Origin of the sequence: Enterococcus sp. LJL51 (assembly GCF_049894025.1) — a bacterium.
Lineage (GTDB): Bacteria > Bacillota > Bacilli > Lactobacillales > Enterococcaceae > Enterococcus_L.
In genome coordinates, this window is sequence record NZ_JBNEQE010000007.1 from 1 (window position 1) to 57,671 (window position 57,671).

Genomic DNA, 57,671 nt, shown 5'->3' on the forward strand with positions numbered 1-57,671 from the left:
AATTACATTAAGAATTATAATACCCATAGAATTCAACGGAAGTTGGGTTATCTATCACCGATAGCCTATCGAAAACAGACCGTTTAATCGCCTCTCTTTTGCCCTCTCACTTTTGGGGGTCAGTGCCCTTTTGTCTCGACCTCTTTGTTTCAAGTCTTTTTTAGAGAAGAGAATTCTCGACAACTATCTAAACTTCCAAGCGCTGCTTTGGCTCAAGCAATCGTGGAAGTAGGTCTATTTGATAGCTACATAGACATGAACAGCTAGCGCCTATTTCACATTTGAACTAAGTGATTACTTATTCATCCAATTGCCGCCAAAGAATATCAGCCTGTAGGCGGATGAAATCCCGCGCAATAGTAACGTATTATAGAGTAAGGAAGACAGATGATTGGAGATGAAATGTTATGAAGAAAAAGACGGTCTGGGGAACGCTTCTGCTTGTTGCCTACTTGCTAATCGTTATTTGGATTATCCTTTTAAAGTTTTCTGTTAGTTTTGATGATCTTGCTGCTTTGAATGATGGTCATTTAAGAAATATCAATTTGATTCCCTTTGGAGACTCGGTTGTTATTAATGGTAAGCTAGACCTTAAAGAAATTATCTACAACGCGGTAATTTTCATTCCTTTCGGCGGTTTACTGGGTATTGCAGGTAAAAATATTTCCTTGTGGGGAAAGGTCCGCTTAATTATCTTGTTTAGCTTAAGTCTGGAGATTTGCCAATATATTTTTGATTTAGGAACTTCCGACATCACCGACTTAATCACTAATGTTTTCGGCGGTCTGCTAGGTTTATTGATTTATGCCCTACTAAAAAAGTTGTTTTCAGAAGAAAAACTAGACAAGTTTCTGCTGTCGGCAGGAACACTTCTCTTTATGCTGGCTACCGGATTTGTTTTGTTTCTAATTTTCTTTAATCGTTGATTATTAGAGAATGAACTAATAAAAAGCGACAGACCCAAACATCAGGTCTGTCGTTTCTATTTTTTTATTTTATAATGGTAAATTTCGTCTCTGCAAGTGCCTGCTCAAGCTCAGTCTGAGACAGTTCCTGCTCTACAGAGAGTACAGCTTTCTTTTCAGCAAGGTTGACCTCTGCTTCTCTCACTCCCGATAAGGCTTCAAATTTTTCCTTTACAATTCCTACGCATCCGGCACATTTCATTCCTTCGATTTTTACTGTTTGATTCATTCGTCTCTCTCCTTCAATAATTGATTCATTTATTTTCGAACGGCTGTTGGTTTAAACCGTTTCAAGCGTAGTGCATTCAACAAAACTGAAACTGAACTAAAGCTCATTGCAGCTCCGGCAATCATCGGATTCAGCAGCGGACCGCCAAATAGATACAACACACCCATTGCCACAGGAATTCCCAACGTATTATACGCAAATGCCCAAAATAGGTTTTCCTTGATATTTTTAATCGTTGATTTGCTTAGTTCCACTGCGGTTGGTACATCCATCAAGTCACTGCGCATCAGCACAATATCGGCTGATTCTATAGCGACATCTGTCCCAGATCCAATAGCAATCCCGATATCCGCCTGTGCCAAAGCTGGTGCGTCGTTGATGCCGTCGCCAACCATGGCAATTTTGCGGCTTCCAGCCTGAAGTTTTTTTACCTCTGCCGCCTTATCCTCCGGCAGAACCTCGCTAAGCACCCTATCGATGCCTACTTGCTTCGCTATGGCTTCAGCAGTACGCCGGTTATCGCCAGTAATCATGGCAACTTCAATCCCCATCTGATGGAGCTTTTCGATGGCTGCTTTACTACTTTCCTTGATTGTATCAGCTACAGCAATGATTCCGGCAAGCTGCTGATTTTGAGCGATAAACATTGGCGTCTTACCCGCTTCAGCCAGCTGATCAGAGGATTCCAGAAAATCACCTAAATCAATTCCCTGCTCCATCATCAGCTTTTTATTCCCTAATAAAAGCTGATTGCCTTCAATTTCTCCCTGAATACCATGCCCAGGAATTGCTGCAAAATTTTGCATTGAATAAAGCGGCAGCTCCTGTTCTTGAGCTGCATTAACGATGGCTTCGCCCAGCGGGTGCTCAGATCCTTTTTCAGCTGAAGCGGCGTACTGAAGCAGCTCCTGTTCTGACAGATTATTCTTCACAAGGATATCTGTCACAACTGGTTTTCCTTCAGTGATGGTTCCCGTTTTATCAAACACAATTGTCTGAATTTTATGCGTTGTTTCCAGTGCATCTCCGCTTTTAATCAGTACACCGTTTTCTGCCCCTTTTCCAGTCCCCACCATAATTGCTGTTGGTGTTGCCAAGCCCAGTGCACAGGGACAAGCAATGACTAGCACAGAAATAGTGATTGTCAATGAGAAAACCCATGATTCCTGACCAATGAAATACCAAGCTAAACCAGACAATATTGCCAAGCCAATTACTATAGGAACAAAAATACCGGAAATCTTATCTGCCATCTTGGCAATTGGCGCTTTAGAACCCTGTGCATCCTCTACCAATTTAACAATTTGAGCTAAGGCTGTATCCTTACCGACTTTTGTTGCCTTGAACTGAATCGTTCCATTTTTATTGATACTTGCTCCGATAACAGCATCTCCAGCTTTTTTCTCAACGGGGATGCTTTCTCCAGTCAGCATCGATTCATCAATCGCTGTCGTACCTTCCAAAACCACACCATCAACTGGAATTTTTTCCCCTGGACGAACAACAATAATATCTCCTTGCTGCACTTGATCAATCGGCAGTTCAAGCTCCTCTTCAGCTCTAATTACACGAGCAGTTTTAGGAGCAAGACCCATTAGCTTTTTGATTGCTTCAGAGGTTTTCCCTTTGGAAACTGCTTCAAAGTACTTGCCTAGAGTAATTAAGGTTAAAATAACCGCTGCTGATTCATAATACAGCTCCATAGCGAAATGTGTATGACCGTTAAATACCATTACCGTTCCGTACAAGCTATATAAAAATGCCGCACTTGTACCTAAGGCAACTAACGAATCCATATTGGGGTGTCCTTTAAATAAAGAGCGGAAGCCGACAACAAAGAAGCTCCTGCCTAAGTATAGTACCGGCACAGTCAAAATCAGCTGTAAAACTGCAAATGTAGTGCCCGCTGCCATTGGATCAATGAAAGCAGGCAGCGGTAATCCTAGCATATGTCCCATTGCAATATATAATAACGGCACGGTGAACACTCCAGAAAGCCAGAAACGCTGCCACATATTATGAATATGCTGCTGCTTTTTTTCTTGGTCTCGCTCCACCTGATCCTTTTCTGAGATTTCCTCAACAGCCTCATACCCAGCGTCCTTTACCGCTGCAGCAATCTCACTGCTATTCTGAATTTCCGGATTATAGCTAACGGACAGTTTTTCTGTTGCCAGATTTACTGTAGCCTGCTCCACACCATTCAGACGTTTAACCGCTTTTTCCACCGTCTGTGCACAAGACGCACAAGTCATGCCTTCTATTGTATAGATTTTTTGTACTGCAGGACTGATCGCCCGAAAGCCTGCGTCTGCTACGGCTTGTGCAATCGCCTGATCACTCAATTTTTCCTCATCGTAATCCATTGTTAGTTTTTCTGTTGCCAGATTAACGGAAGCTTTGGTAACTCCTGTCAGCTTTCCCGCTGCTTTTTCAACGGTCTGTGCACAAGACGCACAGCTCATTCCTTCTATATCAAATGTTTTAGTCGACACACACGTCACTCCTTTTCCTTAATCAGATGACACTGACATTGTCCTGGAATACAATTACAAGGAACAGATGTCACTGCTTCTTTCTTTTTTTGTACAAGTAATTTTTCCAGCTGCTCAATATCTGAAAAGCTTAAGGTACTCTTTTGCAGGAGCAGACCGGCAACTTCTCCTACTTTTTTACTGCAAATTTTTGCGAGAAGCTCATCAGAGAGATCAGCCAGACTTCTTCTTTCCTCAACTAGTGCATAGTAAATGAATTTATTTCCCAAAGGCTTTGTCGCCAACAGACCCTTCTCGGATAAACGGCTTAATAATGTTTTTACTGTATTTTTCTTCCATTGCATTTTTTCATTAAGTATCGTATATACTTCGTTGCTGGTCGTTTCCTGTTGTGCCCACACAACACGCATAACTTCCCATTCTGCATCAGTAATCTTAGAATCCGTCATTTTTCGCCCTCCTCTAATTATCGATTACATTTGTAGTCGTTTTATTCTTTTTTATTCTAACTGATTTTTTTACTACTGTCAAAGCTTTTCTCTTAAAATAAAAAAACGTTCTTTCTCTCTAAAAAATAGGAGATTGAACGTTTTTAGTAGTTAGCACTTTTCATATTTTTAAAAATACAGAGGTGACCAGGCCGTTTTTACTGTAGGACTGTACATTTTTCAGTTTAACTGACTGATCAATCTGTTGAAATAAAGGTATCCCTTTTCCTAAGACTATTGGAATTGTCGTGATGATGTATTCATCAATTAAATTAGACGCTACTAAAGGAGCTACCACCTGACCGCCGCCTACAATCCAGATATCTTTTCCATCCTCGACAAGAAGCCGCTGAATAAGCGCTGTAGGTTTTTCGTCAGTAAAGGTTAGGTTTTCACGACCTTCCTCTACATTATGAGTTAAAACATAAGAATGCTTTTCTTCATAAGGATACTTTTCGGGAGAAAGCTCATTGACTACTTGATCATAAGTCTTCCGACCAAGAATTACTGTATCAATTTGTTCCATCAGCTTTTCATAGCTGTCGTCCTTTTCGCTCATTTCAATATCATCTGTTAAAAAGTCGACTGAACCGTCTTCTTCTGCTATATAACCATCTAAGCTCATCGCAATATATAAAATGACCTTTCTGTTCATAATCACTTTCCCCCCATTTATCGGCACTTATTAACCAATTATTTACTTATAGCTCATTTTCTTTGAAGTCACAAGTAAAATCAATCAATTTGTTTGCGAATCCTATGCATAAACAAAAGCGCTATTCCCAATGTCAGTATTTCGGTCAAAGGCAGACTACTCCAAACTCCTTCCACTCCGAAAAGTTTTCCCAGAATAAACACAGCCGGAATCAGTAATAGGTACCCTCTAAGAAGAACTAAAATGAACGACTGCTTCGCTTGAGCAATCGATGCATAAAAGATACTGAATACAACATTTAACCCGGAAAACAGGAAGCTGAATAGATAGACTGGAATTCCCTGAACTGCATAGCTAATTAACTCCTGATTATTCGTACTATTAAATAAATTAATAATCGGCAGCTTAAACAGCCAGACAAGCAGATACATCAAACATCCTAAAATGAAGCTGACAATTAATCCGAATCGCAGCGCCAACCTGACAGATGCATTATTCTTTCTACCAAACTCCCGACTGACAATCGGCTGAATCCCCTGAGCAGTTCCGGTAAACATCGAAAGACCTATTAAAAAAATATTGGCCAGAATACCAAAGGCTGCTACTGCGATATCCCCAGCTAAAGAAAGCAGTACGATATTAAATACAAGAATACTTACACCATTACTCATTTCTGTCAGAAATGATGGAACTCCTAATTTGAGACTTTCCCACACAACCTTCAGCTTAGGCACAGCGTATTCGATACCTAGCAGCCGACTGGCTTTCTTTCTATGGAAAGAAAGAATTGCCAAACTGAGAATAGGAGATACTGCTGTAGCCAGTGCAGCGCCTGTCATGCCCATGCCTAAGGGGAAAACAAGCAGATAATCAAAAAGAATATTAAATAAACTGGAAGCAAGCATGGCTACCATGGTCAGGTGGGGATTATTATCGTTTCTTACAAAGCTTAGGACAAAATTATTTAATAAGAAGAACGGTGCAGCGATTAAAATCACTCGTAAATAAAGAATAAGATAAGGCAGCGTTTCGGCGCTCCCTCCCAGTATCGCACCTAAAGGTTCCACAAATAGCAGCCCTGCTAATGTAAATAATAACCCGACGCCGATGCCTATTAACCCCAGCTGAGAAAAATACTGTTTGCCCCGTTCAGGATGTGTTGTTTTATGCAGGGAGAAAAGTGTCGCCCCTCCCATCCCCAGCAACAGCCCCAATCCATTAATCAGATTAAACAACGGCAATGCCAGATTCAATGCTGTCAGACCAAAAGGACCCACACCGTTGGCAATAAAATACGTATCCGCTAAAATATAGAGAGAAAGCCCCAGCATACTCAAAACATTTCGACTCACATATCCAGTCAGTTCTTTCTTCAACGTCGATTCCATTTTATTTCCTCCAAAAAAAGAGCAGATTAGTCATCCTCCTGCGGCCTATCAGATGACTTCTCTACTCATAGTTTATACAAAACCCGGCGATTTTGTTTATGAATGCTTATTCAATTTCCAGTCAGCTACAAGCTAAAGATAGTCCGGCAGCTGAAGTTGTAGCTTATTCTAGCAAGTATTACTAAGAAAAACAAGCTTTTTTATGAAAAACAGCCACCGACTAATAGCTGTATTTATGCTTTTAAATTCTGATCTTCTTCACCGTATCCTTATTTTTTCCAAAGATAATTCTATACGGATGATTACTTGTGTTGTAAACTATAGAAAACACGGTAAGAAGAGGTGGCTCATTTTGTTTGATTTAGAAAGAATACAGTCGTTAAATAATCTGGAACTAATTGTTTATCAGTATATCCTTGAGCATATAGATCAGATTCCAAAACTGACGATTCGTGAGTTGTCGGCAAACTGCCATGTATCTACATCAACTATTCTAAGATTTTGTACAAAAATGGGCTTTGAAGGCTTCTCTGAATTAAAATTTGCATTAAAAAAAGAAGAAGACCAACCCAACAGCTTTGAAGACTACTATGATTCAGCCGTCCATGTCGATTCTTTTTTGAAAAAGATTAACAAACAGACCTATCTGGAAACCTTTCAGCCTGCTGTCGATTTGATTTTAGCTGCCCGTCATGTCGCTTTCGTCGGTCTCGGAACCAGTGGTGTTCTTGGAGGCTACGGCAGTCGTTATTTCGCTAACATTGGTATCAACACTTATAGTGTCAGTGATCCCTTTACACCAATCCCTCCCCGCGGCTTTGAAAGTACCCTAGTAATCGCTTTGTCTGTTTCCGGAGAAACTACTGAGATTGTCAAAATGGTCTCAGATTTTAAACGCTCTAATGCTACGGTTCTGAGCATTACCAATGATGAAAACTCAACGATTGCTCGGCTAGCCGACTATAATATTTCCTATTATATGCCTGAAGAAAAATCTGTATATGCAGATCCTTATATTAATCTGACCACTCAGATTCCCGTGATTGCTTTGATTGAGCTTTTGGCGCATCAGGTTGGAAAACAGCTTTCCCGGGAAGCCTCAAAATAGTAATTCTTACCAAGACCCATTAAATAAAAGGACACTAGTGATTCTGTTCCATAAACATTAATTTGCAGTTTAAGAATGCCGGTAGTACAAGGCGCTTAAACTGCTTTGTTTTTTCCGTTGGAACATGTTTCTCAAAAGCCCCAAACTATTTCTTTTTATGTGGAAATCTTTTATATTAAAGCTGTAAACGTATTCAAACTTTCAAAAGGAGGCAAGCTACTTCTTCCACGGATACACTACATGAACTTATACGTATATTTTACTTATTTATGTTAAGAGGAGATGAGTTAAAAATGAATGAATTTATTAATGAAAAGCTTTTACCACCCGTACTAAAATTTGTTAACACAAAACCAATTACCGCTCTAAGAAACGGGATGCTTTATACCATGCCATTTACAATTGTCGGCTCCATATTCCTGCTTTTAGCGAATATTCCCTACACACCACTTGCTGACTGGGTAACTGAAAGCGGCTTGGCTGTTTACTTTAATCAGGCCTTCGGTGCTTCATTTGCTATCATGGCTGTCTTCGCTGTTATTGGTATTGCTTATTCTTATGTTAAAGCAGAAGGCTTTGAAGGATTACCAGCTGGTATGATTGGTCTGGTTATCTTCATCCTATTCATGGCTGGTGAAGTAACAGACGCTGAAAGCGGCGTAACAATTGGTAATATCATTGACAAGACTTGGACTGGCGGTCAAGGAATGATTACTTCCATTCTAGTTGGATTAGTGGTCGGCTGGGTATACAGCTGGTTCCTGCGTCATGATATCCGTATCAAGCTTCCAGAAGCAGTTCCTGAAAACGTAGCAAACTCATTTACAGCACTGATTCCTGCAGCTGTATTAATTACTGGCGCAATGTTCATTTACATTTTCTTCGATAAAGTATTCAATACAACATTCTTCGACTTTATCTACGACATTCTGCAGTCTCCATTACAAGGAGTAACAGATACTCTAGGCGGCGCATTGATTATCGGGTTCCTGGTTCCGTTCTTCTGGTTCTTCGGGGTTCACGGTTCAACAATTGTCGGCGGTATCATGGAGCCAATTTTACAGGCTAACTCTTTAGAAAATACAGAAATTTTAAATGCTGGTAAAGCTTTAACAATTGAAAACGGCGGTCACATCGTTACAAAACAATTCATGGATCAGTTCCAAACAGTAACAGGTGCCGGTATGACCATTGGTTTGGTTGTGTTCATGGTATTTTTCGCAAAATCTGCACAGTTCAAACAATTAGGACGCTTGTCATTAGCTCCAGCGATTTTCGGAATTAACGAGCCAATTACCTTTGCAACACCAATTGTAATGAACCCAATCATGATGGTGCCGTTTATTCTGACGCCAGTTGTCTCTTCAGTTATTACGTACTTTGCACTTTACACTGGCTTAATTCCGCTCTTTACCGCCGTCCAGGTACCATGGACCACTCCGGCAGTACTCTCCGGACTATTAGTCGGCGGCTGGAAAACAGCCTTACTACAAGCCTTTGTCCTAGTTCTTGGTTTCTTCATCTACCTGCCATTTGCACGTAAGATGGATGCTATCAACTACGCACAGGAAACAAATCAACCGATTGAAGAAGACGTACTGGAAAAAATCGAAGCACAATAATACTACAGGGACAGAAGCCGTGCTTTAGCAAAACACTCCGCTTCTGTCCCGTTTTTTACTCGAAGCAATCTGGGACCGGGGACGATAAAATAATCCCATGCCCTAAGACTGAATAAACGGTGTTTCAGAGGCTGACTCCGCGGAAATAAATCGAGCGACACTGAAAATAAGAGAAGCTCCATGCAGGTAGCAATCAATATTTACTCGGTTCCCTTGTAGTGTTTCTTGATAATTTTCGTCTGATTCTTATTATTTATCGAGCCAGAATACTTCTGTTACAACCTCAACACACACTATGAATAAAGAGGTAGATGCATATGTCAATTTTAAAAAAAGATTTTCTTTGGGGCGGGGCAGTTGCTGCTCATCAGCTAGAAGGCGGCTGGGATCAAGGCGGCAAAGGCATTAGCGTTGCTGACGTAATGACTGCTGGAGCGCATGGTGTTCCGCGAAAAATTACAGATGGTGTTATTCCGGGAGAAAATTATCCAAATCATGAAGCAATTGATTTTTATCATCATTACAAAGAGGACGTAAAGCTCTTTGCTGAGCTTGGTCTTAAATGCTTTCGAACATCCATCGCATGGAGCCGAATTTTTCCAAAGGGCGATGAAAATCAGCCGAATGAAGAAGGTCTTCAGTTTTACGACGACTTATTCGATGAATGTCTGAAGTATGGTATTGAACCAGTAATCACCCTTTCTCATTTTGAAATGCCTTACCATTTAGTTACAGAGTACGGCGGCTGGCGAAACCGTAAAACAATCGATTTTTTTGTTAAATTTGCTGAAGTTTGTTTTGAACGCTACAAAGAAAAAGTAACCTACTGGATGACCTTTAATGAAATTAATAACCAAACAAACTTTGAAGAAGATTTTGCTCCGTTTACTAATTCCGGCATCAAATATGCCGAAGGTGAAAATCGGGAAGAAATTATGTATCAGGCAGCTCACTATGAGCTAGTTGCCAGTGCAGAAGCTACCCGGATTGGTCATGCCATTAATCCTGATTTCCAAATTGGCTGTATGATTGCTATGGTGCCGATTTATCCTTATTCCTGTGCACCCCAGGACATGATGGCGTCTGTGATTGCCATGCAAAAACGCTATTGGTTTACCGATGTCCACGTTAGAGGACGCTATCCTAGCTACATTGAGCGTTATCTTGACCGCCAGGGTTATCGACTGGATATTACGCCGAAGGACTTGGATACTCTAGCCAACGGCTGTGTAGACTATATTGGTTTCAGCTACTATATGTCATTTGCTGTGAAAGATCATGACAAAGGACCTGCCTATGACTATGATGAATCAAAAGATTTGGTGACAAACCCTTACGTACAAGCGTCTGACTGGGGCTGGCAGATTGACCCGACTGGACTTCGCTATGCAATGAACTGGTTCAATGAGCGCTACGAGCTCCCCTTGTTTATTGTTGAAAACGGCTTTGGAGCAATTGATGAATTGACACCTGATAAAACAGTTGATGATCAATACCGGATTGACTATTTAAAGGCTCATATAGAAGCAATGAAAGAGTCTGTAGAGTACGACGGGATAGATTTAATCGGCTATACCCCTTGGGGCTTTATTGATTTAGTATCAGCAGGAACCGGCGAAATGAAAAAACGCTACGGCTTTATCTATGTTGATAAAGATAACGATGGTAACGGCACAATGGAACGCTTTAAAAAGAAATCCTTCAGCTGGTACCAAGAGGTTATTCAAACAAATGGAGAAAAACTATAAGAATACCATCACTATTCTGTAGATTTTCGATAAAATGAATCCGGGAGCTTCTTTAAGAAAAATGCTGGGGCAGAGACGTTACGCTCATTTCCCAAAAGGTTGTTTCTGTTCCAGCGTTGTTGGCTTTTAGAAAAATAAGAGTTTGAGATTATGGCTCAAGCTCTTCCCTACTATACTAAAACCCTGCTTTTGCACGTATCTTCCGCAAAAACAGGGTTTTAGTATTCTTTATCATTTAACACCTTGTTTGACTTAAAAATTAACTCGCACCTTCCAGAAAAGCTCCCTGCTTCTCGCTGCATTCTCTGTGCTAAACCTCAAGTACAAAGCGTTCTGTAGGATAATTAAATTCGACAAGCTCTCCTGCTGGCTTAAAGCTTAAATGCAGCAGCCGCTCCCGACAACCAATATCCAGCTTATCCTGCGCCCGAAAAGTGGTTGTAAACAGCGTTGTCCGTTTTTTGTTGAATAACGCTCTAGTATAATCAATCAGCTGCTTTTCCAGTTCTAATGACCAAGTCACCGGCAGAGAGGTTAAGCCCTCAATTAAATTTTTCTCTTTATCAATGATTAGCAGCCCCAAACAGGTCTTCCCCACTTTACTTATGATTACTTCCCCTTGGCCAATCCGCTGAGTTATCACTGAAACAAATGTTCGTTCTTCCCAATAGGGGAACGTTCCTTTTACCGCACGCATTAGCTGACAGATATCCTCAAGCTCGCCAATTACTGCTTGTTTTGTCTTAACTGCTCCTTGGTAATCCTTGGTCAGCTGATCAAAGAGCAGCAGCGATTCAGCAATTCCAAATTCTTTTTGAGCTGCCCGAAATTTCTTGGGTGTGGTTTTATAAAGTGTTGTAAAAGCCTTGGTAAAGGACTGCTGATTCTGATACCCGTTGTCCAGAGCTACATCAATAATCGTTTTATCTGTAGCAAGAAGCTGCTGTCCAGCTAAATGAAGGCGGCGGCGTTTGATGTAATCATATAAAGACAGTTGACTAATTTCGTGAAATTCGTGAAGGAGATAGTGCGACGAATAATGCAGCTCACGGGCAATTTCTTCGACAGACAGCGGTTTTTCCAGCCTCATCTCAATATAGTCGACAGCCGCGGCAGTTAACTGACGCTTGTTCATATTACTCCCCCCTTTGGATAAAATAGAGCCTGTGCATGGCACGAGTGGCAATGACAAAAAGCTGCTGTTTCCCAATTGCTCCGGGGTAATTAGCCGCCGAGGCTTCAACCGCAATCACTGCATCAAATTCTAATCCTTTAGAAGTGCCTACAGAACAAATAATCAGCTGCTTATCTGTCAGCTTTTCCTCAGAACCCTTCAGCCAGCTTAAGGTTAGTCCTTTTTCTACCAGTTTAGTATACCAGAATTCTGCTTGTTTGTTCGTTTTAGTAATCAAAGCGATGCCGGACTTCTCGCCTAACTGCTCAATTAACAAGCAAATCTGATTTAGTTCTTCTTCAATAGTGGCTACATGGATTATTTTCGGCTGTTCGCCGTGTCGCAGAACCGGTTCAATTATCTGATCATCAATAATCTGTTTAGCAAAGCGCATAATCTCATAAGTTGAACGATAGCTTTTCGTCAAATGAACCACTGGTGTATCTGGAAAAATCTGTGTTAGCTGCGCAATAGACATCTCATTGTGCTCATTCAGCTGTTGAGTATAATCACCGACAAGCAGCTTGGGGCATTTGAACAGCTTATTAAAGACCATATATTGTATGGGAGTATAATCCTGCATCTCATCAATGATTAGATATCGAATTTCCGCCGCAAGCTCAATCCCTTCAAAATACATTCGGCTATAGATTAATGGAAACAGCTCTGAATAGCTATAGCTGCGGCTTTCGAGGAGCTTAGCCCGCTCCAAAAATGCCCGATAAATTTGTTGAAAGCTGCGAAACCTATACATGGTCAGCAGTTTGGTTTTAATCTGCGTTACTGTCGGCATTTTACTTGGACGAAAGGGCTTCAATTTTAGCTCTTCAATAATTTCTGCAGCAATCTGCCGCAAGCGTTCTGTAACACTTTGCCTTTTGTAGGCCTGAAAGCGCGTGTTAAGAAAGTGTTCATCAAAGACATACTCCCCAATGATTAACGGCTGAGGGACAAAAGCTGTTTGATCCAGTTCTTCTAAAAACTGCTGTAGATCATCACCAGCCTGAACGGAACCAAGATAGCTGTTTTTTTTGTCAGTAATGTCTGCATCCAGTGATAGCTCTACTTCTTCTATACGAGAATAAGCCGGACGGGTTAAAGAAAATTGAACGGCAAACGCATCAATTGTCCATTCACGGATTGGCTCCTCTCCCAGTTCTGGCAGAACCTGAGCGATAAAGCTGCCGAATACCTTATTAGGGGAAATTATTAGAATTTCTTCTGAAGAAAGCTCTTCTCTGTAATGATAAAGCAGGAAAGCAATCCGATGCAGGGCAATCGATGTTTTTCCTGAGCCTGCTACTCCTTGAATAATTAGATTTTTAACATGAGTATTCCGGATAACAGCATTTTGTTCCGTCTGAATTGTACTAATAATAGCTGACATTTGACCGCCGCTTTGATTGCTGAGTTCTTTTTGCAGCACATCGTCAAAAACAGTCTTGCCGGACTCAAGGACATAATCAATCTTTCCATCTAAAAATTTTACCTGACGCTTTTTAGTTATTTCTCCATGAACCTTCCCATTAGGAGCTAGATAGCTGGCAGGTCCAATATCAAAATCATAAAAAATACCCGCAATCGGTGCCCGCCAGTCATAAATAATCAGTTCATGTTCCTTCGTTGAAAAAGAAGACCGGCCAATATAAATTTCTTCTGCCATCCTTTCTCCTGCAAATAAAAAGTCAACACGGGTAAAATAAGGATTTTGTTTTTGCCGGCGAATTTTTTCAAGCTGTTGAAAGCTGATAGACTCTGCGAGCTGCTGCTGCTCCTGAAGCCGGGAATTAGTGAACATTTCATGCGGATCAATTTCTCCTTTATAGCTTACCAGATATTCTTGAAACTGTTTGGATTCACTTGCGAAATTCATTAGCTCTTTTGTCAGCTCTGTCTCGCGAGCAAGCAGCAATGCCCTTATTCTCCCCCAGTTTTGCTCTTCTTCTTGTTTCACCCTAGTCATTTTTTCACTTCCCTTCGCTTATTTGTCTAATCAATAATTATAATTGAAATAATCTTACTTTTTTTGTCCAATCCTGCGGTTTCTCTTGATAAACTGTATCCTACGGCATTTTTACTAAGAAAAAAACAATCGAAGAACTGCTGCGGCAGTCATCCGATTGTTTAAGATTATACATTTTTGTCAGATTTTCTCTAAAGTTTACTATTTAAATATACTGTCCGGTCAATGAATCAGCTTCTTTGATAGCTGCGGGATATCCTTCAAAGATAATTTTTCCGCCCTGATCGCCGCCATCTGGTCCAATATCTACAATCCAGTCTGCCTGGCGAATGATATCCACATGATGCTCAATGACAACAACGGTATTTCCCTGGTCAACCAAATGATTCATAATTTCCATAATATGATCAATGTCTGACAAGTGAAGACCAGTAGAAGGTTCATCCAGCACATAGATACTACCTTTCTTATAAAACTCGCTGGCCAGCTTCATCCGTTGACATTCGCCACCCGAAAGGGTACTCATCGGCTGTCCAATAGTCAAGTAGGCTAACCCAACTTGAGCCATTGCCTTCAGTTTTTTGAGGATTGCAGCTTCCTGAAAGAATTCCAAGCCCTCTTCAACAGTTAAACCCAGCACTTCATTAATAGTTTTGCCCTGATACATGTAATCCAGAACTTCCTGCTTGAAGCGTCGACCTTCACAGACAGTACATTCCATTTTCACAGCATCCATAAAGGCTAAATTTGTTTCAATGTATCCTTGTCCTTTACAGTTTTCACAAGCTCCTTTGGAATTGTAGCTAAACAACGAAGGTGAAACATTATTCACTTTGCCAAATAATTTTCTGATGCCGTCCATGATGCCGATATAGGTTGCAGGATTCGAACGGGAGTTGGTCTGAGCTGCTGCCTGATCAATAATAATCGTTTCTGGATATGCCTTTAGAAACGATTCTCTTACCAAGGTACTTTTTCCCGAACCAGCCACCCCGGTAATCAAAGTCAGCGTCTGTTTAGGAATAGTCAGTGCAGCAGCTTTCAGGTTGTGCTTCGAGGTACTTTTTCCCTTGTAAAACTCATTTGCTTTTCTTGGCTGCTGTTTAATTGGAATCTGCTTCTTTAAGAACCTTCCTGTCAATGTATCAGACGCTAATAGCTGATCATAAGTACCCGTAAACATGATTTCACCGCCATGCTTCCCGGCATGAGGACCGACTTCAATCACATGGTCCGCAATTTTGATTACATCTGGATCATGCTCAATGACAATCACTGTGTTGCCTTTATCTCTCAACTTAATTAATAGCTCGTTCAACCGGTGAACATCTCGTGGATGCAGCCCAATACTAGGCTCATCAAAAATATACAGCAAATCTACCAAGCTGTTGTTCAAGTGCTTCACCATTTTTACCCGCTGGGATTCTCCACCAGACAAGGTGGTTGTCTCTCTATCCAAGCTGAGATACCCTAACCCAATATCGACTAAGTTACCAACCTTCTCCTTCAACCCCGTTAAAATGGGCTGAGCTTCTGGCAGGGGAATTGCTTCCAGACAATTTTTTAAATCCTTTAGCTGCATCGCCGTAAGCTCAGCAATTGAGTGATTGGCTACCTTTACGCTCAATGCTCTTTGCGACAGTCGCTTCCCTTCACAAACAGGACACACCGCTTCATGACTGTGCTCAGTAATAATTTTTTGAGCCCTTGGCGTTATCTCCCCTTCTTTCATTAGATACAGCCGATTAAATCTAGTTACTAACCCTTCATAGCTTGAGTTCACTCCATCGATTTTTACTTTTAAATCTTTGCCATGCATTAGGAGCTCTCGTTCTTCTGGGGAATAGTCTTTGATTTTTTTGTCAAGATCAAACAGACCTGAATCAAGATAGCTTTTCATATACCATTCTGTATTTTTTATAGGCGGAAAAATAATTCCCCCTTCAGCTAAAGAAAGCTTTTCATCTACCAGCTTCTCTTCAGCTACCTCAACAATTTTCCCGATTCCCTGACACTGCTCGCACATTCCTTCTTTATCGTTGAAGGAAAAGTAATTGGCTGTCCCGATACTTGGCTGACCCACTCTAGAGTAAAGAACTCTCAACAAGGAATTAATGTCTGTAATTGTGCCTAACGTCGAGCGCGAATTTCCTCCCAGCCTTTTTTGATCAATCACTACTGAAGTTGACAGATTTTCAATAGATTCAACATCCGGTGCTTTGTACTTCGGTAAAAACGTCCGGACAAACGCGCTAAAGGTTTCATTCAGCTGCCTCTGAGATTCACTGGCAATTGTTTCAAATACGATTGATGACTTACCAGAACCGGACACCCCTGTAAAAACAATAATTTTTCTTTTGGGAATTTCCACATCCACATTTTTCAAGTTATTCTCATTCGCTCCGACAATCCGCAAATATTCTGTCATATCAATTCCTCCTTTTATCGCAGTAACCCTATAATATCACTTTAAAGCAAGTTCTAAACTTTTATAAAATAAACACCTTGTCTGTAGTATAATGATAAAAAAAGCTTAGCATCCGGAGGAATAATTGTGAACTATCGCCCAATTGATATTGCCCGCCAGCTAAATATCAGTACTAGTCTGCTGCGTCATTACGAAAAGCATGAACTGTTTCCTGCACCCGTCCGTTCAAAAAGCGGCTACCGTATCTATACAGAAACTAGTTTCTACTATATAAAAGCTGTTCGTACCTGCACTCTGGCTTACGGATATACCAGCAGCAAAAAAATGATGGATAACATCCGGACAGGGAATTACACACAGCTGTTCTGGCAGCTTAATCAGGAACAACTGAAGCTTCACCAGCAGAAAGACATTACGGAGAAAACCCGGGCACTTTTACATGACGAAGAAATTGAAGTTCTCACACAAATGCCGAAAAAGGGCTGGATTACTATTGGAGAAGCAGCAGAGCGCCTGTCATTAACAGAAACCACTATTCGCCACTGGAGCACTGAGGGGCTTGTTACTGTTCACCGGGATGAAGAAAGTAACTATCGAAAATTTGATGAACAAGCGTTGAAGAGACTGCTGCTCATTCGGCTGATTCGTGCCTCTACTTGGTCGCTGGATGAGGTACGGGAAATTTTGGCAACCTTTAATGCGGAGACCCCTTCAGAAATGATTGCTTTAGCAGAACATGCCCTCCGCTGGCTGAACAAAATACTTGAGCGTCAGTTTATTGCCCAAACGTATCTTTATCAACTAATTAACCATCTATCTCCAGAATATCTAGAGGTCTTTCCCGGAACTGAGTTTTACACACTGGATTGACAGTAATAAACAGAGCCGGATGTAAATAGATTCTCAGACTTTTGATATGTCTAAATCGGAAGAAATAATGTGAGCGGGACATAACTCATTGAGTCACATCCCGCTCACATGGAATCCAGATAAACAGTGGGAGCTGGAGCACATACCAGCATTTAACTGCAACGAGTAAGTGCATCTGTCCCAACTTCTTTTTTCATTTCAATTATTAATGAAGTTCATTTATGAATTAACTACTTGATCCTGAATCACCCCCGCTGCTTTTAGAAACATACAGGTTACAACCGGACCCACAAAAGAAAACCCTCTTTTTTTCAAGTCTTTTGCAATCACCGTTGCTTCCGGCAGCGTATTGGTCACTTCATCAGAATTCTCATAGGTCTTTACCACTGGTACCCCACCAACAAAATCCCACAAGTAGTCTGCAAAGCTGTTATACTCTCCTTCGGAAAGCAGCTGGACAATTGCTCGAGCATTTTGAATGGTTGCATTGATTTTTCGTGGATTTCGAATCATATCAGGCGCCTTAAGAATCTTTTCAATATCATCTGGAAACAGTGCTGCTACTTGTCGAAAGTCCATATCACAGAAATTCCGAAAAAACGCATCTTTTTTTCCGGCGGCAGCCTTCCAGCTTAGCCCTGCCTGAAATACACCGACTGTTAGCAAAAGATAAAGCATTCGATCATCCTTTGTCGGTTTTCCCCACTGCTCACTATACCACTGATACGCCTTCACCTTGTTCCCCTCCCTATTCAATCATCGCCGTCATTTATTGTATCATAAATCCCTCCCTGTTTTGACAAGGCAAAAGGAGAAAACAGCTTTAGACAAAATAGCTGTCTAAGCTGCCCTCTCCCTTCTTAATTTACTTAATCCTTTAACTTTTTTTATTCTGGCTGTTCATCTTTATTATACTGAATCACCTTTGAATTCTTGTTGTCAGCAATTTCCTGTGCCCGTTTTAAAGCCTGTTGCTTTCTCTCAAAGGAATCTGAAGCCTTTTCCGCCCCTTTTGTCTTCACATACCAGTACTCCTCTTGAAAATAAACCAGTACATCATTATTAAGCAAATCCTGATTAATTTTTTCTCCCCCATGTTGATCAGACTTCCTAGGGTAGTTTTCTTTTTTGAAGCTCTTTTTCTCGGAGTCAGAAGCTTCATCCAACCATTTTTTTCCTTGTGAAATAGCGATTGGAATTGCCTGATTTTCTGGATAGCCTTCATCCAATAATGCATTCCCTATATCGATAACTTTTTTTCTGAGTAGCGGATCAAAATTTTTAAAAGAAGCCGGATAATCATTTTTATCCCATGGCATAGCAGTCACTCTCCTCTATAAATTCAGGCAAAAAAGCTGCCACCTGTGACCGCATAGACCTGACCAGTAACATAGCTTGCCTGATCTGAAGCAAGAAAAACATAAACAGCAGCTAGCTCGGCAGGCTGTCCTGCTCGTTCCAGCAATTCTTTTTGTCCAAATTCCGGAATAGCTTCCTGCGGCTGACCCCCACATATCTGCAAAGCTGTCCAGATTGGACCTGGCGCTACGGTATTTACACGAATGCCTTTCGGCGCTAATTGAGCTGCCAAACCCTTACTAAACGCTGTAATCGCTCCTTTAGTTGCTGCATAATCCAGCAAATGAGCGCTGGGTTCTTCACTTTGAATAGAAGTAGTTGTAATAATACTGCCTCCAGCTGGCAGATAAGCCATTGCCTCCTGTACTGTCCAATACATAGATATAATATTCGTCGTAAAAGTATCCGTAATCTGTTTAGTCGTTAAATCTTTTATGTCTTTAACGGCTTGCTGCATACCAGCATTTAACACAAGTATATCAAGTCCGCCTAGTTCCTCTGCTGCAGCGTGTACAAGTTTTCTGGCAAAAGCTTCCTCTTTTAAATCGCCAGGTACCAGCACTGCTTTCCTGCCGGCTTTTTCAATCCATTGTTTTACTTCCAGCGCATCCTCTTCCTCAAATGGAAGATAGTTTATTGCCACGTCAGCCCCTTCTCTAGCATAAGCAATTGCTGCTGCTCTGCCAATTCCAGAATCACCGCCGGTAATCAAGACTTTCCTTCCGCTCAGTTTGTCTGAGCCTGTATAACTTTCCTCACCACAATCAGGCACAGGGGTCATTTTTCTTTGTAAAGCAGGTGCTTCCTGTCTTTGCTTCTCAAATTTTCCTGAATAAAATTTTGTCAATGGGTTATTTAAATCACTCATTCTAGCTCCTCCTTGTTTTCTTTCTCTTATTTCACCCTAATACAAAATTAAAACTGCTTCAAATTATACGCTTTATTTTTTTGGTTAAGACTACAAAAAATAAACCTGCCCCACATACAATATAACTGTACATAAGGCAGGTTTAGCTTCTTCATATTACTATGAAATGCAGACGATTAGGATAGATAGCGACTAGAAGAATATCTATCCCTGATTCTTTGATTTTAGTTAAACTCACGGAAGCGCGCTGCATCATCCATATATTCTTTTTCACCTGCTGGTGCTTCGATTGAACCAATGACTAATTGCGCTCTTAATTTCCAATTTGCAGGAATAGACCATTCTTTAGCAACAGCTTCATCAATAACAGGATTGTAATGCTGCAGATTTGCACCAATGTTCTCTTGGGCTAAAGCAGTCCAAACATTTGCCTGTGTTAAACCACTTGCTTGTTCAGACCATACTGGGAAATTATCTGCATATAATTCAAATTGTTCCTGCAGACTTTTTACAACATCCTGATCTTCAAAGAATAAGATTGTTCCAGCAGCACCGGCAAAGCCTTGTAATTTCGCTTGTGTATTAGGAAAAGCTTCAGCAGGAGTTAACGGCTTCAATGCATCTTCTGTCAATGACCATAATTTTTTATGAGCATCACCAAACAGAAAAACGACACGTTGCGTTTGAGAATTGAAAGCACTTGGGCTTTCTTTTACTACTTCTTTCACTAAAGCTGTAATTTCTTCATTTGATTTTGTTAGGTTAGTACCTAAAGCATAGATAGAACGACGTTTTTTTAATTCTTGAACAAAATTTGACATATTTTTTTCATCCTTTCGATTTCACAAGTAAATAATTTCTACTACTCTTACAGTATATACGCTTACGAAAAGTAAGTAAAGAGTTTTGCTTACTTTTTTAAAGTAAAAAAATCCGGTACCTAAATTTAGGTACCAGATTGACAGCTTATTCTATACTTTATTCCGCTTATTCATAGCGTAAAGACTCGATTGGATCAAGCTTCGCAGCTCTTCTTGCCGGCAAAGTACCTGCAAGAAACGCAATCAACATAATGATTAGGATGATCCACAAGCTGGAAATTGGTGAAAACTGCAGCAAGGTAAATCCGGTTAACGCATCAAGGAATGATTCTGCCGCATAGCTGTTGATTATGGTGCTAACACCCATCGCTCCTAGAATACCTAGGACAGAACCAAAGAATCCGATTAATGCGGCTTCGACGCTAAAGACCATAAAGACTTTTCCACTACTCAATCCCATCGCTTTCATCAACCCAATTTCTCTTGTCCGTTCCTGAACGGACATATAAAGAGTATTGATGATGCCAAAGCTCGCTGCCAGTAATGCGATAGCACCAAACATGGTCAGAACACCGGTGATTGCATTGATGATATTGCGAATCATGCCAATTTCATCTTCAACAGTAGTTCCTGTATAGCCGGCATCTTCTAATTTCTTTTGGATTTTTTCCACTTTGGTTTTAGACAGGCCTTTATCCATAACTGCTGAAATCATCATATATTGATTCTTCATTGTATCAGGCAGACCGTTTTCATTGATTGCTATGATTTTATCCCCTAACGCTTTACTAACGATTGACTGCCCTCCCTGAATAAGGCTTGTGTTACGAACACCTACTATTTTTGCTTCTACAATTTCCTGTTCTTTTGTCGCTTGAGAGCTTACTGCAATTTTTACTGTTTTGTTCAATGCTTCTTTTGCTGATTTATAACCCAAGCTCTCAACGTATTCTGGGGCTAGATTTATTTCATAGGCCTCTCCTTCAGAAGCTACCTGTTTTCCAACCTCTAAATCCATTTTAATCTCGCTTGGTGTTGCCGCTGAGAAAACAAACTTTTTGTCATCATTACCTTGAATGTAGTCTGTTGAAAGAAAGTTAAAAGGCTCCGCTTTGTTGATGCCTTTAATAGCTTTGATTTTATCGACATCCTTATCGGACATATACTCTGCTTCTGCCCCAGCCTGATCAGGATTGTACTCTTCCGGACCTTCACTACTTCCCCCAGCCATCCCCATATCTAGTTTTGGTTGAACAAAGAGCTGGTTTTCTCCTCCAACATTGTTTACCTGTTTGTCAATATAATCATTAACTCCGGTATTAACCCCAGTTGTTAATGAAATCGTAAAGGCACCAATAAAGATTGCTACGATTGTTAAAATTGTTCTTCCTTTATTTCTAAGCAGGTTTGCTCCTGCGGATTTTAAGATATCGCTGATTTTCATTTATTCGTCCCCTTCTATGATTTCCCCGTCTTTGATTCGTATTTGCCGGTCGCATCGTGCAGCCAGCTCATCATCATGTGTTACGATAATCAAGGTTATTCCCTCTTTTTTATTTAAGTCAAATAATAGTTTTTCAATTTTTTCACCTGTATTGGAATCAAGATTTCCAGTCGGCTCATCTGCAAAGATAATCTGAGGATTGTTTACCAAGGCTCTGGCAATACATACCCGCTGTTTTTGCCCGCCAGAAAGATTGTTCGCTTTATTATTGACCTTATCCTCCAACTCAACAGCTTCTAACGCTGCCATTGCCATCTTCTTACGCTTTTTTCCAGAAATACCGGCAATTTTCAAAGGGAGCATCACATTATTCAAGACAGTATCTTTAGGATTCATGAAAAACTGTTGAAAGACAAAACCGAATCGTTCGTTTCTTGTCTGGTTTAATTCCTTCTTCTTGATATCTCTCACGCTGTTTCCATTCAATAAAATATCTCCAGAACTAGGTTTGTCAAGCAATGCTAGGATGTGCATTAATGTTGATTTCCCTGAGCCGCTTTTCCCAATAATTGCCACTGATTCTCCCTGTTCAATCTGTACATTGACACCCTTTAACGCATCAAATCTAGTTTCATTTTTCCCATAACTTTTCTTCAAGCTTTTTGCTTCAATTACAGCCATTTGACTCCTCCGTTGTTTTTCTATTTTTCATCACATAACCTATTGTGACGTAACACACGTTATTTGTCATGGTACTTGAGACGTATTTCATGGAAATCAATTTGCTGCAATCGTTATTTCACTATCTAAAACCAAAATTAAATAACTGCAAAAATAATCATAAAATAAAATAAAACGCTTTATATAAACTTTGCATCGTCATATAGGAATGATTAAAAACAATGAAAATAAAACGTATTTCTAATAACACAAAAAAAACTTAAAGCAATTTCTCTAAAAGAGAATTTCGCTTCAAGTTTTTTTGTTATTTAACTTTCCGACTTAAGTATAATTTGTTCCAACAACCTGTTTTCTGTCTGAATGACATCAAAGAATCCACTGATTTTTTCCAGCTGTTCATAATCAATTTGATAAAGCTTAACCGAAGGTTTAATAAACCAGAATCCCCGATTAATCCGTACCCGATTATTAATTAAATGGCACTGTTCCATCATTGATTGGAGGTCCATCTCCGATACGCTATTCTTGATTCGTTCAACACGTTCACGCTCGTAAGTCAGCTCTCCTTTAGTAACGGTCATCTTTTCAGTGATTGTTACTAACTCTTTATTCAATTTCCAGGACTGTTCAATAAACTTAGCTTTTTTATACAAATCATCATAGTGAATCAAATCAATTTTCACAGATTTATACCAGTCTTCTTCATCGACTGTAATTTTTCTGTGCTTCTTAAATCGCTTCAAGCCACTGACTAGCAAACTATTTTCTATAGCGAGCAGCTCGTGTTCCAATTTTTCTTTTGCTACCCGCACACGTTCCTTTGACGCTTTTTCTCGTTTCAAACTTTCTTTTAAGTAAACCAGCTCATTCTCTTCTGAACGTACCATGCTGGTTTCATTTACATTTTTGACTTCTGGAAAAAGCTCTTCCGAAGGTTCAGCTTTTGTTTGCTTTGTTTTACTTTCCTCTTTTGAGGGCTCAATAGTGACACTTACTGGAAATGAGAGTTCTTCAGGCTGATTATCTTCCACCGCTTCTTCACTCAAAATTTCATGTAAATGCTTTTCGACCATCTCACTGATTGATTGTCTGGCACTGCCTGTCATTTGCTCAAGACTAGTTTTCAGACTGAAGTATACTGCCTGGTTTTCACCTTGGATGGCTAACGGAATAAATTCACACGCATATGTGCTGAATTCATCCTCAATTTCTTCAGACATTTTCGTCCAAATAAACTGAGGAAACAATTCCTGTAGCTCTTCCAGTAAAGCTTCTTCATCAAGTTCTACCTGAAAAAACTGGATTTCAAGATAGTTACGATTCTTCTGTGAATCCCGCAGCTGTTCAGTTAGTTCTTCTTTTTCTAATAAAGTTAAACTATCACCAGTTGCTTCGGCATAAATAGCTTCACACGAAACGAGTAGCTTGTCCGCAGATTTTTCTTCGAAGATTGTTTTTCCTAGGTAATCAGGAATTGCTCTCTGGTGAAAAAATACATCAAATGCCTCATCCACTGAATCATCCCTCCTTTTCCTATATATCCAGTTGATCTTCTTTAACTAAGTTAATGATTTCATTGAAGGCCATCTCAGACTCTTCCTTCACATTCTTAATACGGTTGTAGTAGTTTGTATACTCTCGTTCAGCTTTTTCCAGACGTTTCAGAATAACGGCTTTTCGTTGAACTTCCTCATTAATCAATTGCGCACGATGATTCGCTTGATTAATAATTTCTTTTGCCTGACGCTTCGCCTCAAGCAGTACTTCACCGATATCTTCTTTGGAAAGCTGTGTATCATTTGAAAACTCTTGCTGTGCTAAACGGCGCTTGGTTGTATCAAGCTCCTGACGCAGTCTTGAAAGCTCTTCATAAGTAGACGTATCTGTTGTTGCCGGATCGCTAGACATAATAACAATGCGATCCTCTGAAAGCTTATCAATCTCTTCTTGCTTAGCAAGTAATTCTTGTTCATATTGACGTACTTTTTGAGAGAAACGATCAGCCTTCTTACGATTCAAATCAAGCTCATCAGACTGACGGGTATTTTCTCTTGATAATGTATCATAATCCCGCTGCAGCTGTTGAAGCTCAGCAATACGCAGCTCATAATCTTTTGGTACTGCTTGAACTGTTGCCAGTTCATTCTCCAAAGAGCTGTTTTCTTCACGAAGCTCTGCTGTCTCTGCTTCGGCCTTACTTAATGCACGTTGACTTTTACGCAGTTCAGCTTTCAAATCACGAAGTTCATTCTGAAGCTGTTCATTTTCTTCCTGAAGCTCTTCTAACTCTCCATCATCGGCAACGACAGGAGCTGGACGTTTTCTCTTTTTAGGAGCTGGCGCAGCTTTTTCCTTTTTCTTGAACGGGAAGCGTTTTGGTGCTTCATCATAATCATCATCGTCGTCATAATCATCATCGTCATCGTCGTCGTCATAATCATCATCGTCATCGTCGTCGTCATAATCATCATCGTCATCGTCGTCGTCATAATCATCATCGTCATCGTCATCGTCATCATAATCATCGTCATCATCGTAATCGTCATCGTCATCGTCGTCGTAATCGTCGTCATCATAATCATCATCATCGTCGTAATCGTCATCATCATAATCATCGTCGTCGTACTCATCGTACTCGTCGTCATCATAGTATTCATCATCATCGTGTTTTTTTCTTGATTTATTTTTTCCTTTTTTTAAAAAAGAGAACATGTATTCACAGCCTTCCTAGTTTATGTTAAAGATTAATATAAATCTATTTTATCCTATCCTCCTTGTTACTTCAATCTTATCTTCTCATCATTTTTTATGGTTTTATATAAATTATAGAGATAAGACAGCTACTGTCTTTATCTACATATAATATTTTTATCAAACATTTATCCACTTTTTTACGACATATTCCTTTAATATAAGAAAATAAACAGCTTTTATTAGTTCCAGCTTTTTTCGAAATGAAGGTCATCGTCATTTTTGTCTTGAATGATTGTATCAATGTACTCTCGCAGTTCAGGAGCCTGCTCATTTATTGTCTGGTATGCATCAGAATTTCTCAACTTATCCGCAGCCTCATCAGTGATTGAATCTTCACCAGTAAAAAAGGATAGATTGAGTTTGCCGACAAAAGCCGCCGCTTCATCCAGCTTCTTTTCATCTTTAAAACCAGCACCCAACAATGAACGATACGCCATTGCCTCGCCATCTTTTATAAATAAATTTTCCAGATACTCATGATGCTTCAATAAATTTTCATCTTCCTGTTTTGTATCCTGCGCCCAACGGTCTACATCGGTTTCTTTTCTATAATAGCACATCTTCTTATTTTTTAGCGACAGAACACCTACAGGATGAGGTGATAGTGAAAAAGAACCAGTGACTATTTCTGTAATTCCTGTCTCTTTATCTGTTAAAATATCCTGAGCATGAATATGACCGGAAAATACAGCTGGAACTTTATACTTTTTCAATAGCTCTTTGATTTCAGGCGCATTGTTTAAGACATACCCCTTATTCACTCTTTCATTATGAGAAAACAAGTTATGGTGCATAAACACCAATGTTGTTTTAGCAGAACTCTCTCCTTGCTTCAACTGCTCATCCAGCCATGCTTTTGTTTCCTGAGACAGTTTTCCGGCAGTCACCGGATTGCGGTTTGAAGGCTCAATCGTATAAATATTTGTATCTAAAAACACAAAATTATAGGAATCATTTATCTGAACCATATAGCTTAATGACTTTTCGTCATAAGCTGCTGCTCCTTTATAGCCAGTTTCAGCAAAGATTGTTCTGAAATCATCCGGTGAAATCTGCGCCGTTTTTTCCTGCTTATCTTTCGTATATTTCCTAGCCCAGCCATCATAAATATCATGATTCCCTGGAATAATAAAGGTTTGTATACCCGCATCTCTCAGCGGAGAAAGAAGTTTAGCAAAAGCTTCTGCGCTGATTTTCTCTCCATTTAATGTAACATCCCCTGTAACAATCAATCCGTCCGGTTTTTCAGCAAGAGCTTCTGCGATAAGAGCCTGCAGGCTTTCTGTCTGATAAATCAAGTCCTTGCCCGCTGCAGTAGACTGTATAAACTGAAAGGCTTCTCCCTGATCATACAGCTCCTTAGAAATGTAATGAGGATCTGTAATAATCCAAAAGTCCAAGTCCGCTTTTTGAAGTACTTCTTCGCTGCTTTCAAGTGCCTTCGTCTTTGGTTTCTCATTGACTGTACTGGCAAACAGAAAAATTAGCAGTACGCTGACCGCTATGATAACTACAAGGACTGTTTTTTTCTTCATCTTTTCCACCTGCTTTACAATAACTACTACTGTATCCTTACAGTAAATGTGACAGCCATTTTCAAACCAATGGTTTGAAAATGGCTGGGATAATGAACATCCCAGCCACATAAGCTATTCAAATCGAACAGACAGCGGGACAGAAGCAGCTTCTGTCCCGCCTGTTTTTTTAGCTAGCATTCAATTTAAATTGATGTCGTATACGGCGGAGTCAAAACAAGTTCCTGTCCTTCTGTTAGGAAGTACTGATCCAGATTATTCCATTCTTTTAGTGAAAGAATAGAAATGCCTGTTTTTTTGGAGATTTTTGCTAAGGTATCTCCTGATTGTACTTCGTAAACACTGGTGCTCTTCTTCTTAGAGGCAGTCAGGTTGTAAGACTTGTTGCTGTTCTTTTCCTCTCCTTGAATAGAGCGGATTACTCGCTGAACACTACGAATAGAACGGTCAACAATTTCTTCTTTTTGAACAACAGTTGTTTCCTTCTCTACGTCTGTAGTTGGGATAATCAGTTTTTGACCTACAAAAATCATCCGGCGTTCAAATTGATTTCTTTCTAGAATAGCTGAAACAGGGATATTGTATAATTCACTAATTGATTTCAGCGACTCACCTTTTTTAACAACATGATAGAGAATATCCAATTGCTCTTTTTTCTCTTCATCTTTTGTCAAATCAATATCTTTTTTCACTTTATCTGTGACTTTTTTACTTATACTGCTCAATGTTTCTTTCTCAGCATTCAGCTCGTCATATTGATCCAGCTCATAAGCTTTGATTAGACTATTTAGTTTGGATGCATAGCTCGTATCTGTGGCATAACGACCTGTCAGATATTTCGTTGCATCTTGATATCCATCTGTTTTGTTTTTCCATGTACCGCTATAGAAATTCTTATTACCGCTTACTCCATTACTTAATAATTTCATGTAGTCTGTCAGCGACTCTTTATAAGACGGATATTTTCTAAACCCAGCTCGAATACTAATCATCTGACCGCCGCCTGTGTCTTCCTGTGTTAGGAAATTGACACTGGAGCCTTCATAACTTCCCTTGATGCCAAACAGGTTATAGTTTGGCGCAGAAGCTAATGCGCTATTGCCTGAGCCGCTTTCAAGAATTGCTTGTGCAATCATGACTGAAGCATACAAATTATTTTTTCCGGCAATCTCTCTAGCATCTTCACCAATCTCATTAATGAATGCCTGCGTAGTTAAATTTCTAGGAATATAATATACTGCTGTCGAAATGCCGTAATTTGTATTGCTGGTTCCTGAAGTTTGATTATACTGGTATGTCGGTTGTGTAGGTCCAACTACTGTTGAAGAAGTTGTATTTCCACTAATCGAAGAACCCGGACGGCTTCCGCCTGTTGAAACACTCGGCTTATTCGGTTTACTTGTTGAAGTTCCAGGCTTACTTGGTTTGTTCGGTTTACTGGAGCTGGTCGTTGTTCCAGTACTTCCACCTGATGAAGAAGTGGAGGTAGAACTATCTGTAGTAGAACTGGACGAACTGCTGTCGGTTGTACTGCTGTCTTCTGTTGTGGAAGACTCTTCCGTCGAACTGCTGTCCGTTGTGCTGCTGTCTTCGGTACTGCTTTCCTCTGTACTGCTTTCGCTTGTATTTGTTTCAGTCGTTTCTTCTGACGAAGTGCTTTCCTGACTGTCAGAAGACTCAGTTGTCTCAGTTTCTGATTCAACTGTTGAACTTTCTTCAAAATTTTCATATTCAGTTGTTACTTCTGTACTTAGTAAAACTTCTTCAGTTTCAGTCTGATTGGTACTCTCTAAAACTGAATCCTGTGTTTTATTTTGTGCAGAAATAATCGTACTCTCTGTGAAAGCGGAAGCTGTAGAGGCAGTCAAAAGTCCAGCACTAGCAAGACATATTCTTTTTAGACTTTTTTTCCTTTTCATTAACCCATTCTTCCTTTCAGAACATAAACGTTTTTTCTGTATGCAATCAATAATAAACAATATCCCCCAGGACACTCGTTATCATTATACCAGAAAAGAAAAGCATTTTCTTCTCAAAAATTTATCAAATTGCTAAAATTTACAAGACAAACCCACGAAGAAAACGCTTTCTCTAATCTTACTGTCATTAACTTATGTTGAAAAAAGTAAAATCACACGAATTACTGTATAAAGCAAAAGAAATATTCAAAAAAAGCTACTGCCAACCCGGTAAAAATAATGATGGATTACTTAACAAAATTTCACTGGCATAAAAAGCCGTACTTACTCACTCTTGCTTCATTTTTATTTTTTGAATAGTATAGCATATAGCTTCTTTTTGTACATGTTTTCTTTCTCAAGTTATAAAAAAATACTGAGACAGTTTACAAAACCATCTCAGTTCTATTTCAGCTATGTTTAGAAGGCTGGCGTCAGCGTTTCGCCATGCTTCTGCTCCAGAAAATTACGTACTTCATCACTCGTCATTGCTTTTTTTAGTGCGCTGATTTTTTCTGAAGTCTGATTATCTTCACGAGCAACTAGACTAATTGCAAAACGCTCATCAATTGTTTGCTCCAAAAACAGTGCATCCGCCGGCGTTAAGCCAACCTTCGCAATATATGTCGGATAATTATAAACAAGAGCAACATCTTTTTCATTATAAGCTTCAGCCAGATTCAACAAATCCACAGACAGCCATTCAAGATTTTTAGGATTAGTCTCTACATCCTTAATAGTCCCTTCAAAGCCAACGCCCTCTTTCAATGTTATCAGCCCTTGATCAGCAAGAATTGCTAATGCCCGCCCCTCATTAGATATATCGCTAGGCAAAGCCACTTTTGCTCCATTCGGGATATCTTCAGTAGATTGATATTCTTTTGAGTAAAATCCCACTTTAGCATTATAGATTTTTTGAACCGCCACAAGATTTGCCTGCTTCTCGCTATTGAATTTTTCCATAAAGGGTTCATGTTGGGCAAAGTTTGCATCAATTTCCTTTTCCTTTAAAAGCTCATTGTACTGAATATTGTCATTCACTTGAACCAGTTCAAGCTCATAGCCCTCTTTTTTGAGTACATCGCCAGCTATCTCAACCACATCTGTCATTGGCGGCATATGAGAGGCTACTCGAATAGTTTTATCTACAGCAGCTTCATTATCGCTAGCTGTCGTTTTCTTCTGTCCGCAAGCAGCCGTCAGAAAAACTACTGTGCTTAACAGTAAAAATAATTGTATAGACTTTTTCACTTTATACTCCTCCTAATGTCTTTTATCTATTTTTTCAGCAACTCGATTCCCAATTATCTGAATCGAAGCAACAAAAAGAATCATTAAAATAATAGCTGTATACATCAATCCGTATTCATATCGCTGATAACCGTACCTTAATGCGAAATCGCCAATACCACCGCCACCGACAACACCCATCACAGTAGAATAGGAAACCATACTGACAATGACTGAAGTCAGCGTCAGCACAAGTCCAGACCTAGCTTCCACATATAGAAACTGCATAACCAACTGCCTTTTCCCGGCGCCTAACACCTGAGCCAACTCAGAGACTTCTTTTGGAACATCTAGCAAAACTTGCTCAACCAAGCGCGCATAAAGAGCGGCGGAAACAAAAGACAGCGGAAAAGCTGCCGCCCTCGTTCCAAACGCTGTTCCCAACACTCCTCTAGTTATCGGAATTAACGCAATAACCAGTAACAGGAATGGAAATGAGCGGATAATATCGATTAGACGGTTTAATACGACGGAAAGTAAACGAGTGGACGATGCTTGTTTTTTTCGAGACATAAACAGAAATGTTCCCATAGGCAAGCCAATTAAGAGTGCAGATAAAATGGAGTAAAGCAGCATCTCTCCAGTTTCTGCCAATGCTTTAGCCAGTTCTGGTCCATAGTAGCTCAGCTGATTGAAATACTCTGTCAACTTAATACCTCCTTGATTCGTTCATAGTAGGAGGCATACACTGGATTATCCGCTTTTTTGGCAAGAGTTACCGTTTCAAGCAACCGGCCTTTCTCAACAATAGCTGCTCGATTACACAATTGCTGAATTAACTCCAGCTCATGGCTAACCACTATAATAGTTGTTCCCAGCTCATGATTAATCTTTCTCAATAAAGTTCTAACTTCATAGGCGTGTTGTCCATCTAATGCTGATGTAGGTTCGTCACACAAGAGCAAGTTAGGCGCTGTCACTAAAGCTCTGGCAATAGCTGTCCGCTGCTTTTCCCCACCGCTTAATTGTTTTGGATAAACCTCTGCTTTAGAATCAATTTTTACAAAACGCAGAATCTCTTCAACCGCTTGGGAATTGTCCTTCCCAGCTAATTTAAGCGGTAACTCGACGTTTTCCCGAACTGTTCGGTTGTAAAGCAAGTTGAAGTGCTGAAAGACAACCCCTGTCTTACGCAGCCTATTTTTTCGGGCTGATGCTGTCAACTTCTCAAGATCCTCACCATCAACTTCCAATCGTCCACTATCTGGTACCTCCAGTGTACTCAAGAGCTTTAACAGGGTGGATTTACCAGAACCACTCTCACCGATTATGCCAAAAATTTCACCGCTTTCAATCTGCAGATTTATCTCCTGCAGCGCCAGTGTTTTCCCTCCGCGGTGTTCATATATTTTGCTTACGTTATCAAAAACAATCATCCAGTCTCTCCTTTTATCAGTCCAGCAGCAGTCGAATAAAGGTTTCCTTCGATATACCAGAGAAGTATTCCTCCATAGAAATATTCGCCAGCACCCTTTCAATGGACTTGTCATCGTAGTCGGCTCCTGTTAATAGAGCCTCTACATCTCTACTGTCTTTCTGACTAAAATAATCACCATAAATTCGTATGGATTTAATTTTTCCTTTATCGATAGACAACCGAATATCAAGCAGACCACTTGGAAACTTTTTTTCTTTTTGTAGAGAAAACTCTGGTGCTTCTCCATAAATCCATTGATCATTTCCATAAACTTTCTCAACTAGCTTATTGATTTCCTGATAATCAAAAGCTGTCAGCTCATATTTTCTATCCTGAATGTCTCCCAACTCTGCTGCAGAAAATAGCTGTAGAGTCAGTTGATCACGAAAAGCTTCTGTTGTGATTTTCTGGTATTTTTTATTTAGATAAGGCTTAATATTTGTCACATGACTTCTAACTGATTTTGTTCCTTTTGACTCTAGTTTTTTCTCCGACACCTGAAGAACTGTCTCCATTTCCTGCAGATTCACATCAAACATCAACGTACCATGCATGTACATCTTAGTCCCTTTTTTATACATAGCGTTACCTGAAAACTTTTTATCATCAATGAACAGATCATTTCTGCCATTCATTGCTGCTGTAGCTGCGCCCATCCTGTGAAGGGCGTCTATTATCGGTTGTGTAAAATGCTTAAAATCACCAAAATTATTGCCGGCCGCATTCATGATAAAGCTAAAGCTGACATTGCCTAAATCATCATAAACTGCACCGCCCCCAGACTGTCTACGTGTAACTGTGATATTTTTCTCTCTAGCGTAGGTTCGGTTTATCTCAGCGAAGGCATTCTGATTTCGTCCAATAATCACACAAGGGCTTTGTATATAAAAGAGTACTAAAGGTTCATCGAAAGACAATCTATTTAAAATATATTGTTCTGCTGCAAGATTTTCTCTTATATCTTTCGAATCTAAATGAATATAGTACATCAGAACCACACCCTTCCAATCTGTATTTATACATTTATTTAAAATAACAATTTGATAATAACACAAAAACAACTATTATCACACTATATATGCTTGAATAAAACAAACGTATTTTAATTAAACTCATTTTTATATAACAGAATAAAAAATATGATACAGCTGTTTTTCTGTATCATCATTTTCTCAATTAATCATAAAAAAGATTGGAGCAATCGTCAAAATGACGCTGCACCAATCTCTAAATCTCGAATAAAAGATAGTTCATATTCATTTTTTATAGCAAAATCCAACAGGTCAGTTCCACTTGTATGAAAGATTTTAGCGGAATAATCGGCATACGAAACTAAAACTGAATTTTGAAAAGTTCAATACTCAATTCTTAGACCAACCACCGCTTTCACTTAAGTAAAAATACACATCGGAAAGACCGCTTTCGTTTAGTGCTCAATCTTACGTAACTGAAAAAAAGTTAAGCATTCTGAAATTCCCATAAAAATAAGAATTCCGCCAAACAATTGAAAAAGAAATAAAACACTTCGGAACGGATTGAATATCAGCAGACCTCCGCCAATTATCAGCACAATCCCATAAAAAGACAGCAGACCCCAGTTAACAGTTGTATATTTTCTCAGATTGAAGGACTGAATTAAACGAGCACTCCCCACTGTTACAACCAGCAGACCTAGGAATATTGGTAAAATACTAACAATAGCTTTTGAAAACACTAAAACAATGCCCGCCAATACCAGCAGGAGAATTCCCAGAACAAAGCTGCTGTCGTAAATACCTTCTTTCTGCCTAACTCTAATTCCTTCTATCAAATCCAGCAGGCCCATAAATGCCAGGTAACCCGAAATTACATAAACCGTGATGTTAAATACGCCAGATGGGTTAACAACCACAGCTATTCCTAGAAGAACATAGATAATCCCTCTAAGCAGTGCATGCTTTTTCAAATGATAAATCAGTGTATCCATCTCCACCGCCTCCTATTTCTCTATTGTATAAACTTTTCTTATCGAAAACTACTATTTAGAATCATATCCCGCAACTTCTATCAAATTTCTCATTTTCTGCGTATTTATTTTCGATTAATCGACTTCAAAAAAACTGAACAAACCCGTGAAGCGAGATATTGGCTAAATTCCTTTTTCAATATCCGTTGTTATGATTGCCTTTATAACCATAAATAGCTAGTAATTTCTTTACTCCTAAAAAAGACGAGAGTGTGACATAACTCAATGAGTCATGTCACACTCTCGCCTATCTAATCTATTTGATAGCAATCATTTATTATTTAATTGATTAGTACCAGCCGTTAGCTAACCAGAAAGCTTGTGCCGCTTCCCATGAACCATAGCGTTGTGTTACGTATTGATCTGCTACGCGTTCTTGATTCGCTTCTGAATAATCCCCATTTAGGTATGAAGCATCTAATTGATATCTACCGATATATCTGCCGTTTGTTGCTGAGTAAGAACCGCTTGATTCTTTTTGTGCAATCCATTCTTTGGCAGATGAAGATGTACCAGTATAGCTAGATTCTGCTGCCGCAGGTGCTGCTTCAGTTACTGGAGCTGCCTGAACGGTTTCAGCTTGAACTGCTGGAGCTGCTTCAATCTTTTCTCCATCATCAGTTTTAATAATCAGTTGTTGACCAGTATAAATCATATTGATATTTTCAATGTTATTGTCTTCAGCAATTTTTTGGATTAAAGAGCTGTCGCCAAACACTTGCTGTGAAATTTTTGAAAGGCTGTCTCCTGTTTGAACAGTATATATAGTGTCTGCATGCACGTCTGTAGTTCCTGCAAAAATTCCAAATGTTGCTACCGCAATTGTTCCTAGTAGAATTGTTTTAATAGATTTCATTATCTATTCTCCTTCATAAAAAGTTTTCATCTCTCGTATGAGACTTTTCATACTTTATCATCCCAGCGTATTTCATAGGTAAAAGTATAGTGACAATTCATTACGAGTATTGATTTTTCGTAACACTCTGTAAAAAAAATCGATAAAGAACTTGATATAAAAGGATTTATTATTTAATTTATATTTATAAAAAACCGTCTTTTTTTATAAAAAAGGAAGAAAATTTGTATTTGTTTATTTTATTCTCATCGTTTTCTCCTTTTATTTCGGTCTTTTTTTCAAAAAAAGAGCTTTTTATATCAAAACTGTAATGTGAAAAATCAATGACTACACTGCTTTTATGACATTTTCAGATAATTTCTTTGATTATTTCATACAAAATATTCATATATTTCTTCATCTATTCTCTAAACAACTAAAAAAACACCGTCAGAAATCATTATCCTTCTGACGGTTCAGCCTCAAACAAAGATACTTTCATGCAGATTCTGTAAATATTCTATTTGAGAAATATACATTAACCCATAATGGTAATAAAAAAATAGGAAGTCGAGACAAACACTCAATACTCCAAGTTTCACTCCAGTTAGATATCTTCCAAGTAACTATTCTTTTGTTAATTGACGAATCGCCCCTTGTATTTCATGTAATACCTCTTCTTCTGTTTCAACTTGCAGAAGCTCAGTCAATATTTTCAACCATTTTTCCGGTTCACGATTGCCTAATTTACCAATCGTCCAGGCCGCAGTACCTCGAATCACTGGTCGAATATCTTGTGTACATTCTAAAATTTGTGGTAGTGCTTCTCTACCGCCCAAATTAGCTAGAGCAATCAGTGCATTCCGCTGCAGCGGCTTTTTCCCGCGCCATGATCCAGCGAGATGGCCAAATTGTTCTTTGAATTCCTTATTGGTCATGCTAAGCATCGGTTCCAGTTTTGGATAAACACTATCTATCTCCGGTTCCATTTCTTCATGAAAATGAAAATCTTTTCCTCTATTATAAGGACAGACTAATTGGCAAATGTCACAGCCGTAAATCACATTATGCATCTTCTTTCGATATTCTTCCGGCATCATACCTTTGGTTTGAGTCTGATAAGACAGACAGCGCGGTGCATTCATTCGTCCATCACCCAATAAAGCCTGCGTTGGACAAGCAGTCACACAGCGCGTACATTCGCCACAGCCAAAAGGAACAGGCTGATCCACTTCAAAAGAAATATTCGTTACAATCTCGCCCAAATAAACAAAAGAACCAAACTCTTCTGTAATCAGCAGACCATTCCTGCCAATAAAGCCCAACCCTGCACGCTGTGCCGCCGCAACATCAATCAGCTCCCCAGTGTCCACCTGAGGCTTAAAACGCCAGCTTTCTTTTTCCTCTATCGTTTCCGCCTGCTCACGAATAAAATCAATCAACCCATTTAAACGCTCACGTAAAATATCGTGATAATCCATTCCCCACGAAGCTCTAGCAAATTGTCCTCGTTTTTCATCTCGCGGAACCTTTCCCTTGGCCTTAGTCGGATAGGCTAGCGCAATCGCTATAATTGTCTGTGGATGCTCAAATGTTCGTTCCGGGTAAATCCGTTCTTCAATAATCGGATGTTCAAATCCTGATGTATAGCCTCGTTCCTTTTGCTCCTGTAAAGAAGCTTCTAAATGATCAAAAGGAGCTGCTGACGCAAAGCCAATCTTATCAATCCCAAGACGTTTACTCTCTTCAATGATTTTACTTTTCAAGTCAGTCATCCTATTTCGCCTCCGTTCGATTTTAACCAGCTAGAACTATATCCGCAGCTGCTTACGATTATTATAATACTCCTTGTAGGATAGATAGCCAGCAATAATTGCTCCAATACTCGTCGTGGAAAGAAGCATAAATGTAACCATTATCTGATACTTAATCGCATGAACGGGATCAACTCCGGCAAAAATCAGCCCTGACATCATTCCCGGCAGACTGACTAGCCCCACTGTTTTTGCAGAGTCCACCGTAGGCTGCATCGCCACCTTGATGCTTTCTCTTAGAATGTTTTTTGAAGCTAAAGAAACATCGGCTCCCAGAGAAAGCTTTTCCAAGACCTGCTGCCGCTGATTATAAAACAATGTATGCATATGCTTGTAGCAAAGACCAATTGCTATCATCGAATTGCTGGCAATCATTCCTGAAATCGGTACAAGCTGTGAAGGAATAATTTTTATTGCTCCTGCAAAAATCAATGTCCCAAGCGTAATCGAGGTGCTTAGAAAAATAGCTGCAAAGGAATACAGGAACGCATGCTGCAGCGAAGGATTACGCTGCTTTGTGTTCCAAGCAGCATTAAAAATAATTACCAGTACCATCACCAGTGTCAAAATGAGGATATCTGTTTGAAAAATATATTTCAATACATAGCCTACAACAATCAGCTGAACAACCGCACGGCAAACACTATAGATAATGTCTTTGCCCAGTCCCAGCTTCTGATTCAGACTAATCCCCAAAGCAATCCCCACAAGCAGCAAAGACCAGCCTAAAGACTGTCCAGTAACCGCTAAATCATTCATCCAGCTTCCCTCCTGTTATCTGTATAATTTTGGCTGATTGCGCCAGCTCTTCACTATCATGAGTTACCCGGATAATCGTTGCCCCCTGATGATGGACCTGCTGAATCAGCTGATTGACAATCTTTTTACTTTCCTCATCCAGCCCCACAGTAACTTCATCCAAAAGCAGCACTTCAGGTATAAATAAAATGTTGCGCAGCAACGCAATGCGCTGTCTTTCTCCTCCAGATAGCTCACTTATTTTTTTCTCCAGAAATGCTTCATCTAAATAAACCTGAGCCAGCTTTTCTCTAATTCTTTTCTGATTAACGGGCACTTCTCTTACCTCAAATGGAAATACAAGATTGTCATAAACTGTCTCTCCAAATAATACCGGCTGCTGGAATGCATAAGAAACCTCTCGTCGGTAAGCAACTGGATCGAGCTCAGACAAATCCGTACCCTTATAATAAATCTTTCCGTCTGATGGCGATAACAGTGAAGCAAGCAACTTCAAAAAGGTACTTTTCCCGCCCCCAGAAGGTCCTGTCAGTGTTAAAAAATCACCTGTCTCAACTGCTAAATCAACCCCTTTTATAATTGCTTCTTTCTCCGTCCGATAAACGACACTCTTTGCTAACAAAATATCTTTCGTCATCATCGCTGCTCCTTCCAACTACTTCTATTCAAGGGTACCTGATTCTGCTGATCATTTCAAAATAAAGATAAAAACTGCTTCAAAAACCAAATAAAATACTGGTTTTTGAAACAGCTTCATTATCCATTCACTTTATGGACGTTCATTTGTCCGCATCGACCGCTTCAGCATCCATTCTACAATCGGACCTGTAGTCAGCAGACAGACAAAGGTTGCAATGTGGAAACTTGTGCTTCCCAGCAATAAGCCACTTACTACAAGCACAGCATCAATTGCAATTCTAATTAGCTTCAAACTTCCTTTGGTTCGGCTTTCAATCATAAATGACAAACATTCTATTGCGGCGGCGCCCATCTGAGCAGATACATACAAGCCGATGCCCACAGCGTAGCAAATAGCTGCTACTAATCCCCAGAGGAGCGGTATGCCCATCTCCCAATCAGCTAAGAGACCAGAAAAGAAGTTGACCATCAGTCCTAAACAAACCCCATTTATAATTGTCCCTGCGCCGATTAACTCACGTTGCATAAAAAAAGCAATCACAATCATCAGGACGTTAAATGACATACTCAGATAACCAAACTCCCAAGGTATGTATTTTTGAATCCCCGTTAAAAAAACACTTAGTACATCTACACCATAGCCCGCTTTCAATAATACTGAGATGGATAGTGCAGTCAATGCCGTTCCAGCAAAGACAGACAGTATCCGATAGACGGGTTTTCTTTTAATCATATTTTTCCACATTCCTTATTTTTTTAAAGATTCTTTGGCCGCTGATAGCAATAACCTAATAAAAAGAAGTTTGCAGCTATAAATCAGTATTTTTTACCTTTATTCAACAGCGCCTCTTTCCATAATAGTGTTTCTTCTAATTCTTGTCAACTTTCTTGGTAGCGCTTTCTTTTTTATGGTGTAATAATTTAGTCATTTCAAAGTGACTAACTTGAAAAAGAACGGCACTTTAGCATTTACTCTTTAATCTACTATTTTTAGTAAGCAGTCATGTAAATAATAGCCGCAGCTGTCAGCCAGTTCTTCACAAACATTCTGAACTATTGACATTTTTTATTAGATATCGTAGACTAGTTACTACTTGAATGACAACTGAATAGTACCTCAAATCGAGGTAGAGGTCGCGGTTTTTATTAATCTTGTGGAGTGTGAAAGGACACGTTGAAGCAAGCCTAGGAACAACCGCCGAAATGTACAGCAGCCTTCTCTGTTGTATGTTGGGACACTATGCGAACAGCTGGTGGACTGTCTTGGCAGTAATGCCAAGTTGCGCTATGTTCTGTTGAGGAGACGACTGTTATCAACAACCAACATGCGTATGGTTGTTTTTTTGTATTTATAGTAAAGAAAGGAAGAATTAGTATTATGAATAAAAAAAGTATTTCCTTTGGTTTTCTGTTTACACTTTTATTAGGTCTGTTCTTCACGCCGCTGACTGTCAAAGCAGAAAGCAGTACAGCAAATGGTGAGTTCAGAGTCGGAATGGAAGCCGGCTACGCTCCTTTCAATTGGACGCAGACAACAGATGCCAACGGTGCTGTAGCAATTCCTAGCGACCACTCCTACGCAGGAGGCTATGATGTCCAGATTGCTAAGAAAGTAGCTGAAGGACTGAACAAACGACTAGTGATTGTCAAAACAAAATGGGACGGTCTGGCTCCAGCACTACAATCTGGAAAAATTGATGCTGTAATCGCCGGCATGTCGCCAACACCAGAACGTAAAAAGGAAATCGATTTTTCTGATCCTTACTATGAATCTAATCTTGTTATCGTTACTCGTAAAGACAGCAAGTATGCAAATGCAAAAAGTCTAGCTGATTTCAGTGGTGCTAAGGTTACTGCTCAGCTGAATACCTTCCATTATACTGTCATTGATCAAATTCCTGATGTCCAGAAGCAGCAGGCACAAGCGGACTTTGGTGCTATGCGGACAGCCTTAGCTTCTGGTGTCATTGACGGCTATGTTAGTGAACGGCCGGAAGGCGTTACTGCTGAAAGTGTGAATCCGGATATCAAGATGGTGGAATTTTCAGAAGGAAATGGGTTTAATACTGACCCTGCTGATACTACAATCGCTATCGGACTTCGTAAAGGAGATCCTAATCGTGAAAAAATCAATGCTATTTTAGCAGATATTTCTCCTGAGGAACGAACAAAGATTATGGATGATGCCATCGTAGACCAGCCGGCTGCTGAAGGCTCAACGGATGAAGAACAAACTAAGCCTGGTCTGATTAGTGATTTTAAAAATATTATTAGTCAATATGGTACGCTTTTCCTGCGCGGTACTGGAACAACATTGCTGTTGGCTTCTATCGGTACAATTGTTGGTACGCTAATCGGTCTTTTGATAGGCGTTATCCGGACAATCCCTACAGCTGAGAAGAAGGGCAAACGTGCATTCCAGAAAATCTTTAACTGGCTCTTATCCGCATATATTGAAATTTTCAGAAGTACGCCGATGATGGTTCAGGCAATGGTTATCTACTATGGGATTGCTTTGGCTTTCGGTATTGATTTAAATCGTACTGTTGCCGCTTTGTTTATTGTCTCAATTAATACAGGTGCTTATATGTCTGAAATTGTCCGCGGCGGGATTTTCTCCGTTGATAAAGGGCAGTTTGAAGCAGCGCAGGCCATTGGTATGACTCATGGACAAACGATGACAAAGATTGTTTTACCACAGGTTATTAGGAATATTATGCCGGCAACGGGGAACGAATTTGTAATCAACATTAAAGATACTTCTGTTCTGAGTGTTATTTCTGTTTCTGATCTGTTCTTCCAGGCTAATTCTGCGGCTGGAACAAACTATCAGTTCTTCCAAACCTTCTCCATCGTCTGTGTGATTTACTTTGTTTTAACTTTTACAGTAACACGGATTTTACGCTGGTTGGAAAACCGCATCGACGGACCTTCAGCATACATTCCTGTTGAAGAAGCAGAACAATCTGTAGCAATAGGCGAAGATAAATAAGGAGGCCCTATGATGAATGCAATTATTGAAGTTGAACATTTAAAGAAGAACTTTGGTGAAAATGAAGTCTTAAAAGATATCAACCTAACTGTAGAAAAAGGCGAAGTTGTGACGATTATCGGGTCCTCCGGCTCTGGAAAATCAACAATGCTCCGCTGCATTAATTTACTGGAAAAACCAACAGACGGTAAAATTATTTATAAAGGAGAAAATGTTTTAGCTCCTGGCTATGATTTGCCAAAATACAGAACCCATCTAGGGATGGTTTTCCAACAGTTTAATTTGTTTAACAACTTAAACGTTTTAGATAACTGTACAACTGGTCAGCTTACTGTTTTAAAACGCAACAAAAGCGAAGCTGAAGCAATCGCTATGGAAAACCTGGAAAAGGTTGGCATGGCACGCTTTGTAACAGCTAAACCAGCTCAGCTTTCCGGAGGTCAGAAACAGCGGGTAGCCATTGCCCGGGCACTATCCATGAATCCTGATGTTCTTTTATTTGATGAACCAACCTCTGCGCTTGACCCTGAAATGGTAGGAGAAGTGCTAAAAACGATGAAGAATTTGGCCCATACTGGGCTGACAATGATGATCGTTACGCATGAAATGGAGTTTGCGCGAGAAGTATCAGACCGCGTCATTTTCATGGATAAAGGCGTTATCGCAGAGGAAGGAAGCGCAGAAGATATTTTTGTCCATCCGAAAGAAGTGCGGACAAAAGAATTCCTGCAGCGTATTCTATCAAAAGAATGAATATAAACAAAATGCAAGAGGCTGCTCACGGGAGAGTAGTCTCTTGCATTTTATTTATAGCTGCCGCTGTTTGTTCGACTGCTCTATCCAGCATATCCTGATATTTCTCGTCTGTTTCAAGATACAGGAGCTGGTATTGTTTACACTTTCGTTTAGTCTCTGCATGCTCAGCGATGATTTCCTGAACGGGGCGGTCTTCAGCAAATTTTCGCCGTTCAATTGTCGACCGATAAGCAAGTATTCCATCTTCAAAATGGTTCCTAATGTACCCTTCTGAGAACCCTAGATAGACAGGCACGATTTCGCGATGAGCAGCTGCCAGCTCATGTACCTTGTCCTGAGGTAAATAGCAGCCTTCAATAATCAAATGCTGTTCATTTTCAATCGCTACTTCAATGATTTTTTTTAATACTGGCCAAAGCTTTTCATTGATTATTTCATCTGAGCTGAACGGTGTAAACCCACATTCTGGGTAGCCGCCAATTAAGCCCATTTTTAAATGATCAATGGATAAATAAGGAATGTGGTAAATCTCTAGTAATTTTTGCGCCAGTACTGTTTTTCCGCTGCAGCTGGCTCCGCCAATCAAAATAATCACTTGATGCCCGCCTTTCCTAATAAAGTCTAATGCTCAGTTTTTTTATACTCTCTTACAGCTATACCTTTATAAGTATCAATAAAAGCTTTCATCTCAGAGAATGATTCTGTAATTAAAATATTTTCCCGGTCTGCTGGAGAGAGGAAGCCTTCGGTCACCATATGATTAAAAAAGCTACCCAGCAAATCATAATAGCCCTGACTATTCCATAAGATACATGGATTTCCATGTTCTCCAACACGTGCCCATGATATAACCTCAGAAATTTCTTCCAGAGTTCCTGGACCACCCGGCAATGCAATGTAGCAGTCTGCCAAATCCATCATCTTCTTTTTCCGTTCATGCATGTTGCTGACAGTGATTAACTCTGATAAAGCAGGATGAGCAATTTCCCGTTCGATCAGGAAGTTGGGCATTACGCCGATTACTTCGCCACCCTTCGCTAAAACTGTATCAGCGATACGTTTCATTAATCCCACATTGCCTCCGCCATAAACTAATCCATAGCCCTTATCCACCAGCCAGTTGCCTAATTCAATGGCTTGTTGTTTATATACTAGACTATTTCCTTCACTTGCACCGCAATATACTGCTGCTCTTTTCATTTGCCAGCCGCCCTTCTTACTAATCCTAGCTTGTCAATCATTAACATTATCAATAAGGTACTTCCTTTCACTTTATTGATAAGAAATATCATTAAAGGTATCTACTGTATAGTGTTTTCCCTCTTTATGAAGGATGGTTAAGCTAGTGTTCTCCAAAGGGCCATTTTTGCGCCAGTTTCTTTTTTCCTGACCACTTAGATAATTAATCAGAACAATCAGCAATACGCCATGAGCAACAACCAGAACCTTGCCTTCCGGATGTCGCTCCTCTAGTTCACTGATTACAGCTGAGCCGCGGGCGACCAATTCATCATAAGTCTCCCCTCCAAAACCTGATGGGTCATATAAATCCGGACGTTCCCGCAGATATTTAGTTTGCTGATTCATAAAGTCAACCTTCATTGCCTCTTTTTCACCAAAGCCTATCTCTCTTAATCCATCATGATATTGCAACGTCATACCGTTCAGATGATGGTTCTCAGTCAGTATATAGTTTGCCGTATCCATGGCCCGTTTCTGCGTACTGACAACTACTTGGTCAAAAGCAATTCCCGCCAAGTGTTTTCCTAGCTTGCCTGCTTGTTCAATACCTTCTTGAAGCAACGGCGAGTCTGCCCCGCTTCCCTGAAAACTATCAGCTATGTTTAACTCAGTTTTTCCATGTCTCACGAAATAAAATGTTGTCATCTACTGTCTCTCCCTTTTCCTTCTACTGTCTTAGATTATAGCAGTTCTCCAGATTTCTGTCCTAATCATTTTCACTCTGCGGTCTTAAATCAAATATGATATGATAGGTTGGAGAAAAAACGGAGGTGGTCATTTGGATATACAAGAGTATCAAAAATGGATAAGCAGTTTTTACAAAGAACGCGGCTGGTACGAGCTGAATCCGTTCATTCGGGTCAGTTTTTTATCAGAAGAAACGGGCGAAGTGGCACAAGCTGTTCGAGCGCTGGAAATTGGACGCGACCGTCCCGATGAGATAGAAAAAGAACCTGAAGCCCTTAAACAGCAATTAACAGAGGAACTGGGAGATGTTCTAGATAATATCTTTATCCTGGCCGACAAATACGATATCCGCTTAACAGATATTTTAAGTACCCATCAGGAAAAATTGATAAAAAGATTTCATTCTGATTTATAAAGGAGGACTGACAATGGCAAAAACAATACAGATACGAAAGGCGCAGGATGATGATTACTCTGAATTGATGCTAATTGAAAATCAAATTTGGACAAATGAAAACTCACCTATCCTACATCATTACAATGATGTAGAGGAATATGCAGCTAAACAAAAGGACGAGCTGATTTTTGTTGCTGTTCAGGAGGAACAGCTAATTGGATTTGTCAACGTTCATCAGCCAACTCATCTGCCTTCACATAAACACCAGTGGATGATTGGCATTGGTGTCCATCCCGATTATCAGTCATCCGGAGCTGGACGAAAGCTGCTGGATTATTTAAAAATGACTGCTCCTTCCTACGGAATTCACAAACTTTCCTTACGGGTAATGGGAACCAACAACCGGGCCATTAACTTCTACAAGCGCAACGGCTTTGTTGAAGAGGGACACTTGCGTGATGAATTCTATATCAACGATGCCTATTGCGATGATTATCTCTTTGCTTATTTTCTACAAAAAACAGAAAAATAATTTAGACTCTGCTAAAGCCCGAAGATACACAACTAATTAGCGCACTATTCTGAGGTAAAAGGGTGACTGCGCGTTTCCAATTATCTCACCCCTGTTTGTGCAAAACGAATAAAGTTAATGAAAAAATGATTTAATTTTGTCTTTTCTGCTTGCCTGCACTTCTTAACTCTGCTATTTTAATGAAGGTGTTGCTTTTTATACACAATATAAAATAACCGATACTTAAAAAAATCTGATTTATTACCATTAAAAAGCTTTCAACGTGTAAAATAGAAAAGGAGTGCAGATATTGAATAAAAAACTTTCCTGGCGGGATTACCTCTTTGTAGGGTCCATGCTGTTCGGTTTGTTCTTCGGAGCAGGCAATTTAATTTTTCCAGTTCATTTAGGGCAAGAGGCTGGAGCAGCTGTCTTTTCGGCAAATCTTGGTTTCCTACTTACTGGTATTGGTCTTCCCTTTTTAGGTGTGATTGCTATCGGAATCTCTAAAAGCAACGGCTTGTTCGATTTGGCCAATCGCGTGAATCGATCGTATGCCATTATTTTTACTTCATTATTATATTTAACGATTGGTCCATTTTTTGCTTTGCCTAGATTGGCAACAACCTCTTTTGAAATTGGACTTGCTCCTTTCGTTGAGCTGAAACAGCAACCTCTTTTTCTAGCTTTATTTTCTATTTTATTCTTTTTTACAGCCTGGTTTTTATCTAGAAAGCCATCTATGATTCTTGATTATGTTGGAAAATTTTTAAATCCAATTTTTCTAGTTTTGTTAGGTGTGCTGCTTCTACTAGCCTTTTTAAAGCCATTGGGGGTTGTATCTTCTGCACCGATTGGGGAAGCTTACAGTCAATACGCTTTCTTTAAAGGCTTTACTGAAGGTTATAACACATTGGATGCTCTTGCGTCTTTGGCTTTTGGCATCATCATCGTGACAACAATTCGCGGAATGGGCGTTACAGAACCGAACGCTGTTGCAAAGGACACTGTAAAATCCGGTGCTGTTAGTATTTTATTAATGGGTATTATCTATACCTTGTTGGCCTACATGGGTGCAATGAGTATCGGTACCTTTAAACTTAGTGAAAATGGCGGGATTGCCCTTGCTCAAATTGCCAATCATTATTTAGGCAGCTGGGGCTCGCTGCTGTTGACCTTAATTATTATTGTTGCCTGCTTAAAAACAGCTATTGGTCTGATTACGGCTTTTGCGGAAACCTTTTCTGAGCTGTTTCCTAAAGGAAAATATCCTATGTATATAGCTGTTGCCAGCATCCTGCCTTGTTTATTTGCTAATGTTGGGCTGACCAATATCATTCAATTTTCAATTCCAGTATTGATGTTCCTGTATCCTCTGGCAATCACGCTAATGCTGCTGGTGATTCTAAGTCCGCTATTTAAGCATCGTACAGAGGTTTATCGTATGACAACCTATTTCACCCTATTTGCTGCTTTTTTAGATGCACTAAACAGTGCCCCGGCTTTTATTAAAGAGAATTCCATCATTACTACAATTATTCAACTATCTGAAGCATATTTGCCTTTCTTTACAATTGGCATGGGCTGGATTGTTCCCGCTGTAACAGGCTTTCTATTAGGAATTTTATGGAGCGCGGTCAGTTCAAAAAATGAAAACCACTTAAATAAATAAACTATAAATAAGCCAGCTTTTTAAAAGTTGGTTTATTTTATATATATTTTCCAATTAATTCGTAAATAAAAATGAAAATTTTATTATTTTTTTATCTTATTATTGGCATTCGGCAAGCTATCTATTAGAATGAGCATAGGAGGGATGCGTTTACTATGCTATTTGATGAATTAATGATGGACAATAGTACCTTAATCAAATTTCAAATTTATAAAAAAATTTCAAGTTTGAATCAAACAATAATACCTGTTTCCCAAGTAGCAAAGCTATTTGATCTTAGCTATCAGCAGACACTGATTATTTTGACTGAAATCAATCAAGAGATTATGGCCTATAATAATAAACAGTCTTCTATCTTAAAAAAAGCTGGTAAAATCAATGCGGAGCATCTAACTATCAGTATCGATGAATATCGGTATTTAACATTAAAAAAATCTATCCCCTTTTTATTCATTTTATACTTTTTAAATCATGATCAACCTACGATTGAAGACTTTTGTGAACGCCACTATGTTAGTCAGTCTACGGTTTCACGAAAAATGATTCCCCTAAAAAAACATGTCAAACAATTTAATCTACGCTTTAGCTTTCGTGAAGCAAATTTAACTGGAGATGAACGAGTCGTCCGAGTAGCACTGTTCAATACTCTTTGGCTGGGTACACGCGGACTTTTTTGGCCGTTTACGCGTGTATCGCGTGAGGAAGCAGAAAAGCTGGTTCATGATTTTTCAGAATATTTCCCATTAACTCGCACCTATCTAGGACTGCGTGAGTTATCTTTTTTTGCAGCAATTTTTCTTTCCAGAGCTCAAAAAAAATTTTTTGTGTCTTATGATTCCAACTATGATTTTTTAATGAAGGACAACCCTTACTATGATTTTAAGCGCTTAAACAAAAGTCTCGGGCCTGTCAAAGCTTTACCACCGGCTATAGCGAAGGGGGAAAGTAGTTTCATTTTTTTCCTGGCCCACTATGCCCCGTTCTACACGATGCAAGATGATCCTTCACTTTATCAAACCTTATTTGATTTTTCAAAACAAGATAATGAGGTGATACACTTTGTCGATGCGTTTTTAAATTACAGCCAGAAAGAGTTTTTCTATAATCAGCCTGAAATAAAAAAAGATCCCTTATTGAAAGGAAATCTTCTTAATATTTTCTTTGTTTATTATGTTCTCAGACATCCATTTCCAAATCTACAGAGTTTAGTTGTTGATTCGGAAAACCGTATGCCGAAAGTCGAAAAGCAATTAGAACAGGTAATCCTGCGCTTTCTTGAAAATAAATTGAATGATTCAGCTTATCCTTATTTATCGAAAATCCAGAAGCCGTTAACAAAGTCCCTTAAGAATCTCATGCTTCCTTACTGCAATCAGTTTCAATGCTCCAAAGTTATTAAAGTCGGCATCGCCTTTGAGCATAATTTTCTGCTGATTAGAAACCTCTATCAGTTTCTCAATCAGCTTGATTTTGTAGAGGTTACACCTTACATAGATAAACTGACTCACAAGTATGATTTGGTCATCAGTTCATCTTTACTGCCGCTGGAAACATATCCAACGCTTCCTCTTCACTGCATGGATTTATCTTACGGAGATGAAGAGTTGGCACACCTATACGTCCGGCTTCACCGGTTATATAAAGAAAAAAATGCCGCATTCGACTATTAAAATAGAGAAGAACAATTTTCTATTAGTTTATGTATGACACTTAATTAGATTCCAGAAAAAAACAAAAAGGGGGTGGACAAAAACATGTCTCCACCCCCTAAAGCTGAATAAAGCGTATTTCAACAATCCTATACTAGGATTAGAAAAGAGAGCTGTAAAAGCAAATAAAGCGAACTAGACAAAAATAGCTTATCGATGTGCCTCCCCTGAATTAGAAAAAGTTCTAATCTGAGGGTGCGCATCTCAGCAAGCTATTTTTGCCTAGTTCGCTTTATTTCTCGTACCTGAATATTCTTGTCACAACCACTCTCAAACAAAAACTATTCATACTTTACTTCAACTAGATAAAGCCCCTCCGGATGAGCTGTTGGACCAGCTGCATTGCGGTCTTTAGCTGCCAGTATTTCGGCTATCGATGTTTCAGCCATACGTCCGTTACCTATTTTCAGTAGTGTTCCCACTAAAATACGAATCATTTTATAGAGAAAACCATCCCCTCGAAAAGTAAACAGCAGCTCATCTCCCGCTGGGTTAGTCGTCATCTTTGCTTCATAGATTGTACGTACCTTATCATCCACACTACTACCAGAAGCACAAAATGAAGTAAAATCATGCGTGCCAATCAGCTCCGGCAACGCCTGTTGGATTTTCTCCAGATTTAACGGATAAGGATAATAGCTTGCATAGAATCTGCGAAAAGGACTCCGCGGTTTTCCAATATCCACTCGAAACTCATAAGTCTTTTCTATTACATGGTATCTTGCATGGAAATCATCAGCGACCTTTTCTACACTGCGCACACTAATATCTTCAGGCGTCTGAGTATCTAAGCCGTAACGCATTCGTTCCAGCGGCCGATCTTCAGGATAGTCAAAATGAATGACCTGTCCCTTCGCATGCACACCTGCATCAGTTCTACCTGAACCAAAAATCGTAATTGATTTTCCATTATTCATTTTCTTTAAGGTTTTCTCCAGTTCAGCTTGAACAGTCCGGCCATTCGGCTGATTCTGAAACCCATTATAATTTGTTCCATCGTATGCAATTACAGCTTTGTAACGAGGCATTTTGTTCACCTTTTCTATAAGTTAGCTTCTGATAAAAATAAGTGCAACAGTCAGCAGTACGAAAATGAGCATGACTATTGTATCACCTTTCTGCCAGTGAAGAATTCGATATTTTGTTCTTCCTTCTCCGCCTTGGTAGCCTCGAGCTTCCATTGCGGTTGCTAAATCTTCTGCACGGTTAAAGCTGCTGACAAAGAGCGGAATTAGTAAAGGAATGACTGCCTTCATTTTTTGAATCAGATTTCCCTCTCCAAAATCCACACCCCTCGCACGCTGTGCATTCATAATCTTCTCTGTTTCATCCATCAATGTGGGAACAAAACGTAATGCAATAGAGAGCATCAAAGAAATTTCATGTACAGGTAGCTTAACTACTTTAAACGGACGTAATAAATACTCTATGGCATCTGATAAAGCTAAAGGCGGGGTTGTTAAAGTCAGTAAAGTAGACATAAAAATAATTAGAATAAAACGGCAGAAAATGAATAACCCATTAACCACACCAAATTCAGTTACTGAAAAGATTCCCCATTGAAAGTAAACAGTTCCTCCTTGCGTAAAGAGCATCTGCAGTGCGACTGTAAACAGAATCAGCCAAAGAAGCGGACGAATCCCTCTAATAAAGAAGCCAATATTGATTTTGGAAACAACGACTGCTGTCAGTGTGAATACCGCTAAAAGGCTGTAGGTCTGCCAATTATTTGCCATAAAGATAATGGCAATAAAATAGAAGCTGGCGAGAAGCTTTGCCCGAGGATCCATTTTATGAATAAATGAATCTCCTGGAATATATCGTCCAAAAATCAGTTTATTCATCATACTGATTCACCAGCCTTCATTTTTAAAATCTGATCAGCCAATTCATCAGCTGTAAGCGGCAGCTGAGTGATTGAAAACCCGCGAATTGCTAATTGTTCAGCAAACTCTGCAGCAGTTGGAACCCCTAACTGTTTCTCTTTCAGCCATTCAATATCCTGAAACACTTCTGACGGTTTACCGGTTTTCACGACTTTCCCTTTTTCAAGAACAAAAATATGATCTGCATAGTTCGCTGCATCATCCATCAAATGAGTCACTAAAACAATTGTCATTCCTTTTTCATGATGAAGCTGCCAGAACATCTCCATCATATCTTTACGTCCTCTGGGATCTAAGCCTGCAGTCGGTTCATCCAGCACTAGAACCTCAGGCTCCATTGCTAAAACTCCGGCAATTGCTACACGGCGCATTTGGCCGCCGGAAAGCTCAAAGGGTGAGCGGTCCAGATAGCTTTCGTCTAACCCTACTAGCTTCAACATCTTTTCCGCCAGCTTACGGGCCTCTTCTTCTGTTGCACCGAAGTTTCTTGGTCCAAACGCAATATCCTTTGCCACTGTTTCTTCAAACAGCTGTGCTTCTGGAAATTGAAAAACAATCCCGACCTTTTTACGAATCGGTTTCAAATTCTTATTATCTGTTTCCGCCGTAATCACTCGGTCACCAATATGAACGGTTCCCTTCGTCGGTTTCACCAATGCATTCAAATGCTGCAGCAAAGTAGATTTGCCGCTTCCAGTATGACCAACGATTGCAGAATAAGAACCATCTTCAATCATCATGTCGATATCAAATAATGCTCTCTGCTCAAATGGCGTATTTGGCTGATAGGTAAAATCTACTTGTTCAAAACGGATGTCCATAGCCATTCCACCATCCTTTCTTCGGTCAAATATTCTTGTGGAACATCAATACCCCGTTCCTTCAATGCAATTTTCAGCTTTTCCGGGAAAGGTAAATCAAGCCCCATTTCAATCAGTTCAGTCCCAGCCGAAAATATTTTTTCAGGTGTTCCCTCATCAACCAACTGTCCCTGACGCATTACTAGGATACGGTTTGCATTTGCTGCTTCATCTATATCGTGAGTAATAGAAATCACAGTTAGATTACTTTCTGCTTTGATTTCCTGAATGGTTGAAATTACTTCTTCGCGACCTTCGGGATCCAACATGCTCGTAGCCTCATCTAAAATGATAATATCCGGCCGTAATGCTACAACTCCAGCAATCGCCACACGCTGTTTTTGTCCGCCAGATAATCTTGCAGGCTCTCTAGTTGCCAAATGATCCATCCGTACTTTTTTTAACGCATCCGTTACTCTAATCACCATTTCATTGCGAGGTACTCCTTGATTTTCCAAGCCAAAGGCCACATCATCCTCGACAGTAGAACCAACGAACTGATTGTCAGGGTTTTGAAAAACCATTCCAACCATGCGGCGGATATCCCAGACATTTTCTTCATTTAGTTCTTTACCGCCTACTGAAATTTGACCAGATGCCGGCAGTAATAACCCATTAATGGTTTTAGCTAATGTTGATTTTCCAGAACCATTATGCCCGATAATTGCTACCCACTCTCCTTTTTTAATTGAAAAGGATACATCTTTCAATGCAGGATCTGCATCTTCTGGTTGGTAGTTGAAATTTATATTTTTAAGCTCAATGATTGATTCCATTACAAACGCTCCCGATTCTTTAGTATCATTGGAAAAATCAACTAATTCTATTTTTCTAACACTAGAGCCTGTCTGAAAACCATAGAGGAAACTAGATTTCCAGAAATTTTAGTGAAGGTCTAGAAAAGCATAGCATATGTGGTCCATAGCGATAGCTTTATGAAGATAAGTTCCATAAGAATCACGAACTACTCACCACTAGAGTTTTCAGGCAGACCCTAGGTACTATTATAACAAAAGTTACCAGTTAATGGGAACAGCCAAGTGTCTTGACAGCTATGTTTTATAAATAAAAATTAACTATGTATGTATCTGTTTTATGGTAAAAAAAAACACCTTATATGATGAGTGCCTATCCGCCGGGAATTCCCAGCGGATAGAGCGCGAGCTAGACTCGGAGTCGCCTCCAACATCATAACACTCTAAAAGAATCATCTATAAAGTGACGGTATAGTTTGATTATTAAACAAATTCCAAGATTACCATTGGCGCAGCATCTCCGCGTCTAGGTTCTGTTTTCAGGATACGAGTGTATCCGCCTTGACGTTCAGCGTAACGAGGTCCTAAGTCATTGAATAGTTTTTGTAAAGCTGATTCAACTACAATAGCCTCATTTTCTTCACGAACGCTGGCAACTTCATTACGTACGTAAGCAGCAGCTTGACGACGTGCATGAAGATCTCCACGTTTACCTAAAGTAATCATTTTTTCTGTTGTAGAACGAACTTCTTTCGCACGAGCTTCAGTCGTAACGATACGTTCGTTAATAATTAAGTCAGTTGTTAAGTCACGCAACATCGCTTTACGTTGGCTTGATGTGCGTCCTAATTTACGATAACCCACGTTGGTTTCCCTCCTTCGTTACTTTTTAACTACATTCTACATACAGCTTCAGCTGCTATCCGGTTGATAGCCTGCAAGCTACGCACACAGCTCGACTAAATTCTGGGAAAAAGTCAAACCAGTATCCTTAGTAAAACGTATTAATCGTCTTTACGTAAGCCTAAACCCAGATCATGCAATTTAAGTTTAACCTCTTCAAGAGATTTACGACCCAAATTACGTACTTTAATCATTTCAGGTTCAGATTTGTTTGTCAGCTCTTGTACAGTATTAATTCCTGCACGTTTCAAACAGTTATATGAACGAACAGACAAGTCTAATTCTTCAATGGTCATTTCCAGCATTTTTTCTTTCTGTGTTTCTTCTTTTTCAACCATGATTTCAGCATTTTTAGCTTCATCGGTTAGATTAACAAAGATGTCTAAATGTTCAGTCATGATCTTAGCGGCTAGACTAAGAGCTTCCTGAGGAATGATTGAACCATCTGTCCATATTTCCATTGTAAGCTTATCGAAATTATCACGACGACCAACACGTGCACTTTCTACTTGGTAGTTAACACGACGTACTGGTGTGTAGATAGAATCGACTGGAAGAACACCAATCGGCATATCTTCTTTTTTATTTTCGTCTGCTTGAACATAGCCACGACCAGGTTTTACTGTTAAGCGAGCATGAAAAGCAGCTCCTTCAGCAACACTACAGATAACTAAATCTTTATTTAGAATCTCAACATCGCTGTCAACGATGATATCACCGGCAGTAACTACAGCAGGTCCTGTAATATCGATCTCAAGGGTTTTTTCTTCTTCAGAATAAAGCTTTAACGCTAATCCTTTGATATTCAGAATGATTTGTGTCACGTCTTCTCTTACACCTTTAATAGTAGAGAATTCATGTAATACACCATCGATTTGAATATTAGTGATTGCAGCTCCTGGTAATGAAGACAACAAAATACGACGTAGAGAATTTCCTAAAGTAGTCCCATAACCCCGTTCCAGAGGTTCTACAACGAACTTGCCATAATCTCTATCTTCATCAATTTTTTCGATTCTTGGTTTTTCAAATTCAATCATTCTTATCTATACCCCTTTCAAAACGAAAAGTGTCTTGTTCAATGACGTTTTTGGTTCAAACTCAAAATGAGCAGCACTCATTAAACACGACGGCGTTTTGGAGGGCGGCATCCATTATGAGGAACTGGTGTAACGTCACGAATTGCAGTCACTTCTAAACCTGTTGCTTGTAATGAACGGATTGCTGCTTCACGTCCAGAACCAGGTCCTTTAACTGTTACTTCGACAGTTTTCAGTCCATGTTCTTGTGCTACTTTAGTTGCAGATTCTGCAGCCATTTGAGCGGCAAAAGGAGTTGATTTTTTGCTTCCTTTGAAGCCTAAAGCTCCTGCTGATGACCATGCCAATGCATTTCCGTGAGTATCGGTAATCATCACAATTGTATTATTGAAAGTAGAATGGATATGCGCGATACCTGCTTCTACATTCTTTTTCACACGGCGTTTACGACTAACTTTCTTTGCTGCCATGAAGTTCTAACCTCCTTCACTTAGGAATTATTTTTTCTTGCCTGCTACAGTACGAGCTGGGCCTTTACGAGTACGTGCATTATTTTTCGTGTTTTGTCCACGAGTTGGTAATCCACGACGATGACGGATTCCACGGTAAGAACCGATTTCCATCAAACGCTTGATGTTCAAGTTCACTTCACGACGAAGATCCCCTTCAACTTTTAACTTATCAATTTCTGCACGAATCGCATCTGTTTGTTCGTTTGTTAAGTCACGAACGCGAATTTCTTCTGATACGCCTGCATTAGCTAATACTTTTTTCGCTGTAGTGTTTCCAATACCAAAAATATAAGTAAGAGAAATTACTACGCGTTTGTCACGAGGAATGTCTACTCCTGCAATACGAGCCATTATTCGTTACACCTCCTATTATCCTTGACGCTGTTTATGTTTTGGATTTGCTGGGCAAATGACCATAACACGCCCTTTACGACGAATTACTTTACAATGCTCACACATTGGTTTTACTGATGGTCTTACTTTCATGATAATACCTCCTGAGATTTTACGGAGTACAATTATTTAAAGCGATAGGTTATACGACCGCGAGTTAAATCATATGGCGATAACTCGACAGTTACTTTATCCCCGGGTAAAATTCGGATGTAATGCATACGAATCTTACCAGAAACGTGAGCCAATACTTCATGCCCGTTCTCTAATTCAACTTTAAACATTGCATTCGGCAAAGTTTCGACGACTGTACCTTCGATTTCAATCATATCATCTTTTGCCACGCACAGTACCTCCTTGTACTTGTTTCGCATTTTCACACGATAAAACGGTGGAAACTGCAGCTCCCACCTAGAATTTTCAATTAAACTTCCAAGAAAATTTTCATAGAAGTCGGACTGATACATTTTACCATAAAACATTCTATATAGCAAGAGAGTCTAAGCTCAACAAAATCAAGGACTGTGTGCAGCTTGCAACTATGCGTCAATAATCGTCTTCACGTCAGAGAACACATCGTTGATTTCTCGATTTCCATCGATTGTGTGCAACAAGTTCTTTTCTTTATAGTAGGCCAAAATCGGCGCACTGCTTTTGATGTTTACTGTCAAACGATTTTTTACCGTTTCAGGCTTATCATCTTCTCTTTGATAGAACTCATGTCCGCCGCAGCGATCGCATGTTCCTTCCACTGTTGGAGGATTGAAAATTTTGTGATAAGTTGCTCCGCAGTTTTTACACATAAAGCGTCCCGCCAAGCGTTCAATCAACACATCTTCTTCTACATGAATGTCGATAACGGCATCGATTTTTTTATTTAACTCTTTAAGCATTTGGTCCAGAGCTTCCGCCTGATCCAGCGTTCTTGGAAAGCCGTCCAGCAAAAATCCTTTTGCTGTATCTGGTTCTGCCAAGCGCTCTTTGACGATTCCATTTGTTACTTCATCAGGAACCAGCTCGCCTTTGTCGATATAAGATTTTGCTTCAAGTCCAAGAGCAGTTTCATTTTTCATCGCAGCCCGAAACATATCACCTGTTGAAATATGGGGAATCCCGTATTCATCAATAATTCTTTCTGCCTGCGTGCCTTTTCCTGCTCCGGGAAGTCCCATTAAAATGAGGTTCATTCGCTTTCCTCCTAATTTTAAAGGCTGAATACAAAACTAGCCATATGTGAGAATGGTGCTGAGGAAGATCCTCAACACACGATTCCTACTTATTGATAAAGCCAACATATTGACGTTTCAACATTAAACCTTCTAATTGTTTTGCTGTTTCCAATGCAACACCGATGATAATCAGTAAGCTGGTTCCACCTAAGCCGATTGATTGCGGCAGGTTCCAAAGCATTTGTGCAATGATAGGCAACAATGCAATGACACCCAAAAAGATAGAGCCGACAACACTTAATCTCATCAAGAGTCCGGATACATAATCTTCTGTCCCTTTACCTGGCCGTACACTTGGAATATAGCTTCCCTGTTTTTGCAGGTTTTCCGCAAGTTTCTCCGGATTTACCTGAACAAACGCATAGAAGAATGTAAAAGCGACGATCAGCACAGTATAGATAGTTGCACCTGGAATCGTGTTGTAGTCGAAAATTTCTGTCATAATTTCATACCATGTTTCACCAGCATAATTTGAAGCGAAGCCCTGCAGAATTGCATTAGGCGTCGAAATCAAGGAACTGGCAAAGATTACCGGAATAACACCGGCGGCATTTACTTTTAATGGCAGATAGCTGCTGGTTGGCGCTCCTGATACACGTTTTGTATACTGAATTGGGATTTTTCTCTCTGCCTGTTGTACAAACGTAACAACTGTGACAATGATTAAAATCGCAATAACCAGAATGACAACAAAAATGATAGAACTTACAAGCTCAGAAGAGTCAATATTGATGAAGTAGTCTTCAATAATCTCTTTGATGGACCCAGGTACACCTGAGATAATCCCGGCAAAGATAATCATTGAAACACCATTTCCAATACCCTTTTCTGTAATTTGTTCCCCCATCCATGTAACAAACAGCGTGCCTGCAGTTAAGATAACTGCAATCATTACAAATGTTGCTGGTGTTGGATTTTTCACTATACCAACCTGGCTTAGCGTATTAAATCCATAGGTTAGACCGATTGATTGCGCAATTCCAAGGACAATCGTCAAATAACGAGTCACCTGGTTTAGCTTTTTACGACCGACTTCCCCTTGTTTCGACCATTCAACAAATTTTGGTATGATGTCCATTTGCAGCAGCTGAACAATAATCGACGCCGTAATATATGGAGAAACCCCCATCGCAAAGATGGAGAAGTTCTGCATAGCACTACCACTGACGATATTCAGCATATTTAGAAATGGTAAGCTGCTTAATTCTTGTAAACCTTTTGCATTTACGCCAGGCACTGTAATATGTGCACCTAAACGAAATACAGCCAGTATGAATATGGTAAAGAATATTTTTGATCTAATGTCTTTGACTTTAAAAGCATCTTTCAATAGTTTGAACATTAGATCACCTCGATAGACCCACCAGCAGCTTCAATCGCTTCTTGTGCTGCTTTAGAGAATTTTGCTGCTTTAACAGTCAATTTCTTCGTTAATTCACCATTAGCAAGAACTTTAATTCCAGCTTTTTCGCTCTTAACGATCCCTGCTTCTTTCAAGACAACAGGTGTTACTTCAGCTCCATCTTCGAATCGATTCAATACATCTAAATTGATTACTGCATATTCTTTACGGTTGATATTTGTAAAACCGCGTTTTGGTAAACGACGGAATAATGGAGTTTGACCCCCTTCAAATCCTAAACGTACACCACCGCCTGAACGAGCTTTTTGCCCTTTTTGTCCACGACCTGATGTTTTACCATTACCAGATGAAGTACCACGTCCAACACGGTTACGTACTTTACGGGAACCTTCAGCAGGTTTTAATTCATGAAGTTTCATTGTGGTTTGGCACCTCCTTAAACAATCTAATTAATTGAGTAAAATTAAACTTCTTCTACGTCCACTAAATGAGAGATAGTGTTAACCATGCCTTTGATAGCTTCATTAGCTGGTTTAACAACTGTACTGTTCATTTTTTTCAATCCCAACGCTTTTACTGTATCACGTTGATTTTGAGGACGTCCGATAACACTGCGTTTTAAAGTAATTTTTAATTCAGCCATTATGTTTGTCCTCCTTATCCTACGATTTCTTCTACAGATTTGCCGCGAAGTGCTGCCACTTCTTCGACGCGTTTTAATTGTGTCAACCCGTCAACTGTTGCACGAACAACGTTGATTGGTGTGTTTGAACCTAGTGATTTAGATGTGATATCGGCTACTCCAGCCAATTCCAATACGGCACGAACTGGTCCGCCCGCTGCAACCCCAGAACCTTCTACTGCAGGTTTCATCAGGATACGTCCGCCGCCGAACACTCCGATAACTTCATGAGGGATGGTAGAACCAACCATAGGAACTTCAATTAAGTTTTTCTTCGCATCTTCAATCGCTTTACGAATTGCTTCTGGTACTTCTTGGGCTTTCCCAGTACCGAAGCCAACATGACCGTTTTTATCACCTACAACCACTAAAGCTGCGAAACGTAGACGACGTCCACCTTTAACAACTTTTGTTACACGGTTGATTGCAACAACGCGGTCTTCTAATTCCAAATGTTTTGGATCGATGTAAACCATTAATGGTGTTCCTCCTTCTCCTAAAATTCTAGTCCATTTTCACGAGCAGCTTCTGCTAAAGCTTGCACGCGGCCATGGTAAAGGTATCCACCACGGTCAAAGACTACTACTTTAATACCTTTTTCAGCAGCACGTTCTGCAACTAGTTTACCTACTGCAGCAGCTTGCTCAACTTTTGTTTCACCTGAAATTTCTTTCTCTAAGGCAGAGGCACTTGCTAGCGTTACACCCGCTACGTCATCAATAATTTGAGCGTAGATGTTTTTGTTAGAGCGAAAAACGTTCAAGCGTGGG

General features: G+C 39.8%; 59 protein-coding genes and 1 riboswitch (1 of these 60 running past the window's edge). Of the genes, 12 read left to right on the forward strand and 47 right to left on the reverse strand.

The annotated features are described in order from the left end of the window. Window positions 1–6 precede the first annotated feature (6 nt). Both ACPWSO_RS08515 and ACPWSO_RS08520 read left to right on the forward strand, forming a co-directional pair. Window positions 7–87 (forward strand): IS3 family transposase, encoded by an 81-nt coding sequence (locus ACPWSO_RS08515; RefSeq protein WP_426081163.1) that lies wholly within the window; start codon window positions 7–9, stop codon window positions 85–87. Window positions 88–407: 320 nt separating this feature from the next. Further along, entirely contained in the window at window positions 408–926 is a 519-nt protein-coding gene (locus ACPWSO_RS08520) for a VanZ family protein (protein WP_426082501.1), read from the forward strand. 64 nt (window positions 927–990) lie between these two features. Here the strand turns inward: ACPWSO_RS08520 and ACPWSO_RS08525 are convergent, their stop codons facing one another. The 5 genes from ACPWSO_RS08525 to ACPWSO_RS08545 form a co-directional block, all read right to left on the reverse strand. Continuing rightward, window positions 991–1,194: a heavy-metal-associated domain-containing protein gene (locus ACPWSO_RS08525; RefSeq protein WP_426082503.1), complete on the reverse strand. Its 204-nt coding sequence runs from the start codon at window positions 1,192–1,194 to the stop codon at window positions 991–993. A 29-nt stretch (window positions 1,195–1,223) separates the two neighbouring features. Then, complete coding sequence (locus ACPWSO_RS08530; protein WP_426082505.1) at window positions 1,224–3,689, reverse strand: heavy metal translocating P-type ATPase; 2,466 nt, start codon at window positions 3,687–3,689, stop codon at window positions 1,224–1,226. Window positions 3,690–3,694: 5 nt separating this feature from the next. After that, window positions 3,695–4,138 carry a CopY/TcrY family copper transport repressor gene (locus ACPWSO_RS08535; RefSeq protein WP_426082506.1) on the reverse strand — a complete coding sequence of 148 codons (444 nt, stop codon included), beginning with the start codon at window positions 4,136–4,138 and terminating at the stop codon, window positions 3,695–3,697. Between the two features lie 160 nt (window positions 4,139–4,298). Further along, window positions 4,299–4,832, reverse strand: a complete 534-nt coding sequence (locus ACPWSO_RS08540; RefSeq protein ID WP_426082508.1) for a dihydrofolate reductase family protein — start codon at window positions 4,830–4,832, stop codon at window positions 4,299–4,301. 80 nt (window positions 4,833–4,912) lie between these two features. After that, on the reverse strand, window positions 4,913–6,220 hold the full coding sequence (locus tag ACPWSO_RS08545) for an MATE family efflux transporter (RefSeq protein WP_426082509.1): 1,308 nt from the start codon (window positions 6,218–6,220) through the stop codon (window positions 4,913–4,915). Between the two features lie 352 nt (window positions 6,221–6,572). On the opposite strand from ACPWSO_RS08545, the gene ACPWSO_RS08550 reads away from it, so the two are divergent. The 3 genes from ACPWSO_RS08550 (at window position 6,573) to ACPWSO_RS08560 (ending at window position 10,698) form a co-directional block, all read left to right on the forward strand. Continuing rightward, window positions 6,573–7,328, forward strand: a complete 756-nt coding sequence (locus tag ACPWSO_RS08550; protein ID WP_426082510.1) for a MurR/RpiR family transcriptional regulator — start codon at window positions 6,573–6,575, stop codon at window positions 7,326–7,328. A 293-nt stretch (window positions 7,329–7,621) separates the two neighbouring features. Then, window positions 7,622–8,950, forward strand: a complete 1,329-nt coding sequence (locus ACPWSO_RS08555; protein WP_426082511.1) for a PTS sugar transporter subunit IIC — start codon at window positions 7,622–7,624, stop codon at window positions 8,948–8,950. 317 nt (window positions 8,951–9,267) lie between these two features. Continuing rightward, the gene (locus tag ACPWSO_RS08560) at window positions 9,268–10,698 is read left to right on the forward strand and encodes a 6-phospho-beta-glucosidase (RefSeq protein ID WP_426082512.1); all 1,431 of its coding nucleotides are present in this window, start codon (window positions 9,268–9,270) and stop codon (window positions 10,696–10,698) included. Between the two features lie 310 nt (window positions 10,699–11,008). On the opposite strand, the gene ACPWSO_RS08565 is transcribed toward ACPWSO_RS08560, so the two are convergent. The 3 genes from ACPWSO_RS08565 to ACPWSO_RS08575 all read right to left on the reverse strand — a co-directional run bounded on the left by ACPWSO_RS08565 (window position 11,009) and on the right by ACPWSO_RS08575 (window position 16,263). Continuing rightward, entirely contained in the window at window positions 11,009–11,833 is an 825-nt protein-coding gene (locus ACPWSO_RS08565) for a helix-turn-helix transcriptional regulator (RefSeq protein WP_426082513.1), read from the reverse strand. A gap of 1 nt (window position 11,834) precedes the next feature. After that, complete coding sequence (locus ACPWSO_RS08570) at window positions 11,835–13,835, reverse strand: HelD family protein (protein ID WP_426082514.1); 2,001 nt, start codon at window positions 13,833–13,835, stop codon at window positions 11,835–11,837. A gap of 205 nt (window positions 13,836–14,040) precedes the next feature. Beyond that, window positions 14,041–16,263, reverse strand: coding sequence for an ATP-binding cassette domain-containing protein (locus ACPWSO_RS08575; RefSeq protein ID WP_426082516.1), 2,223 nt, complete (start codon window positions 16,261–16,263; stop codon window positions 14,041–14,043). Between the two features lie 126 nt (window positions 16,264–16,389). On the opposite strand from ACPWSO_RS08575, the gene ACPWSO_RS08580 reads away from it, so the two are divergent. Then, window positions 16,390–17,133, forward strand: a complete 744-nt coding sequence (locus ACPWSO_RS08580) for a MerR family transcriptional regulator (protein WP_426082517.1) — start codon at window positions 16,390–16,392, stop codon at window positions 17,131–17,133. Window positions 17,134–17,352: 219 nt separating this feature from the next. Here the strand turns inward: ACPWSO_RS08580 and ACPWSO_RS08585 are convergent, their stop codons facing one another. The 20 genes from ACPWSO_RS08585 to ACPWSO_RS08680 form a co-directional block, all read right to left on the reverse strand. Then, window positions 17,353–17,868 (reverse strand): DNA-3-methyladenine glycosylase I, encoded by a 516-nt coding sequence (locus tag ACPWSO_RS08585; protein ID WP_426082518.1) that lies wholly within the window; start codon window positions 17,866–17,868, stop codon window positions 17,353–17,355. A 152-nt stretch (window positions 17,869–18,020) separates the two neighbouring features. Further along, window positions 18,021–18,452, reverse strand: a complete 432-nt coding sequence (locus ACPWSO_RS08590; RefSeq protein ID WP_426082520.1) for a DUF2188 domain-containing protein — start codon at window positions 18,450–18,452, stop codon at window positions 18,021–18,023. Between the two features lie 23 nt (window positions 18,453–18,475). Continuing rightward, a complete protein-coding gene (locus ACPWSO_RS08595; RefSeq protein WP_426082522.1) occupies window positions 18,476–19,360 on the reverse strand; it encodes an SDR family oxidoreductase in 885 nt (294 codons plus the stop codon). Window positions 19,361–19,584: 224 nt separating this feature from the next. Continuing rightward, window positions 19,585–20,181, reverse strand: coding sequence for a nitroreductase family protein (locus tag ACPWSO_RS08600; protein ID WP_426082524.1), 597 nt, complete (start codon window positions 20,179–20,181; stop codon window positions 19,585–19,587). Between the two features lie 166 nt (window positions 20,182–20,347). Then, entirely contained in the window at window positions 20,348–21,625 is a 1,278-nt protein-coding gene (locus tag ACPWSO_RS08605; RefSeq protein WP_426082526.1) for an ABC transporter permease, read from the reverse strand. Next, window positions 21,626–22,306, reverse strand: a complete 681-nt coding sequence (locus tag ACPWSO_RS08610) for an ABC transporter ATP-binding protein (protein WP_426082528.1) — start codon at window positions 22,304–22,306, stop codon at window positions 21,626–21,628. Between the two features lie 308 nt (window positions 22,307–22,614). Continuing rightward, window positions 22,615–23,820: a hypothetical protein gene (locus tag ACPWSO_RS08615; protein WP_426082529.1), complete on the reverse strand. Its 1,206-nt coding sequence runs from the start codon at window positions 23,818–23,820 to the stop codon at window positions 22,615–22,617. A gap of 19 nt (window positions 23,821–23,839) precedes the next feature. Then, window positions 23,840–25,018: a hypothetical protein gene (locus ACPWSO_RS08620; RefSeq protein ID WP_426082530.1), complete on the reverse strand. Its 1,179-nt coding sequence runs from the start codon at window positions 25,016–25,018 to the stop codon at window positions 23,840–23,842. A gap of 221 nt (window positions 25,019–25,239) precedes the next feature. Then, window positions 25,240–26,595, reverse strand: coding sequence for a metallophosphoesterase (locus tag ACPWSO_RS08625; protein ID WP_426082531.1), 1,356 nt, complete (start codon window positions 26,593–26,595; stop codon window positions 25,240–25,242). 185 nt (window positions 26,596–26,780) lie between these two features. Next, window positions 26,781–28,514 (reverse strand): glucosaminidase domain-containing protein, encoded by a 1,734-nt coding sequence (locus tag ACPWSO_RS08630; RefSeq protein WP_426082532.1) that lies wholly within the window; start codon window positions 28,512–28,514, stop codon window positions 26,781–26,783. A 459-nt stretch (window positions 28,515–28,973) separates the two neighbouring features. Beyond that, the gene (locus tag ACPWSO_RS08635; RefSeq protein WP_426082533.1) at window positions 28,974–29,804 is read right to left on the reverse strand and encodes a MetQ/NlpA family ABC transporter substrate-binding protein; all 831 of its coding nucleotides are present in this window, start codon (window positions 29,802–29,804) and stop codon (window positions 28,974–28,976) included. 12 nt (window positions 29,805–29,816) lie between these two features. Next, the gene (locus ACPWSO_RS08640) at window positions 29,817–30,491 is read right to left on the reverse strand and encodes a methionine ABC transporter permease (protein ID WP_426082535.1); all 675 of its coding nucleotides are present in this window, start codon (window positions 30,489–30,491) and stop codon (window positions 29,817–29,819) included. Next, window positions 30,488–31,219 carry an ATP-binding cassette domain-containing protein gene (locus tag ACPWSO_RS08645; protein WP_426082536.1) on the reverse strand — a complete coding sequence of 244 codons (732 nt, stop codon included), beginning with the start codon at window positions 31,217–31,219 and terminating at the stop codon, window positions 30,488–30,490. The genes ACPWSO_RS08640 and ACPWSO_RS08645 overlap by 4 nt, the downstream gene beginning before the upstream one ends. A 16-nt stretch (window positions 31,220–31,235) precedes the next feature. After that, window positions 31,236–32,249, reverse strand: coding sequence for a lipoate--protein ligase (locus ACPWSO_RS08650; protein ID WP_426082537.1), 1,014 nt, complete (start codon window positions 32,247–32,249; stop codon window positions 31,236–31,238). A 437-nt stretch (window positions 32,250–32,686) separates the two neighbouring features. Further along, the gene (locus ACPWSO_RS08655) at window positions 32,687–33,226 is read right to left on the reverse strand and encodes an HdeD family acid-resistance protein (protein WP_426082538.1); all 540 of its coding nucleotides are present in this window, start codon (window positions 33,224–33,226) and stop codon (window positions 32,687–32,689) included. 328 nt (window positions 33,227–33,554) lie between these two features. Further along, entirely contained in the window at window positions 33,555–34,121 is a 567-nt protein-coding gene (locus ACPWSO_RS08660; RefSeq protein WP_426082539.1) for a LysM peptidoglycan-binding domain-containing protein, read from the reverse strand. 605 nt (window positions 34,122–34,726) lie between these two features. Further along, a complete protein-coding gene (queG, locus tag ACPWSO_RS08665) occupies window positions 34,727–35,875 on the reverse strand; it encodes a tRNA epoxyqueuosine(34) reductase QueG (RefSeq protein ID WP_426082540.1) in 1,149 nt (382 codons plus the stop codon). Between the two features lie 36 nt (window positions 35,876–35,911). Continuing rightward, a complete protein-coding gene (locus ACPWSO_RS08670; RefSeq protein WP_426082541.1) occupies window positions 35,912–36,673 on the reverse strand; it encodes an ABC transporter permease in 762 nt (253 codons plus the stop codon). Then, on the reverse strand, window positions 36,666–37,310 hold the full coding sequence (locus tag ACPWSO_RS08675) for an ABC transporter ATP-binding protein (RefSeq protein ID WP_426082542.1): 645 nt from the start codon (window positions 37,308–37,310) through the stop codon (window positions 36,666–36,668). The genes ACPWSO_RS08670 and ACPWSO_RS08675 overlap by 8 nt, the downstream gene beginning before the upstream one ends. Window positions 37,311–37,442: 132 nt before the next feature. After that, window positions 37,443–38,045, reverse strand: coding sequence for a YczE/YyaS/YitT family protein (locus tag ACPWSO_RS08680; RefSeq protein WP_426082543.1), 603 nt, complete (start codon window positions 38,043–38,045; stop codon window positions 37,443–37,445). A 387-nt stretch (window positions 38,046–38,432) separates the two neighbouring features. Next, window positions 38,433–38,608, forward strand: a riboswitch (Lysine riboswitch). A gap of 82 nt (window positions 38,609–38,690) precedes the next feature. On the opposite strand from ACPWSO_RS08680, the gene ACPWSO_RS08685 reads away from it, so the two are divergent. Together ACPWSO_RS08685 and ACPWSO_RS08690 are read left to right on the forward strand one after the other, a co-directional pair. Beyond that, window positions 38,691–40,304 carry an ABC transporter permease subunit gene (locus ACPWSO_RS08685; protein ID WP_426082544.1) on the forward strand — a complete coding sequence of 538 codons (1,614 nt, stop codon included), beginning with the start codon at window positions 38,691–38,693 and terminating at the stop codon, window positions 40,302–40,304. Window positions 40,305–40,316: 12 nt separating this feature from the next. Continuing rightward, a complete protein-coding gene (locus ACPWSO_RS08690) occupies window positions 40,317–41,057 on the forward strand; it encodes an amino acid ABC transporter ATP-binding protein (RefSeq protein WP_426082545.1) in 741 nt (246 codons plus the stop codon). Window positions 41,058–41,082: 25 nt separating this feature from the next. Here ACPWSO_RS08690 and ACPWSO_RS08695 read toward each other — a convergent pair whose 3' ends face one another. From ACPWSO_RS08695 to ACPWSO_RS08705, 3 genes are all read right to left on the reverse strand, one after another. Continuing rightward, complete coding sequence (locus tag ACPWSO_RS08695; RefSeq protein ID WP_426082547.1) at window positions 41,083–41,655, reverse strand: adenylate kinase; 573 nt, start codon at window positions 41,653–41,655, stop codon at window positions 41,083–41,085. Window positions 41,656–41,681: 26 nt separating this feature from the next. Then, window positions 41,682–42,260, reverse strand: coding sequence for a TIGR00730 family Rossman fold protein (locus ACPWSO_RS08700; protein WP_426082548.1), 579 nt, complete (start codon window positions 42,258–42,260; stop codon window positions 41,682–41,684). A gap of 72 nt (window positions 42,261–42,332) precedes the next feature. After that, window positions 42,333–42,947 carry a histidine phosphatase family protein gene (locus tag ACPWSO_RS08705; RefSeq protein WP_426082549.1) on the reverse strand — a complete coding sequence of 205 codons (615 nt, stop codon included), beginning with the start codon at window positions 42,945–42,947 and terminating at the stop codon, window positions 42,333–42,335. A 133-nt stretch (window positions 42,948–43,080) separates the two neighbouring features. Here ACPWSO_RS08705 and ACPWSO_RS08710 point away from each other — a divergent pair, with 133 nt between their 5' ends. The 4 genes from ACPWSO_RS08710 (at window position 43,081) to ACPWSO_RS08725 (ending at window position 47,239) form a co-directional block, all read left to right on the forward strand. After that, entirely contained in the window at window positions 43,081–43,404 is a 324-nt protein-coding gene (locus ACPWSO_RS08710) for a MazG nucleotide pyrophosphohydrolase domain-containing protein (RefSeq protein WP_426082551.1), read from the forward strand. Window positions 43,405–43,417: 13 nt separating this feature from the next. Then, window positions 43,418–43,918 carry a GNAT family N-acetyltransferase gene (locus ACPWSO_RS08715; protein ID WP_426082552.1) on the forward strand — a complete coding sequence of 167 codons (501 nt, stop codon included), beginning with the start codon at window positions 43,418–43,420 and terminating at the stop codon, window positions 43,916–43,918. Between the two features lie 289 nt (window positions 43,919–44,207). After that, window positions 44,208–45,569, forward strand: coding sequence for a branched-chain amino acid transport system II carrier protein (gene brnQ / locus ACPWSO_RS08720; RefSeq protein WP_426082553.1), 1,362 nt, complete (start codon window positions 44,208–44,210; stop codon window positions 45,567–45,569). Between the two features lie 155 nt (window positions 45,570–45,724). Continuing rightward, the gene (locus ACPWSO_RS08725; protein ID WP_426082555.1) at window positions 45,725–47,239 is read left to right on the forward strand and encodes a helix-turn-helix domain-containing protein; all 1,515 of its coding nucleotides are present in this window, start codon (window positions 45,725–45,727) and stop codon (window positions 47,237–47,239) included. A 320-nt stretch (window positions 47,240–47,559) separates the two neighbouring features. Here ACPWSO_RS08725 and truA read toward each other — a convergent pair whose 3' ends face one another. The 16 genes from truA to rplR all read right to left on the reverse strand — a co-directional run. Continuing rightward, window positions 47,560–48,306: a tRNA pseudouridine(38-40) synthase TruA gene (gene truA / locus ACPWSO_RS08730; RefSeq protein ID WP_426082556.1), complete on the reverse strand. Its 747-nt coding sequence runs from the start codon at window positions 48,304–48,306 to the stop codon at window positions 47,560–47,562. Window positions 48,307–48,327: 21 nt separating this feature from the next. Beyond that, window positions 48,328–49,125 carry an energy-coupling factor transporter transmembrane component T family protein gene (locus ACPWSO_RS08735; protein WP_426082558.1) on the reverse strand — a complete coding sequence of 266 codons (798 nt, stop codon included), beginning with the start codon at window positions 49,123–49,125 and terminating at the stop codon, window positions 48,328–48,330. After that, on the reverse strand, window positions 49,122–49,985 hold the full coding sequence (locus ACPWSO_RS08740) for an energy-coupling factor ABC transporter ATP-binding protein (RefSeq protein ID WP_426082559.1): 864 nt from the start codon (window positions 49,983–49,985) through the stop codon (window positions 49,122–49,124). Before ACPWSO_RS08740 ends, ACPWSO_RS08735 begins: the two co-directional genes overlap by 4 nt. Then, window positions 49,961–50,800: an energy-coupling factor ABC transporter ATP-binding protein gene (locus tag ACPWSO_RS08745; protein WP_426082560.1), complete on the reverse strand. Its 840-nt coding sequence runs from the start codon at window positions 50,798–50,800 to the stop codon at window positions 49,961–49,963. The genes ACPWSO_RS08740 and ACPWSO_RS08745 overlap by 25 nt, the downstream gene beginning before the upstream one ends. Before the next feature lie 462 nt (window positions 50,801–51,262). Beyond that, window positions 51,263–51,643, reverse strand: a complete 381-nt coding sequence (gene rplQ, locus ACPWSO_RS08750; protein ID WP_229441613.1) for a 50S ribosomal protein L17 — start codon at window positions 51,641–51,643, stop codon at window positions 51,263–51,265. A gap of 140 nt (window positions 51,644–51,783) precedes the next feature. After that, window positions 51,784–52,722, reverse strand: coding sequence for a DNA-directed RNA polymerase subunit alpha (locus ACPWSO_RS08755; RefSeq protein WP_426082561.1), 939 nt, complete (start codon window positions 52,720–52,722; stop codon window positions 51,784–51,786). Window positions 52,723–52,802: 80 nt separating this feature from the next. Continuing rightward, a complete protein-coding gene (rpsK, locus tag ACPWSO_RS08760; protein ID WP_426082562.1) occupies window positions 52,803–53,192 on the reverse strand; it encodes a 30S ribosomal protein S11 in 390 nt (129 codons plus the stop codon). 27 nt (window positions 53,193–53,219) lie between these two features. Next, a complete protein-coding gene (gene rpsM, locus ACPWSO_RS08765; RefSeq protein ID WP_426082564.1) occupies window positions 53,220–53,585 on the reverse strand; it encodes a 30S ribosomal protein S13 in 366 nt (121 codons plus the stop codon). Between the two features lie 18 nt (window positions 53,586–53,603). Further along, window positions 53,604–53,720 (reverse strand): 50S ribosomal protein L36, encoded by a 117-nt coding sequence (rpmJ, locus tag ACPWSO_RS08770; RefSeq protein WP_002288710.1) that lies wholly within the window; start codon window positions 53,718–53,720, stop codon window positions 53,604–53,606. 32 nt (window positions 53,721–53,752) lie between these two features. After that, a complete protein-coding gene (infA, locus tag ACPWSO_RS08775; RefSeq protein WP_013773088.1) occupies window positions 53,753–53,971 on the reverse strand; it encodes a translation initiation factor IF-1 in 219 nt (72 codons plus the stop codon). Between the two features lie 195 nt (window positions 53,972–54,166). Continuing rightward, window positions 54,167–54,814 (reverse strand): adenylate kinase, encoded by a 648-nt coding sequence (locus ACPWSO_RS08780; RefSeq protein ID WP_426082567.1) that lies wholly within the window; start codon window positions 54,812–54,814, stop codon window positions 54,167–54,169. Between the two features lie 85 nt (window positions 54,815–54,899). Then, the gene (gene secY / locus ACPWSO_RS08785) at window positions 54,900–56,198 is read right to left on the reverse strand and encodes a preprotein translocase subunit SecY (protein ID WP_426082568.1); all 1,299 of its coding nucleotides are present in this window, start codon (window positions 56,196–56,198) and stop codon (window positions 54,900–54,902) included. Continuing rightward, a complete protein-coding gene (rplO, locus tag ACPWSO_RS08790; protein ID WP_426082570.1) occupies window positions 56,198–56,638 on the reverse strand; it encodes a 50S ribosomal protein L15 in 441 nt (146 codons plus the stop codon). Before rplO ends, secY begins: the two co-directional genes overlap by 1 nt. 44 nt (window positions 56,639–56,682) lie before the next feature. Further along, complete coding sequence (gene rpmD, locus ACPWSO_RS08795) at window positions 56,683–56,862, reverse strand: 50S ribosomal protein L30 (RefSeq protein WP_426082572.1); 180 nt, start codon at window positions 56,860–56,862, stop codon at window positions 56,683–56,685. Between the two features lie 14 nt (window positions 56,863–56,876). Continuing rightward, window positions 56,877–57,377: a 30S ribosomal protein S5 gene (gene rpsE, locus ACPWSO_RS08800; protein WP_426082574.1), complete on the reverse strand. Its 501-nt coding sequence runs from the start codon at window positions 57,375–57,377 to the stop codon at window positions 56,877–56,879. Between the two features lie 20 nt (window positions 57,378–57,397). After that, window positions 57,398–57,671, reverse strand: partial view of a 50S ribosomal protein L18 gene (gene rplR / locus ACPWSO_RS08805; protein ID WP_426082576.1) — the 3' portion only. 83 nt of this gene lie beyond the right edge of the window; 274 of the gene's 357 nt are visible here — the last part of the coding sequence; its start codon lies off the right edge, out of view — the gene reads right to left on this strand; its stop codon occupies window positions 57,398–57,400.

What these genes read in the sequence shown, in the direction of transcription:
- ACPWSO_RS08630 (WP_426082532.1), bottom strand. Translation starts at nt 28,514, where the DNA reads ATGAAAAGGAAAAAAAGTCTAAAAAGAATATGTCTTGCTAGTGCTGGA.
- ACPWSO_RS08590 (WP_426082520.1), bottom strand. Translation starts at nt 18,452, where the DNA reads ATGCCATGGGATAAAAATGATTATCCGGCTTCTTTTAAAAATTTTGAT.
- ACPWSO_RS08705 (WP_426082549.1), bottom strand. Translation starts at nt 42,947, where the DNA reads ATGACAACATTTTATTTCGTGAGACATGGAAAAACTGAGTTAAACATA.
- ACPWSO_RS08680 (WP_426082543.1), bottom strand. Translation starts at nt 38,045, where the DNA reads ATGATTAAAAGAAAACCCGTCTATCGGATACTGTCTGTCTTTGCTGGA.
- ACPWSO_RS08605 (WP_426082526.1), bottom strand. Translation starts at nt 21,625, where the DNA reads ATGAAAATCAGCGATATCTTAAAATCCGCAGGAGCAAACCTGCTTAGA.
- ACPWSO_RS08520 (WP_426082501.1), top strand. Translation starts at nt 408, where the DNA reads ATGAAGAAAAAGACGGTCTGGGGAACGCTTCTGCTTGTTGCCTACTTG.
- ACPWSO_RS08715 (WP_426082552.1), top strand. Translation starts at nt 43,418, where the DNA reads ATGGCAAAAACAATACAGATACGAAAGGCGCAGGATGATGATTACTCT.
- ACPWSO_RS08690 (WP_426082545.1), top strand. Translation starts at nt 40,317, where the DNA reads ATGAATGCAATTATTGAAGTTGAACATTTAAAGAAGAACTTTGGTGAA.
- rplO (WP_426082570.1), bottom strand. Translation starts at nt 56,638, where the DNA reads ATGAAACTTCATGAATTAAAACCTGCTGAAGGTTCCCGTAAAGTACGT.
- ACPWSO_RS08670 (WP_426082541.1), bottom strand. Translation starts at nt 36,673, where the DNA reads ATGAATGATTTAGCGGTTACTGGACAGTCTTTAGGCTGGTCTTTGCTG.
- rpsM (WP_426082564.1), bottom strand. Translation starts at nt 53,585, where the DNA reads ATGGCTCGTATTGCAGGAGTAGACATTCCTCGTGACAAACGCGTAGTA.
- rpsK (WP_426082562.1), bottom strand. Translation starts at nt 53,192, where the DNA reads ATGGCAGCAAAGAAAGTTAGTCGTAAACGCCGTGTGAAAAAGAATGTA.
- ACPWSO_RS08780 (WP_426082567.1), bottom strand. Translation starts at nt 54,814, where the DNA reads ATGAACCTCATTTTAATGGGACTTCCCGGAGCAGGAAAAGGCACGCAG.
- secY (WP_426082568.1), bottom strand. Translation starts at nt 56,198, where the DNA reads ATGTTCAAACTATTGAAAGATGCTTTTAAAGTCAAAGACATTAGATCA.
- ACPWSO_RS08625 (WP_426082531.1), bottom strand. Translation starts at nt 26,595, where the DNA reads ATGAAGAAAAAAACAGTCCTTGTAGTTATCATAGCGGTCAGCGTACTG.
- ACPWSO_RS08620 (WP_426082530.1), bottom strand. Translation starts at nt 25,018, where the DNA reads ATGTTCTCTTTTTTAAAAAAAGGAAAAAATAAATCAAGAAAAAAACAC.
- ACPWSO_RS08700 (WP_426082548.1), bottom strand. Translation starts at nt 42,260, where the DNA reads ATGAAAAGAGCAGCAGTATATTGCGGTGCAAGTGAAGGAAATAGTCTA.
- ACPWSO_RS08735 (WP_426082558.1), bottom strand. Translation starts at nt 49,125, where the DNA reads ATGATGAATAAACTGATTTTTGGACGATATATTCCAGGAGATTCATTT.
- ACPWSO_RS08685 (WP_426082544.1), top strand. Translation starts at nt 38,691, where the DNA reads ATGAATAAAAAAAGTATTTCCTTTGGTTTTCTGTTTACACTTTTATTA.
- ACPWSO_RS08740 (WP_426082559.1), bottom strand. Translation starts at nt 49,985, where the DNA reads ATGGACATCCGTTTTGAACAAGTAGATTTTACCTATCAGCCAAATACG.
- ACPWSO_RS08595 (WP_426082522.1), bottom strand. Translation starts at nt 19,360, where the DNA reads ATGAGTGATTTAAATAACCCATTGACAAAATTTTATTCAGGAAAATTT.
- ACPWSO_RS08755 (WP_426082561.1), bottom strand. Translation starts at nt 52,722, where the DNA reads ATGATTGAATTTGAAAAACCAAGAATCGAAAAAATTGATGAAGATAGA.
- ACPWSO_RS08555 (WP_426082511.1), top strand. Translation starts at nt 7,622, where the DNA reads ATGAATGAATTTATTAATGAAAAGCTTTTACCACCCGTACTAAAATTT.
- ACPWSO_RS08535 (WP_426082506.1), bottom strand. Translation starts at nt 4,138, where the DNA reads ATGACGGATTCTAAGATTACTGATGCAGAATGGGAAGTTATGCGTGTT.
- ACPWSO_RS08725 (WP_426082555.1), top strand. Translation starts at nt 45,725, where the DNA reads ATGCTATTTGATGAATTAATGATGGACAATAGTACCTTAATCAAATTT.
- rpsE (WP_426082574.1), bottom strand. Translation starts at nt 57,377, where the DNA reads ATGGTTTACATCGATCCAAAACATTTGGAATTAGAAGACCGCGTTGTT.
- ACPWSO_RS08655 (WP_426082538.1), bottom strand. Translation starts at nt 33,226, where the DNA reads ATGGATACACTGATTTATCATTTGAAAAAGCATGCACTGCTTAGAGGG.
- ACPWSO_RS08660 (WP_426082539.1), bottom strand. Translation starts at nt 34,121, where the DNA reads ATGAAATCTATTAAAACAATTCTACTAGGAACAATTGCGGTAGCAACA.
- ACPWSO_RS08610 (WP_426082528.1), bottom strand. Translation starts at nt 22,306, where the DNA reads ATGGCTGTAATTGAAGCAAAAAGCTTGAAGAAAAGTTATGGGAAAAAT.
- ACPWSO_RS08525 (WP_426082503.1), bottom strand. Translation starts at nt 1,194, where the DNA reads ATGAATCAAACAGTAAAAATCGAAGGAATGAAATGTGCCGGATGCGTA.
- queG (WP_426082540.1), bottom strand. Translation starts at nt 35,875, where the DNA reads ATGACTGACTTGAAAAGTAAAATCATTGAAGAGAGTAAACGTCTTGGG.
- rpmJ (WP_002288710.1), bottom strand. Translation starts at nt 53,720, where the DNA reads ATGAAAGTAAGACCATCAGTAAAACCAATGTGTGAGCATTGTAAAGTA.
- ACPWSO_RS08675 (WP_426082542.1), bottom strand. Translation starts at nt 37,310, where the DNA reads ATGACGAAAGATATTTTGTTAGCAAAGAGTGTCGTTTATCGGACGGAG.
- truA (WP_426082556.1), bottom strand. Translation starts at nt 48,306, where the DNA reads ATGCCTCGTTACAAAGCTGTAATTGCATACGATGGAACAAATTATAAT.
- rpmD (WP_426082572.1), bottom strand. Translation starts at nt 56,862, where the DNA reads ATGGCTGAATTAAAAATTACTTTAAAACGCAGTGTTATCGGACGTCCT.
- ACPWSO_RS08650 (WP_426082537.1), bottom strand. Translation starts at nt 32,249, where the DNA reads ATGTACTATATTCATTTAGATTCGAAAGATATAAGAGAAAATCTTGCA.
- ACPWSO_RS08560 (WP_426082512.1), top strand. Translation starts at nt 9,268, where the DNA reads ATGTCAATTTTAAAAAAAGATTTTCTTTGGGGCGGGGCAGTTGCTGCT.
- ACPWSO_RS08575 (WP_426082516.1), bottom strand. Translation starts at nt 16,263, where the DNA reads ATGACAGAATATTTGCGGATTGTCGGAGCGAATGAGAATAACTTGAAA.
- ACPWSO_RS08540 (WP_426082508.1), bottom strand. Translation starts at nt 4,832, where the DNA reads ATGAACAGAAAGGTCATTTTATATATTGCGATGAGCTTAGATGGTTAT.
- ACPWSO_RS08645 (WP_426082536.1), bottom strand. Translation starts at nt 31,219, where the DNA reads ATGATTGTTTTTGATAACGTAAGCAAAATATATGAACACCGCGGAGGG.
- ACPWSO_RS08565 (WP_426082513.1), bottom strand. Translation starts at nt 11,833, where the DNA reads ATGAACAAGCGTCAGTTAACTGCCGCGGCTGTCGACTATATTGAGATG.
- ACPWSO_RS08545 (WP_426082509.1), bottom strand. Translation starts at nt 6,220, where the DNA reads ATGGAATCGACGTTGAAGAAAGAACTGACTGGATATGTGAGTCGAAAT.
- ACPWSO_RS08570 (WP_426082514.1), bottom strand. Translation starts at nt 13,835, where the DNA reads ATGACTAGGGTGAAACAAGAAGAAGAGCAAAACTGGGGGAGAATAAGG.
- ACPWSO_RS08600 (WP_426082524.1), bottom strand. Translation starts at nt 20,181, where the DNA reads ATGTCAAATTTTGTTCAAGAATTAAAAAAACGTCGTTCTATCTATGCT.
- ACPWSO_RS08745 (WP_426082560.1), bottom strand. Translation starts at nt 50,800, where the DNA reads ATGGAATCAATCATTGAGCTTAAAAATATAAATTTCAACTACCAACCA.